Annotated in this window: 52 protein-coding genes (2 of these 52 cut by a window edge); 48 read left to right on the forward strand and 4 right to left on the reverse strand. The window is 55.1% G+C overall.

Annotation, left to right across the window (positions count from 1 at the left end):
• The 6 genes from P9J57_RS08035 to P9J57_RS08060 form a co-directional block, all read left to right on the forward strand.
• A protein-coding gene (locus tag P9J57_RS08035) for an NAD(P)/FAD-dependent oxidoreductase (RefSeq protein ID WP_015699996.1) crosses the window boundary here: on the forward strand, window positions 1-280 show its 3' portion. The gene continues 1,052 nt to the left of window position 1, outside the view; only the last 280 of its 1,332 coding nucleotides appear in the window; its start codon lies beyond the left edge, outside the window; it ends in the stop codon at window positions 278-280.
• 10 nt (window positions 281-290) lie between these two features.
• Window positions 291-1,133, forward strand: a complete 843-nt coding sequence (locus P9J57_RS08040; protein WP_015699997.1) for a GNAT family N-acetyltransferase — start codon at window positions 291-293, stop codon at window positions 1,131-1,133.
• Window positions 1,133-2,059, forward strand: a complete 927-nt coding sequence (locus P9J57_RS08045; RefSeq protein WP_014594016.1) for a 2-hydroxyacid dehydrogenase — start codon at window positions 1,133-1,135, stop codon at window positions 2,057-2,059. The genes P9J57_RS08040 and P9J57_RS08045 overlap by 1 nt, the downstream gene beginning before the upstream one ends.
• A gap of 1 nt (window position 2,060) precedes the next feature.
• Complete coding sequence (locus tag P9J57_RS08050) at window positions 2,061-3,194, forward strand: M20 aminoacylase family protein (RefSeq protein WP_064352406.1); 1,134 nt, start codon at window positions 2,061-2,063, stop codon at window positions 3,192-3,194.
• A 113-nt stretch (window positions 3,195-3,307) separates the two neighbouring features.
• Window positions 3,308-4,624: a 4-aminobutyrate--2-oxoglutarate transaminase gene (gene gabT / locus P9J57_RS08055; RefSeq protein ID WP_013026283.1), complete on the forward strand. Its 1,317-nt coding sequence runs from the start codon at window positions 3,308-3,310 to the stop codon at window positions 4,622-4,624.
• Window positions 4,625-4,875: 251 nt separating this feature from the next.
• Window positions 4,876-5,388 (forward strand): Lrp/AsnC family transcriptional regulator, encoded by a 513-nt coding sequence (locus P9J57_RS08060; protein ID WP_019106483.1) that lies wholly within the window; start codon window positions 4,876-4,878, stop codon window positions 5,386-5,388.
• A 69-nt stretch (window positions 5,389-5,457) separates the two neighbouring features.
• On the opposite strand, the gene P9J57_RS08065 is transcribed toward P9J57_RS08060, so the two are convergent.
• Window positions 5,458-7,383 carry a phosphatase PAP2 family protein gene (locus P9J57_RS08065; RefSeq protein WP_483279454.1) on the reverse strand — a complete coding sequence of 642 codons (1,926 nt, stop codon included), beginning with the start codon at window positions 7,381-7,383 and terminating at the stop codon, window positions 5,458-5,460.
• 492 nt (window positions 7,384-7,875) lie between these two features.
• On the opposite strand from P9J57_RS08065, the gene P9J57_RS08070 reads away from it, so the two are divergent.
• From P9J57_RS08070 to phnE (P9J57_RS08145), 16 genes are all read left to right on the forward strand, one after another.
• Window positions 7,876-9,180, forward strand: a complete 1,305-nt coding sequence (locus tag P9J57_RS08070; protein ID WP_104933466.1) for a purine-cytosine permease family protein — start codon at window positions 7,876-7,878, stop codon at window positions 9,178-9,180.
• Entirely contained in the window at window positions 9,173-9,862 is a 690-nt protein-coding gene (biuH, locus tag P9J57_RS08075; RefSeq protein ID WP_014594012.1) for a biuret amidohydrolase, read from the forward strand. Before P9J57_RS08070 ends, biuH begins: the two co-directional genes overlap by 8 nt.
• Before the next feature lie 164 nt (window positions 9,863-10,026).
• Window positions 10,027-10,740 carry a phosphonate metabolism transcriptional regulator PhnF gene (phnF, locus tag P9J57_RS08080; protein ID WP_015700005.1) on the forward strand — a complete coding sequence of 238 codons (714 nt, stop codon included), beginning with the start codon at window positions 10,027-10,029 and terminating at the stop codon, window positions 10,738-10,740.
• Entirely contained in the window at window positions 10,740-11,189 is a 450-nt protein-coding gene (gene phnG / locus P9J57_RS08085) for a phosphonate C-P lyase system protein PhnG (RefSeq protein WP_013026277.1), read from the forward strand. Before phnF ends, phnG begins: the two co-directional genes overlap by 1 nt.
• Window positions 11,186-11,770 carry a phosphonate C-P lyase system protein PhnH gene (gene phnH, locus P9J57_RS08090; RefSeq protein WP_013026276.1) on the forward strand — a complete coding sequence of 195 codons (585 nt, stop codon included), beginning with the start codon at window positions 11,186-11,188 and terminating at the stop codon, window positions 11,768-11,770. The genes phnG and phnH overlap by 4 nt, the downstream gene beginning before the upstream one ends.
• Window positions 11,761-12,837: a carbon-phosphorus lyase complex subunit gene (locus P9J57_RS08095; RefSeq protein WP_014605509.1), complete on the forward strand. Its 1,077-nt coding sequence runs from the start codon at window positions 11,761-11,763 to the stop codon at window positions 12,835-12,837. The genes phnH and P9J57_RS08095 overlap by 10 nt, the downstream gene beginning before the upstream one ends.
• Window positions 12,830-13,678 carry an alpha-D-ribose 1-methylphosphonate 5-phosphate C-P-lyase PhnJ gene (locus P9J57_RS08100; RefSeq protein ID WP_013026274.1) on the forward strand — a complete coding sequence of 283 codons (849 nt, stop codon included), beginning with the start codon at window positions 12,830-12,832 and terminating at the stop codon, window positions 13,676-13,678. The genes P9J57_RS08095 and P9J57_RS08100 overlap by 8 nt, the downstream gene beginning before the upstream one ends.
• Window positions 13,668-14,429 carry a phosphonate C-P lyase system protein PhnK gene (phnK, locus tag P9J57_RS08105; protein WP_014594006.1) on the forward strand — a complete coding sequence of 254 codons (762 nt, stop codon included), beginning with the start codon at window positions 13,668-13,670 and terminating at the stop codon, window positions 14,427-14,429. The genes P9J57_RS08100 and phnK overlap by 11 nt, the downstream gene beginning before the upstream one ends.
• Complete coding sequence (gene phnL, locus P9J57_RS08110; protein WP_013026272.1) at window positions 14,429-15,148, forward strand: phosphonate C-P lyase system protein PhnL; 720 nt, start codon at window positions 14,429-14,431, stop codon at window positions 15,146-15,148. The genes phnK and phnL overlap by 1 nt, the downstream gene beginning before the upstream one ends.
• Window positions 15,145-16,281: an alpha-D-ribose 1-methylphosphonate 5-triphosphate diphosphatase gene (gene phnM, locus P9J57_RS08115; protein ID WP_022623346.1), complete on the forward strand. Its 1,137-nt coding sequence runs from the start codon at window positions 15,145-15,147 to the stop codon at window positions 16,279-16,281. Before phnL ends, phnM begins: the two co-directional genes overlap by 4 nt.
• Window positions 16,281-16,817, forward strand: a complete 537-nt coding sequence (phnN, locus tag P9J57_RS08120) for a ribose 1,5-bisphosphokinase (RefSeq protein ID WP_014594005.1) — start codon at window positions 16,281-16,283, stop codon at window positions 16,815-16,817. Before phnM ends, phnN begins: the two co-directional genes overlap by 1 nt.
• Entirely contained in the window at window positions 16,814-17,584 is a 771-nt protein-coding gene (gene phnP / locus P9J57_RS08125; RefSeq protein ID WP_013026269.1) for a phosphonate metabolism protein PhnP, read from the forward strand. Before phnN ends, phnP begins: the two co-directional genes overlap by 4 nt.
• A gap of 173 nt (window positions 17,585-17,757) precedes the next feature.
• Complete coding sequence (gene phnC / locus P9J57_RS08130; RefSeq protein WP_013026268.1) at window positions 17,758-18,588, forward strand: phosphonate ABC transporter ATP-binding protein; 831 nt, start codon at window positions 17,758-17,760, stop codon at window positions 18,586-18,588.
• 25 nt (window positions 18,589-18,613) lie between these two features.
• Window positions 18,614-19,543 (forward strand): phosphonate ABC transporter substrate-binding protein, encoded by a 930-nt coding sequence (gene phnD, locus P9J57_RS08135; protein ID WP_013026267.1) that lies wholly within the window; start codon window positions 18,614-18,616, stop codon window positions 19,541-19,543.
• Window positions 19,544-19,673: 130 nt separating this feature from the next.
• Window positions 19,674-20,528 carry a phosphonate ABC transporter, permease protein PhnE gene (gene phnE, locus P9J57_RS08140; RefSeq protein WP_013026266.1) on the forward strand — a complete coding sequence of 285 codons (855 nt, stop codon included), beginning with the start codon at window positions 19,674-19,676 and terminating at the stop codon, window positions 20,526-20,528.
• 2 nt (window positions 20,529-20,530) lie between these two features.
• Window positions 20,531-21,415: a phosphonate ABC transporter, permease protein PhnE gene (gene phnE, locus P9J57_RS08145; protein WP_013026265.1), complete on the forward strand. Its 885-nt coding sequence runs from the start codon at window positions 20,531-20,533 to the stop codon at window positions 21,413-21,415.
• Here phnE (P9J57_RS08145) and P9J57_RS08150 read toward each other — a convergent pair.
• Complete coding sequence (locus P9J57_RS08150) at window positions 21,369-23,969, reverse strand: ATP-binding protein (protein WP_370606623.1); 2,601 nt, start codon at window positions 23,967-23,969, stop codon at window positions 21,369-21,371. The two genes, phnE (P9J57_RS08145) and P9J57_RS08150, sit on opposite strands and share 47 nt — an antisense overlap.
• 144 nt (window positions 23,970-24,113) lie before the next feature.
• Here P9J57_RS08150 and P9J57_RS08155 point away from each other — a divergent pair, with 144 nt between their 5' ends.
• The 6 genes from P9J57_RS08155 to P9J57_RS08180 all read left to right on the forward strand — a co-directional run bounded on the left by P9J57_RS08155 (window position 24,114) and on the right by P9J57_RS08180 (window position 30,283).
• Window positions 24,114-25,628, forward strand: a complete 1,515-nt coding sequence (locus tag P9J57_RS08155) for a sugar ABC transporter ATP-binding protein (protein WP_014605513.1) — start codon at window positions 24,114-24,116, stop codon at window positions 25,626-25,628.
• A gap of 10 nt (window positions 25,629-25,638) precedes the next feature.
• Window positions 25,639-26,619 (forward strand): ABC transporter permease subunit, encoded by a 981-nt coding sequence (locus P9J57_RS08160; RefSeq protein ID WP_014593999.1) that lies wholly within the window; start codon window positions 25,639-25,641, stop codon window positions 26,617-26,619.
• Window positions 26,620-26,690: 71 nt separating this feature from the next.
• A complete protein-coding gene (locus P9J57_RS08165; protein ID WP_013026261.1) occupies window positions 26,691-27,629 on the forward strand; it encodes an ABC transporter substrate-binding protein in 939 nt (312 codons plus the stop codon).
• Between the two features lie 48 nt (window positions 27,630-27,677).
• Window positions 27,678-28,370, forward strand: a complete 693-nt coding sequence (locus P9J57_RS08170) for a D-lyxose/D-mannose isomerase (protein ID WP_013026260.1) — start codon at window positions 27,678-27,680, stop codon at window positions 28,368-28,370.
• The gene (locus P9J57_RS08175) at window positions 28,370-29,230 is read left to right on the forward strand and encodes a ketose 1,6-bisphosphate aldolase (protein ID WP_015700010.1); all 861 of its coding nucleotides are present in this window, start codon (window positions 28,370-28,372) and stop codon (window positions 29,228-29,230) included. The genes P9J57_RS08170 and P9J57_RS08175 overlap by 1 nt, the downstream gene beginning before the upstream one ends.
• The gene (locus P9J57_RS08180) at window positions 29,231-30,283 is read left to right on the forward strand and encodes a carbohydrate kinase family protein (protein ID WP_105088262.1); all 1,053 of its coding nucleotides are present in this window, start codon (window positions 29,231-29,233) and stop codon (window positions 30,281-30,283) included. It abuts the gene before it with no gap.
• Here P9J57_RS08180 and P9J57_RS08185 read toward each other — a convergent pair.
• The gene (locus P9J57_RS08185; RefSeq protein ID WP_042676783.1) at window positions 30,220-30,963 is read right to left on the reverse strand and encodes a response regulator; all 744 of its coding nucleotides are present in this window, start codon (window positions 30,961-30,963) and stop codon (window positions 30,220-30,222) included. The two genes, P9J57_RS08180 and P9J57_RS08185, sit on opposite strands and share 64 nt — an antisense overlap.
• 444 nt (window positions 30,964-31,407) lie before the next feature.
• Here P9J57_RS08185 and P9J57_RS08190 point away from each other — a divergent pair, with 444 nt between their 5' ends.
• Both P9J57_RS08190 and P9J57_RS08195 read left to right on the forward strand, forming a co-directional pair.
• On the forward strand, window positions 31,408-32,706 hold the full coding sequence (locus P9J57_RS08190) for an NCS2 family permease (protein WP_014593993.1): 1,299 nt from the start codon (window positions 31,408-31,410) through the stop codon (window positions 32,704-32,706).
• Between the two features lie 324 nt (window positions 32,707-33,030).
• On the forward strand, window positions 33,031-33,795 hold the full coding sequence (locus P9J57_RS08195) for a hypothetical protein (protein WP_105088260.1): 765 nt from the start codon (window positions 33,031-33,033) through the stop codon (window positions 33,793-33,795).
• An 82-nt stretch (window positions 33,796-33,877) separates the two neighbouring features.
• On the opposite strand, the gene P9J57_RS08200 is transcribed toward P9J57_RS08195, so the two are convergent.
• Entirely contained in the window at window positions 33,878-35,332 is a 1,455-nt protein-coding gene (locus P9J57_RS08200; protein WP_014593991.1) for an AMP nucleosidase, read from the reverse strand.
• A gap of 394 nt (window positions 35,333-35,726) precedes the next feature.
• Here P9J57_RS08200 and P9J57_RS08205 point away from each other — a divergent pair, with 394 nt between their 5' ends.
• The 18 genes from P9J57_RS08205 to P9J57_RS08290 all read left to right on the forward strand — a co-directional run.
• Window positions 35,727-37,142: an EmmdR/YeeO family multidrug/toxin efflux MATE transporter gene (locus P9J57_RS08205; RefSeq protein WP_024470994.1), complete on the forward strand. Its 1,416-nt coding sequence runs from the start codon at window positions 35,727-35,729 to the stop codon at window positions 37,140-37,142.
• Between the two features lie 1,111 nt (window positions 37,143-38,253).
• On the forward strand, window positions 38,254-38,853 hold the full coding sequence (locus tag P9J57_RS08210; RefSeq protein ID WP_014593989.1) for a hypothetical protein: 600 nt from the start codon (window positions 38,254-38,256) through the stop codon (window positions 38,851-38,853).
• A gap of 23 nt (window positions 38,854-38,876) precedes the next feature.
• Window positions 38,877-39,380 carry a type VI secretion system lipoprotein TssJ gene (tssJ, locus tag P9J57_RS08215; protein ID WP_013026251.1) on the forward strand — a complete coding sequence of 168 codons (504 nt, stop codon included), beginning with the start codon at window positions 38,877-38,879 and terminating at the stop codon, window positions 39,378-39,380.
• 21 nt (window positions 39,381-39,401) lie between these two features.
• Window positions 39,402-40,742 (forward strand): type VI secretion system baseplate subunit TssK, encoded by a 1,341-nt coding sequence (tssK, locus tag P9J57_RS08220; protein ID WP_014605520.1) that lies wholly within the window; start codon window positions 39,402-39,404, stop codon window positions 40,740-40,742.
• 16 nt (window positions 40,743-40,758) lie between these two features.
• A complete protein-coding gene (locus P9J57_RS08225; RefSeq protein WP_013026249.1) occupies window positions 40,759-42,000 on the forward strand; it encodes a DotU family type VI secretion system protein in 1,242 nt (413 codons plus the stop codon).
• A gap of 3 nt (window positions 42,001-42,003) precedes the next feature.
• Window positions 42,004-45,630 carry a type VI secretion system membrane subunit TssM gene (gene tssM, locus P9J57_RS08230; RefSeq protein WP_370606625.1) on the forward strand — a complete coding sequence of 1,209 codons (3,627 nt, stop codon included), beginning with the start codon at window positions 42,004-42,006 and terminating at the stop codon, window positions 45,628-45,630.
• Between the two features lie 14 nt (window positions 45,631-45,644).
• Complete coding sequence (tagF, locus tag P9J57_RS08235) at window positions 45,645-46,358, forward strand: type VI secretion system-associated protein TagF (RefSeq protein WP_013026247.1); 714 nt, start codon at window positions 45,645-45,647, stop codon at window positions 46,356-46,358.
• A 10-nt stretch (window positions 46,359-46,368) separates the two neighbouring features.
• On the forward strand, window positions 46,369-47,391 hold the full coding sequence (gene tssA / locus P9J57_RS08240; protein ID WP_483279455.1) for a type VI secretion system protein TssA: 1,023 nt from the start codon (window positions 46,369-46,371) through the stop codon (window positions 47,389-47,391).
• A gap of 80 nt (window positions 47,392-47,471) precedes the next feature.
• On the forward strand, window positions 47,472-48,002 hold the full coding sequence (gene tssB, locus P9J57_RS08245; RefSeq protein WP_028715281.1) for a type VI secretion system contractile sheath small subunit: 531 nt from the start codon (window positions 47,472-47,474) through the stop codon (window positions 48,000-48,002).
• Window positions 48,002-49,501, forward strand: a complete 1,500-nt coding sequence (tssC, locus tag P9J57_RS08250; protein WP_013026244.1) for a type VI secretion system contractile sheath large subunit — start codon at window positions 48,002-48,004, stop codon at window positions 49,499-49,501. The genes tssB and tssC overlap by 1 nt, the downstream gene beginning before the upstream one ends.
• Before the next feature lie 84 nt (window positions 49,502-49,585).
• Window positions 49,586-50,251, forward strand: coding sequence for a hypothetical protein (locus tag P9J57_RS08255; RefSeq protein ID WP_483279456.1), 666 nt, complete (start codon window positions 49,586-49,588; stop codon window positions 50,249-50,251).
• Between the two features lie 666 nt (window positions 50,252-50,917).
• Window positions 50,918-51,400, forward strand: a complete 483-nt coding sequence (locus tag P9J57_RS08260; protein ID WP_024471000.1) for an Hcp family type VI secretion system effector — start codon at window positions 50,918-50,920, stop codon at window positions 51,398-51,400.
• A 73-nt stretch (window positions 51,401-51,473) separates the two neighbouring features.
• Window positions 51,474-52,316: an N-acetylmuramidase domain-containing protein gene (locus tag P9J57_RS08265; protein WP_483279457.1), complete on the forward strand. Its 843-nt coding sequence runs from the start codon at window positions 51,474-51,476 to the stop codon at window positions 52,314-52,316.
• Window positions 52,317-52,326: 10 nt separating this feature from the next.
• Complete coding sequence (locus P9J57_RS08270) at window positions 52,327-52,881, forward strand: hypothetical protein (RefSeq protein WP_483279458.1); 555 nt, start codon at window positions 52,327-52,329, stop codon at window positions 52,879-52,881.
• Window positions 52,882-53,137: 256 nt separating this feature from the next.
• Entirely contained in the window at window positions 53,138-55,033 is a 1,896-nt protein-coding gene (gene tagH / locus P9J57_RS08275; RefSeq protein ID WP_014593984.1) for a type VI secretion system-associated FHA domain protein TagH, read from the forward strand.
• A complete protein-coding gene (locus P9J57_RS08280; RefSeq protein WP_013026239.1) occupies window positions 55,030-55,821 on the forward strand; it encodes a PP2C family protein-serine/threonine phosphatase in 792 nt (263 codons plus the stop codon). Before tagH ends, P9J57_RS08280 begins: the two co-directional genes overlap by 4 nt.
• Before the next feature lie 10 nt (window positions 55,822-55,831).
• The gene (locus P9J57_RS08285; RefSeq protein ID WP_483279459.1) at window positions 55,832-56,845 is read left to right on the forward strand and encodes a hypothetical protein; all 1,014 of its coding nucleotides are present in this window, start codon (window positions 55,832-55,834) and stop codon (window positions 56,843-56,845) included.
• A gap of 16 nt (window positions 56,846-56,861) precedes the next feature.
• Window positions 56,862-57,671: the 5' portion of a type VI secretion system accessory protein TagJ gene (locus P9J57_RS08290; protein ID WP_019106469.1), read on the forward strand. 18 nt of this gene lie beyond the right edge of the window; 810 of the gene's 828 nt are visible here — the first part of the coding sequence; the start codon lies at window positions 56,862-56,864; its stop codon lies off the right edge, out of view.

The raw sequence follows: 57,671 nt of genomic DNA on the forward strand, positions 1-57,671 counted from the left end.
CCGCGAATTTCCTGCCCTGGCGAATCTCAAAGTCGCCCAGGCCTGGGGGGGAATGATTGACAGTACGCCGGATGCCATTCCGGTTATTTCAACGGTGGCAAAACTGCCTGGCCTGGTGCTGTCGGCGGGGTTCAGCGCACACGGTTTTGGTATTGGCCCCGGCGCGGGCCGCCTCGCCGCTGAACTGGCGACGGACGCGACGCCGGTGGTGGATCCCACCCCTTATCGTTACAGCCGTTTTATTGACGGCAGCGGACTTGATGCACCTGGCATGATGTAAGGAAAGCAAAATGACATTTGATATTCGTAGCATGACGACCGAAGACATTCCGCAGGTTTATGCGATGAGCCAGGCGCTAAACTGGCCGCACCGCCATGAAGACTGGGCGATCGGCATTGAGCTTGGCGAAGGCGTGGTGATTGAAGATCAGGGTGAAGTGATTGGCAGCGCGATTCTCTGGCGCTGGGGCGACAAAGCCGCCACCATCGGTCTGGTCATTGTCGCAAACTCACATCAGGGGCGCGGGCTGGGCAAGCAACTGATGCTGGCCTTGTTAGAGAAAGTTCCCGGCTACAATGTGCGTCTGCACGCCACCGAGATGGGGAAAGGCCTGTATGAAAAGCTCGGCTTCGTTGCCTGCGGTAAGATCCTTCAGTACCAGACGCCATCCCTGACGACGCTGCCCAGGGTCGCGATCCCGGCTGGGTTGACGTTGCGCAGCGCCACCCTTGACGACCGGGATGCGCTGGTAAACATGGACCAGGCCGCCCACGGGCTTTTCCGCCCGGCGCTGGTGGCGCATCTGATTACCGACAATCAGACCGTGATATTGCAGGATGATGAGCAACGCCTTAAGGGCTTTGCCAGCCTGCGCCGTTTTGGCCGTGGCTGGGTCATTGGTCCCGTTATTGCAGAAGATTTTCCGGTTGCGCAGGCGCTGACGGCTGCGCTGATGCAGGGCATGAAGGGCGAGTATTTGCGCATGGATACGGATGCGGCTTTACCGCTGGCTCCCTGGCTGGAGAGCCTGGGCCTCACGAATGTTGATGCGCCCGTCACGATGGTGCGCGGTGAGGTCTGGGTAGCGCAAGGGATGCAGGCGTTTGGTCTGACCACGCAGGCCATGGCCTGATGCACGTTGTCTATAAATCTGAACCCCAGCGCGGCCTCTACTGGCAGCGTTGGCTGGCTGAACACGCGCCCGATATCCACTTACATCTCTGGCCGGAAACCGGTGATGCGGCTCAGGTTGATGCCCTGGTCGCCTGGTTGCCGCCGGATGACCTTATGGCCTGTTTTCCCAATCTGAAAGTCCTGTTTTCTGTGGGCGCAGGGGCTGAGCAGTTTGATCTGTCCACGCTGCCTGGCCACATCCCGCTGGTCAGAACGATTGAACCTGGCCTGACGCAGGGAATGGTGGAATACGTCACCTTTGCGGTGCTGGGGCTGCATCGCGACATGCCACGCTATTTCCAGCAGCAACGCCACCAGCAGTGGCAGGCGCATCTGGCGATGCCCGCCAGTCAGCGTCGCATCGGCATTATGGGCCTGGGCGAACTGGGCCGCGCGGCGCTGGCGCAGCTTCAGTCGATGGGATTTGACTGCGGCGGCTGGAGCCGTACGCCGCACCATATTGCGGGCGTGCCGTGCTGGCATGGTGACGATCAGCTGTCCGACTTTCTGGCGCGCAGCGATATTCTGGTGTGCCTGCTGCCGCTAACGTCCAGCACCCAGGGACGCCTGAATGCCGGGCTGTTCGGCCAGTTGCCTGCGGGAGCCGCACTGGTTCAGGTGGGACGCGGCCCTCAGCTAAATCATCAGGACCTGTTGGATGCGCTCGACAGCGGCCAGTTACGGGCTGCGGTGATCGATGTCACCGATCCCGAACCTTTGCCTGCCGGTCACGCATTTTGGACGCACCCGGCTGTGTGGTTGACGCCGCACATCGCCAGCCAGACGCAGAATGACAGCGCGATTAAGGCGCTTCTGGCTAACCTGCGTCGCTTTCAGCGTGGCGAGCCGCTGGTCGGCGTCGTTGATCGTTCACGAGGATATTGAAATGGACCCTTTAGTGGCATTGCGCCGTGATCTGCACCGTCATCCGGAGCTGGGCTTTCATGAAGCGCGGACCAGCGATATTGTCGCGCGGTTTTTAGAGGATCTCGGCATTGAGGTGCATCGCGGCATCGGTAAAACGGGCGTGGTGGGCGTACTGAAAAAAGGCAGCGGTTCACGCATGATTGGACTGCGGGCTGATATGGATGCGCTGCCCATGCAGGACAACGGCGAGGTGCCCTGGACCAGCCAGACGCCGAACTGCAGCCACGCCTGCGGTCACGATGGCCACACCATTATGCTGCTTGGCGCGGCAGCAAAGCTGGCGCGCGAGGTCGAGTTTACCGGCACGGTCTGCTTTATTTTTCAGCCAGCAGAAGAGGGCCTGGCGGGCGCGAAGGCCATGATTGACGACGGTCTGTTCCAGCGCTTCCCCTGCGATGCGGTGTTTGCCCTGCATAACTGGCCTGAATTACCCTTGGGTGAAATTCAGACTCGCCCCGGTGCCATCATGGCCGCGGCAGACCGATTTGATATCACCCTGAAAGGGCCTGGCGGCCATGCCGCTCAGCCCCATCTCACGCACGATACGCTGCTTGCCGTCAGTGAACTGGTGGTGCAGTTAAACACCCTGGTGCCCCGGGCGCTTGATCCCTGCGAACCGGCGTTGCTGACCGTGACGCGCATGCAGGGCGGATTTTCCCACAATATGATCCCTGCGGAAGCCAATATCACCGGCACGGTACGCACGTTCAACCCGGCGGCACAGGACATCATCGAATCACGTCTGCGGCACATGACCGGGCACATCGCGGCGGCGCATGGATTGGACGCCGAGGTGAATTATTCGCGTTATTACCCGGCCACCATCAACAGCGAGTCTGAGGCAAGTCAGGCCCTCGCGGCCTTGCAGGCGGCAGGCATGACAGCCCGGCTGGCCCCTCAGCCTGCGCTGACCTCAGAAGATTTTGCTTTTATGTTACAGGCAAAGCCTGGTGCTTATTTGTGGATAGGATCGGCACCCAGCAAGCCGCTCCATCACGCCGCCTATGATTTTAACGATGCGCTCATACCCTACGGAATCCAGGCCTTTGTCACGCTGGCCTGTTATGCAACAGGGGCAACATTTCCCGGCTGAAATCCGTGGGATTTTGACACGAAATGCCGCGGCTGACGGAATTACGGCAGCGTCATTGACCAACAGATTGCGATACTTAAGCCAACCGAACACGACGTGGATGAGGTATAAAAATGCAGAATGTCCTGGCAGAGCAGCAAACCTATGCGGACAACAGCCAGTTGCTGGATGTCCGAGATCACAATGTGCCGCGTGGCATTATTACCGCTCATCCGCTGGTGATTGAGCGAGCCAAAGGCAGCGAAGTATGGGATGTTGAAGGCAACCGCTATCTGGATTTTGTGGGCGGTATTGGCGTCCTTAACGTAGGCCACAACCATCCGGCCGTGGTTAACGCCGTCACCCGCCAACTGGGCATGGTGTCCCATGCCTGTTTTCAGGTGGCGGCCTATCCGGGATACATTGAGCTGGCCCAGCGTCTGAATAAGCTGGTGGGCGGTGACGAGCACTATAAAAGCGTGTTTTTCACCAGCGGTGCAGAAGCGGTAGAGAACGCGGTGAAAATCGCCCGTTCTTATACGCAACGGCCGGGCATCATTGCGTTTGACGGGGCTTTCCACGGACGTACCCTGCTTGGCGTGACGCTGACGGGCATGTCTGCGCCATACAAACAGAATTTTGGTCCGTTCCCGGGGGATGTTTATCGCCTGCCGTTCCCGAATCCGTTGCACGGTGTGACTGAGGCCGACTGTCTGAAGGCACTTGATCAGCTGTTTTCTGTGCAGATTTTGCCGGAGCGCGTCGCCGCGATTATCATTGAACCCGTTCAGGGCGATGGCGGCTTCTTACCTGCAGGCCCGGCATTTATGCAGGCGCTGCGTCGTATTACTACCCAGCACGGCATTATGCTGATCTGTGATGAAATTCAGAGCGGCTTTGGCCGTACCGGTACCATGTTTGCCTTCCAGCAACTCGGCATCAAACCCGACATGATCACCACGGCGAAGAGCCTGGCCGGTGGCTTGCCGATTTCCGGCGTAGTGGGCAAAGCCGAGATCATGGACAGTCCGGCCCCGGGCGGGTTGGGCGGCACCTATGGTGGTAATGCGCTGGCCTGTGCGGCGGCACTGGCTGTACTGGATATCTTCGAGCAGGAAAACCTGCTGGCGCGCTCCTGCCAGTTGGGCGAGCAGTTAAACCAGCGTCTGCGCCAGCTTGCGGATAAATATGCCTGCATCGGCGATGTACGCGGCGTGGGCTTTATGCAGGCAGTAGAAATTCTGGATGTGGATACCCATAAACCCGACAGCGCGCTGACACAAAAGATCCTCGACAGCGCCTGTCAGGAAGGCCTGCTGCTGATCAAATGTGGTTTGCATCGCAACACCATCCGCTTCCTTGCACCGTTAGTGACCACCGATTCGCAACTCGAAGAAGCGCTGCATATCTTTGATATTGCGCTGGCGCGTGCGACCGGACGCTTAGGATAGCCGCTCTCTCTCATTGGAAAGGCATCATCCCGGCAGTGCCGCCAGCGTGCGCGCAGCCGGGGTCAACGCTGGCGCATTTTTTGCAAAGCGTGACAGGCCGGGAATTTTTTGTGTTACAAAAAAGTGGCGTACTTGTTATTTTAAAGTGGCGTATTTTAAGTATTGCTAAAAGTGCGCTTTACGCTCGTGTACGCAGATTATCGCCGGGTAGGAGCGAACATCCAGTACAGCTGTAAACAATGAGGGGTGCTATGAACGGCTTAATGAAACTCGACCGCATCGATATCAATATTCTGGTGCAACTCCAAAAAGATGGCCGTATCAGCAACGTCAATCTCGCCGATGCAGTGGGGCTGTCCCCGAGTCCCTGCCTGCAGCGGGTAAAACGGCTGGAGCAGGCCGGCTTTATTACCGGCTACGAAGCGCACGTTAATCTCACCAAAATTACCGATTCCGTCACCGTGTTTACCGAAGTCACCCTGAACGGACATCGTCGCGAAGACTTTATGAAGTTCGAAGCTGCGATGCGTGAAGTTGATGAACTGATGGAGTGCCACTTGATTACCGGCGGCTACGATTACCTGTTGCGCTTTATTACCCGCAGCATTGAGCATTATCAGGATGTGATTGAGAAGATGCTGGATGCGCAAATTGGTATCGATAAGTACTTCAGCTATATCGTGATTAAATCACCCGTCATGAAAAGCAGCGTGCCGCTGCGCTCACTGATTAGCAAGCATAACCCGATGGAGTTCGGCGTCTGACTTTTGGTTAAGCGCGCAGGAATCTGACAACCTCATTCCCTGCGCGCGCCTTGCCAGGGCTTATCAGGTTCAGAGCAGCTTAATACTGAGTCGTGTCGCGCTGCTGACAGGTCGAGCCTGATAGCCTTCGACAACGATGCGACTAAAGTGCGCCGCAAGTGAGCCTGCCTGCATCAACGGGATCAGATCGCCCGCTTCGGGACGATAGCCTTTGACAAACTTCACCAGCAGCGTCCCCCCCGCCACTAAAGGCCCGTTCACGATGAGACGGCCACCGCCCTGACCATCAATATCCAGTTCAAGACTGGCTTCGGGCAGCGCCGTGTAGCTTTTCACCTGTACCGGCGACAGGGCAGCAATGCGCACGCGGCCCTGATTGCCCACATAGAGATCACCCACGCCAAAGGCGCGGGCTGAACCGGCTTCCAGCACGCCACCCTGAACCTCCGTACCGCCGCTGTAGCGGTTCGCGCCAGTCAGCCTCAGGGTGCCTGAACCCTGTAAGGTCAGCTTTCCCTGACCGTCGATCGCATTCCGCCAGCTGTCGGACTGATTAAAACCGCCTTTAGCGGCGTCCATTGCCACTTTAACGTTGCCGGTAAACTGACCATATCCGTCGGCGGCGGCCACAATGTTCAGGCGTCCCCAGCCCTCAGCATCGTCCATGATCGGGTAGCCTGAGGCCAGCGCGGTAGTTTTTAATACCACGCGCCGTTGCAGGGCGCTCAGATAGGGAAACCGGGTTTCCAGCAAAATCTCGGCCCCTTTGGGCACCACGGGGGGACGGTGGCGAGGACCGATGGGGGCGAAACCAAAGGTCATGCGCCGCAGCGCCTGAAGGCGGTTAAGGGTGGGATCGGCGAAGCGATCGGCGCTCGGCGGCGCGGCATGGGCATAGGCAAAGAAGGTGGCTGGTTGCGTCGCGGTGCGTTGCCATAATGCCTGATGCGCCTGGGTGAAGGCACGCCTGGCATCCTCATGATAAGCCGTCAGATTTGCGGTGGTCACCGCCAGCGCCAGCATGCGCCCGCCGATGACGTCCAGAGGCGAGTGCATTCCGGCCACGATCCGGTTTTCGCCCAGCTCCATACCGCGGCTGACCATCTCCTGATAGCGCTCCGGCACCAGCCACGCCATGGTAAGGGCATCTCTGACGGCTTCCGCCGTGTGGCCGCTGATAAATCCGCCGTCGGTGGCGGGCTGTGGATTTTCCGCAGGCACAAGGGCAGGAACAACCTCCACCGCCGAACGCCAGCGATACGGACGCGCATATTTATAGAAGCGCTTCACCGGTTCGGTCGAGGCGTTGTTGCCCATTTCATTGAGAAAATCCACCACCAGACCGAAGTCGCGATTGCCTTCCTGACTGCCCACGCCGGTATTGTTGCCCTTATCCACGTACAGCACGGTGGTGGCATCAGCCGGAATGCGTGTCAGGGTTGTGACCTGCTGGGCCGCACTGCGCCATGCGCCCGTCAGTGGCCCCATGCCATCTGTGACGCTGTAGACTTTGCCACGACGGTCGTCGTAATAGGCCGCCTCAGCCTGGGCTGCCGTGCGGCGTCGTGTCGTTGTCACCACATACTGAACATTCGCGGCCAGGACGTGAGAATTAAGGATTGTGCCGCATACGGGGGCTTTGTCAGGCAGTCCCGTACAGTCAGAAGGCGTAATGGCTGCAAAACCCTCACGGGCCGGCGCGGTAACTCCCGCATCGACCTTCAGCGTGCGTGGGCGCCACAGGGCAAGAAAGCCGGATACCACGCGCACGCCGGCATTGGTGTCGAGCGTCGCAAACCGGGCATCACCACGTTGGTTCGTGGCGATATTGTCGATAAAAGCGGGCACGTCTGCCGCAGGCGCGCTGTCGGTGAAGCCCGGATCCCTCGGCGGGACAGGCAGTGCGGTAGCGGGCCGATCCTGACCCAAAACAGGCGTCGAAACCATGCCAGAAAACAGCGCCAGATAAATGCCAAAACGAACAGCAGCAGACATGATGAAAACCTTCAGGGCGAATGATGGCCCGGTATTGTGGCCGCAAAGCGTTAATGACACATGACAATCCCGTGACGATCTGACGTGAAAATTGCTTTCCAGATGGTGTTATAAAGTTTCCCATTTGTTGTGCAGTCTGCCCCACAAGCGTGCCCTGAACCACCGTGACGCTGCCGGGGGTTCAGCGCGTCTTATCATAAGAATTCGATCTTGTATCCAAGGCCGTATCCCGACAGGCATTCACGCCCCATGACGTCGCGGCGGCGATTCCTGGCATGCTTCATGCAGTTTCTGTCCGGTAAGCCCTATCCAGTAGAACACAGGCGTGGAAAACGGATTAACACCCCGGCAAGGCGGCACATCAACGCCACGCAATGCACACATGTCGGCGGCGATACGGCACGTTTTTCGTCATAACGATGGCGAGTACAGGATGAAAAACAGTGCCCCAACGCGGCTACCCGTGGACTGACATTGACCAGGAACTGACAAATGAAAAAACAGGCTTCCCCAACGTTAGAACAGGAGTTTGAGCACGAACCCGTGCCGCTCTCACATCGCCATCCGACCCGGTCGGTTTCGGCCGTCTGGTTTGGTTTTCCTATGATCCTCACGAATGCGCTGTTTGGCGGCATCATCACCTGGCACCTTGGCTTCTGGCCTGCGCTGCTGGCGATTGTGATGGGCAATCTGGTGCTGTTTGCCTACGTCGGTGCGCTGAGCTGGTTTGCCGGTAATACCGGTATGAACTTTGCCCTGCAGGCGAAAAGAACCTTTGGCAGCAAAGGTTACATCCTCGTGTCGGGCTTCCTCTCGACCGTGGTGATTGGCTGGTACGCCTTTCAGACCGGACTGACCGGTACGGTGATTCATGAGACTTTCGGCTGGAATGCCCTGTCGGTGACGGCATTTGCCATGGTGCTGTTTACGGCCGTGACCTTCCTGGGCGTGCGCGCCTTGTCGGTGTTGGGCATGATTGCTGCGCCGATGTTTGTGATTCTGGGGTTTGTCGCGCTGTACTTCGTGGGGCAGACGCATGAATTTTCCAGCATGTTTCACTGGAAAGGCAGCCCGGCGGTGGCGGGGGCCATGAGCATGGGCACGGCGGTCACCATGGTGGTGGCGGGTTTTGCCGATTCCGGCACCATGACCGCCGATTTCACCCGCTGGTCGAAGAGTGGACGTGCTGCGGTCATTGCCGCCTTTTCGGCCTTTCCGGTCGCGAATCTGATCGCCTATCTGTTTGGCGTGGTTATCGTTTCGGTTGGCGCGGCGGTCGATCCGCTGACCAACGGCGGCAACTTTCTGCCCATGCTGATGGGCCATGGTGATGTCCTGACCCTGGTGGCTTTCCTGTTTGTGTTTATCAACCTTGGCTCGGTATGTACGCACTGTCTTTATAACGGTGCAGTCGGGTTTAGCCATCTTTTTAACAGCAAGATGCGCCGCTGGACCCTGATTCTTGGCGCCATCGGCGGTCTGCTGGCACTGGCAGGCGTCTGGTCATATTTTCTCGAGTGGCTGACTCTGCTGGGCGTGGTGGTGCCGCCGTTTGGTGCGGTCATGATTGTTGATCTGATTTTTATGGCAAAGCTGAGTGAACAGCGCCCGGCGCAACGCTTTCATGGCGCGGCTTTCGCGGCCTGGGCGCTCGGAAGTCTGTGCGCGGTCGTCGCGCATCTGGCATTCCCCCAGTTTGGCGAAGCGGTCATCGGTCTGGTGACGGCCGCACTCAGCTACACCCTGATTATTAAATTACGTTCCCCCACGCCGCGACTGGAGAAGAACAATGCCTGAGTACAGTGTGAATTCCACCCCTTATGCCTGGCCGTTTGATGGCCATTTTAGTCCGGCCGACACGGCTCTCCTCGTCATTGATATGCAAACCGATTTTTGCGGCCCGGGGGGGTACGTTGACAGGATGGGCTACGACATTGGCCTGACGCGTGCGCCTGTCGAACCCCTTAAAGTGTTACTGGCACGTATGCGGGCGCTTCAGTTTCCCATCATTCACACCCGGGAAGGGCATCGCGCGGACCTGAGTGACTTACCGGCAAACAAGCGCTGGCGTTCGGCCAGGATGCAGGCGGAGATCGGCAGTGCAGGGCCGTGCGGCCGTATCCTGGTGCGCGGTGAGCCGGGCTGGGAGATTATCCCCGAGCTCGCCCCCTTAGCAGGAGAAGTGATCATTGATAAGCCCGGTAAAGGATCCTTTTATGCCACAGACCTTGAGCTGGTCTTACGCAGTCGCGGCATTCGGAATTTAATTATTACCGGTATCACGACGGATGTATGTGTTCATACGACGCTGAGAGAGGCCAACGATCGCGGATATGAGTGCCTGGTTTTGTCCGACTGTTGTGCCGCCACAGAGCAACGCCATCATGAAGCCGCGCTGAGCATGATCCACATGCAGGGCGGCATCTTTGGTGCCGTTGCCACCTCTGCCGCGCTGCTGGACACGCTCGGTCAGCCTTAACGGACTGTTCTGCCAGCCTGTCGCCCTGAGCGGGACAGGCTGGCGCAAATTCATTTTTACGTCACCGTCTCGTCACCTCGCTGTCATCTGATCCCGTCACTCTGTTTCCATCCCGCAGCATCTTCGCTGTGAAATCCCTCTACTGATGTGAGGATTTAATTGTGATGGAGTTATCCAGACATCCGACCACTGTCTATCAGGCTGTTGCCGCGCAACTGGAGCAGGCTGTTCAGGAACGTTACCGCAGCGGTGACTATTTACCCTCTGAGCAGCAGCTGGCCGATCACTATGCGGTGAACCGCCACACGCTGCGTCGGGCGGTAGACGAACTGGTGAACAAGGGCCTGCTGCAGCGTCGCCATGGCGTCGGCATTTTAGTGCTGATGCGCCCCTACGACTATCCGTTACACGCTCAGGCTCGCTTCAGCCAGAACCTGATGGAGCAGGGCAGCGATCCCACCAGTGAACGTCTGCTGGCGGTGCTGCGCCCGGCCAGTGCCGACGTGGCCGCCGCGCTTGGCGTCAGTGAAGGCGATAACGTTATTCACCTGCGAACCCTGCGCCGTGTAAATGGCCTGCCGGTCTGCCTGATCAACCACTTCCTTGCCGATCTCAGCTGGTGGCCACAGCTGCAGCGCTTTAACAGCGGCTCACTTCATGACTATCTGCAGCAGCACACCGGTAAGCAGCTGGTACGCAGCCAGACGCGCATCAGCACCCGCCGGGCCCAGGCCAAAGAGTGTAAGCAACTGGAAATCGCGCTGCACTCTCCACTGTTGTGCGTGCGGACGCTGAATAAAACCACCGATGGCGCGATGGCGGAATACTCCGTCAGCCTCACGCGTGGCGACATGATCGAACTCACTCTGGAGCATTAATGAAACAGCAAACGGCCCGCCAGCACTGGCTTTCGGTGTTGGCACACAGCAGCGCAGCCGAGCTTGACGCGTACTGGCAGCCGCTCAACCTCAAGCCCGAATTTACCCTGATTCGCCCGGCCGAGATTGGCCTGACGCGTCTGCAGGCCCGCATGGGCGCCACCGGCAAACGCTTTGTGGTGGGCGATGCCACCGTGACGCGTGCGGTGGTGCGGCTGAACGACGGCACCCTGGGTTACAGCTATCTGCTCGGCCGGGATAAAGCCCATGCCGAACGCTGCGCCCTGATGGATGCCCTGTTGCAACAGGCCGACACCGCTGAACTGCTGCAGGAAAAAATGATTATCCCGCTGGCGGCCTCACGTGAAGAGCAGCGTCAGCTGCGCGCACGTGAAATCGCCAGCAGCAAAGTGGACTTCTTTACGCTGGTACGCGGAGACAATGAATGACTTTACTGGCAAGTTTTAATCACCCGGTTGCGGATGCGCAGCACGCCTTCCGCCGCATCCTGAAAGCCATGAGCGAGCCTGGCGTGATGGTTTCCCTGCCGCTGGAACAGGGCTGGGGCGCACTTTCCCCTGCCGCCACCGCCGTGCTGCTGACGCTGGTGGATCAGGAGAGCCCGCTGTGGCTGGATCCCCAGGTCGATAATCAGGAACTGCGCGATAACCTGCGTTTCCATACTGGTGCGCCCCTTACCGACAGCAATGACGCAGCCTTTGCGCTCAGCCACGCGACCGCTCAGCCCAATCCTGCCGACTTCGCCGCAGGCGACAATCTGGCACCGGAAAAAAGCACCACGTTGATTATTGAGGTGCCCGCACTGAACGGTGGGCTGGCGCTACGGTTGTCTGGCCCGGGCCTGCGTGAAGCGCGCGCCATTGCGCCCCAGTTGCCGGAAAGCGTGCTCGAATACCTGCGTGCCCGACCGCATCCGTTCCCTCAGGGCGTGGATCTCATCTTTACCTGTGGCGAAGCGATGATGGCGGTGCCACGGACAACTCATGTTGAGGTGTGCTCATGTACGTAGCGGTTAAAGGGGGCGAAAAAGCCATTGCCAATGCCCATCATCTTCAGGCCGATCTGCGTCGGGGCGACCGTGCGGTCGCGGAGTTATCCTGCGATCAGATCGCGCAGCAGCTTGGCCTGGCGGTAGATCGTGTGATGACCGAAGGCGGCATTTACGATCCCGCGCTGGCGGCGTTAGCCATTAAACAGGCCAGCGGCGATCTGGTTGAGGCCATTTTTTTGCTGCGCGCCTATCGCACAACCCTGCCACGCCTGGCGCAAAGCACGCCGCTGGACACCGGCAACATGCGGATCGAGCGGCGTATCTCCGCGGTTTATAAGGATTTGCCTGGCGGTCAGGTTTTAGGCCCAACCTATGACTACAGCCACCGGCTGCTGGACTTTACCCTGATGGCTAACGGGGAAACGCCTCTGCCGCCGCGCAGCGAGCAGGCGCTGCCCGAACACTGCCCGCACATGTTCAGCATGATGAGCGACGAAGGCTTAGCAGAGCGTGAAAGCGACGACGGCAGCGAACCCACCGACATCACCCGAGAGCCGATGGGCTTTCCCGCCTCACGTGCCGCACGACTGCAACAGCTGGTGCGCGGCGATGAAGGTTTTCTGCTGTCGCTGGGCTATTCCACCCAGCGCGGCTATGGCCGCACCCATCCGTTTGCCGGAGAAATCCGGACCGGTTATGTCAGCGTCAGCGTTTGCCCGGAAGAACTGGGATTTGAGCTGGAAATTGGGGAAATGCTGCTGACCGAGTGTGAAATGGTCAACGGCTTTACCCACGATGGGGAAAGCGCACCGCACTTCACGCGCGGCTATGGACTGGTCTTTGGTCGGGCAGAGCGTAAAGCCATGTCAATGGCGCTGGTGGATCGCGCCTTACAGACGCGCGAGCACAATGAACGTATCACCAGCCCGGCGCAGGATGAGGAATTTGTTCTGTCGCATGCGGATAACGTTGAAGCCGCAGGCTTTGTTTCCCACTTAAAACTGCCGCACTACGTCGATTTCCAGGCGGAACTGGAACTGCTGAAACGTCTGCGTCAGGACTATCAGGAGCAGCAAAATGGCTGAACTCAGCGGCTATAACAACGGCTACCTTGACGAGCAAACCAAACGCACGATCCGGCGCGCCATCTTAAAAGCGGTGGCGATTCCCGGCTATCAGGTGCCCTTTGCCGGACGCGAAATGCCGATGCCTTACGGCTGGGGCACCGGCGGGATTCAAATCACCGCCAGCGTCATTGGCGACAAAGACGTTCTGAAAGTCATCGACCAGGGCGCGGACGATACGACCAACGCCGTCTCCATCCGTCGTTTCTTCCAGCGAGTGAGCGGCGCGGCCACCACGGAACGCACGGTGGATGCCACGCTGATTCAGACGCGTCACCGTATTCCGGAAACCCCGCTGGAAGAAGATCAGATCCTGATTTTTCAGGTGCCGATTCCCGAGCCGCTGCGCTTTATTGAGCCGCGCGAGACGGAAACCCGCACCATGCATGCGCTGGAAGAGTACGGCATCATGCAGGTCAAACTGTACGAAGATATCGCCCGTTTCGGCCACATCGCCACCACCTATGCCTATCCGGTGAAGGTCAACGATCGCTATGTGATGGATCCGTCGCCGATTCCCAAATTCGATAACCCGAAGATGCACATGATGCCCGCCCTGCAGCTGTTCGGTGCCGGACGCGAGAAGCGCATCTATGCCTTGCCGCCTTACACCAAAGTTGAAAGCCTCGACTTCGACGATCATCCCTTCACCGTGCAGCAGTGGGACGAACCCTGTGCGCTGTGCGGATCGCGTCACAGCTATCTGGACGAGGTAGTGATGGACGATCAGGGAACGCGCATGTTTGTGTGCTCAGATACCGATTTTTGCCACCAGCAGCAGGAACAACAACATGCACAGTGAACAACCGCTGCTCGCGGTCAATAACCTCACGCACCTTTACGCACCGGGCAAAGGTTTCGAAGAGGTCAGCTTTGATCTCTACCCGGGCGAGGTGCTGGGGATTGTGGGAGAGTCCGGTTCGGGTAAAACCACGTTGCTGCGGAGCCTGTCTGCCCGGCTGGCCCCGCAGGCAGGCGCAATTCATTACCTGCAGCGCGATCTTTACCAGATGAGCGAAAGCGACCGTCGCCGCTTACTGCGCACGGAGTGGGGCGTGGTACACCAGCATCCGCTGGAAGGACTGCGTCCTCAGGTCACGGCGGGCGGCAATATCGGTGAACGTTTAATGGCCGTCGGCCACCGTCACTATGGCGAGATCCGCGCCGAGGCGAGTCACTGGCTGCAGGCGGTGGAAATCGCAGCGAACCGTATCGATGACCTGCCGACGACGTTTTCCGGCGGCATGCAACAGCGTCTGCAAATCGCCCGCAATTTAGTGACCCAGCCGAAACTGGTGTTTATGGATGAACCCACAGGCGGGCTGGACGTCTCGGTGCAGGCGCGACTGCTGGACCTGCTGCGTACGCTGGTGCGCGAACTGAATCTGGCGGTGATCATTGTGACCCACGATCTGGGCGTGGCGCGCCTGCTGGCGCATCGGCTGCTGGTCATGAAGCAGGGCCGGGTCGTGGAAAGTGGTTTAACGGACCGCGTGCTGGATGATCCGCATCATCCTTATACGCAACTGCTGGTTTCATCGGTGCTTAACTAATGGCGACAGCGACTATGAAGACGCAACTGCGCGTGGAAAATTTGTGCAAAACCTTTGTGCTGCACAATCAGAACGGGGCGGCTCTGCCGGTGCTGCAGGATGCCAGCCTGGAAGTCAGTGAGGGCGAATGCGTGGTGCTGCACGGGCATTCGGGCAGCGGAAAATCGACTCTGCTCCGTGCCCTGTATGGCAACTATCAGGCCAACAGCGGCAGTATCTGGGTGCAGCATCTGGGCGAATGGGTCGATATGGCACAGGCACCCGCCCGCCAGATTATTGCCATTCGCCGGGATACCATCGGCTGGGTCAGTCAGTTTCTGCGGGTCATCCCGCGCGTGCCGACCCTGGAGATCGTCATGCAGCCGTTACTGGAACGCGGCGTTGAGCGCAGCTTCTGCGAAGCGCGCGCCAAAGATCTGCTGACCCGGCTCAATGTCCCGCAACGCCTCTGGTCCCTGGCACCCTCGACGTTCTCCGGTGGAGAGCAGCAGCGCGTCAACATCGCCCGTGGCTTTATTGCCGATTATCCCGTGCTGCTGCTGGATGAGCCTACGGCATCGCTCGACAGCGTTAACAGCGCCGCAGTCGTGAGTTTGATTGAACAGGCGCGCGCGCGTGGCGCGGCCATTGTCGGTATTTTTCATGATGAAGCGGTGCGGGAGCGTGTGGCCGATCGCCTGCACGTGATGCAGCCCTTCAAAACAGGGGCAGAAGCATGATCATCAATAATGTAAAGCTGGTGCTGGAAAACGAAGTGGTAGAGGGATCGCTGGAGTTTCGTGAAGACCGCATTACGAACTTTAGCGAAACCGCCAGCCAGCTCGCCGGCGCGCTGGACGGAGAGGGCGCGTTTCTGTTGCCCGGCCTGGTCGAGCTGCACACGGACAACCTGGATAAGTTCTTCACCCCGCGGCCTAAGGTTGACTGGCCGGCCCATTCCGCCATGAGCAGCCACGATGCGCTGATGGTGGCCAGCGGCATCACCACCGTGCTGGATGCCATCGGTGTAGGTGATGTACGCGATGGGGGGCACCGGCTGGAAAATCTCAGCAAAATGATTGGCGCGATTCGTGACAGTAACCGCAAGGGGCTCAACCGCGCCGAGCATTTATTACATCTGCGCTGCGAACTGCCGCATCACACCACGCTGCCGCTGTTTGAGGCGCTCATCTCCTCACCAGAGCTGTCGCTGGTGTCGTTGATGGATCATTCACCGGGGCAGCGCCAGTACGCATCGCTGGAAAAGTATCGCGAGTACTATCAGGGAAAATATCAGCTCAATGACGAGCAGATGGACGAGTTTGAGCGCGATCAGCTGGCGCTGGCCAGAGAGTGGTCACAGCCCAACCGCCTGGCGATTGCCGCGCTGTGCCGGGATCATGGTATTGCGATTGCCAGCCACGATGATGCGACCGAAGCGCACGTGGAAGAGTCGCACGGCGTGGGCAGCGCGATAGCTGAATTCCCCACCACGCTGGAGGCGGCGAAGGCGTCACGTTATTGCAATATGCAGGTGTTAATGGGCGCACCGAATATTGTTCGCGGTGGCTCGCACTCCGGTAACGTAGCCGCCTGGGAGCTGGCATCACACGGAATGCTGGATATTCTGTCATCGGACTATTATCCCGGCAGCCTGTTGGATGCGGCCTTCCGCTTAGCGGCGGATGAGCGAAACACGCTGTCACTGTCCCAGTCTGTTGCGCTGGTCACCTGTAATCCGGCGCGCGCGTTGGGGCTGGAGGATCGTGGCGTGATTACGGAAGGCTGCCGCGCCGACCTGGTACTGGCGCATACCCAACATGGTCATCCCCACATCCGCCATGTCTGGAGCAAAGGCCGGCAGGTGTACTGATGGCCCGGCTTATCTGGCTCATCGGCCCGTCCGGCTCAGGAAAGGACAGCCTGCTGGACCTGCTGCGCGAGGCGCCGCCTGACGGCCTGCTGATTGCGCACCGCTATATCACCCGCCCTCACGATGTGGGGGGCGAAAACCACGTGGCCCTGACGGAAGCGGAGTTTATCCGGCGCAAGGCGCTGGGGTTATTTGCGGTCAGCTGGCAGGCCCACGGTTTTCATTACGGTATCGGGAGTGAAATCGATGGCTGGCTGGCGTGCGGGCAGAACGTGCTGGTAAACGGCTCCCGTCAGCATCTGGAACAGGTTCGTGCGCGTTACGGCGCACGGCTGTTGCCGCTGTGCATTGAGGTTTCGCCATTGGTGCTGGCCGCGCGTTTACGACAGCGGGGACGTGAGAGTGAAGAGGAGATCGTTCAACGACTGGCGCGCGCGGCGCAACATCAGCCAGAGGGCTGCCTGCGGCTGAACAATGATGGTGCGCTGGTGGATACGGTACAACAGTTACGACAGTTGCTAGCGGAATTCCCATGAAACTGACCTTGCTTGGTACCGGCGGTGTGACAGGCGCGCCGGTGTTCGGTTGTGACTGTCATGCCTGTTTGCGCGCCCGCGACGCTTCCCGCTATCGCCGCGCGCCTACCAGCGCGTTAATTGAGGCCGGACGCGAACGTATTTTACTGGATGCCGGTTTGCCATTGCTGGCCGAGCGCTTTCAGCCTGGCGAAATTAACCGAATTTTGCTGACTCACTATCATATGGACCATGTGCAGGGGCTGTTCACTCTGCGCTGGGGCGAGGGCGAATCTATTCCTGTGTGGGGACCGCCGGACGACAAGGGCTGCGATGACCTGTTTAAGCATCCCGGACTGCTGGATTTCCGCCCCGCTTTAACGCCTTACGTGGCACATCAGTTCGGTGAATTACAGGTGACACCACTGCCGCTTCAACATTCACGACTGACCCACGGCTATCTGTTTGACTGGCATGGATCGCGTCTGGCCTGGCTGTGCGATACCTGCGGTCTGCCGCCGGACACCGCCGATTTCCTGCGTGGACAACGGCTGGATCACCTGCTGGTAGACTGTAACGATCCCCCCGGGCAGGGCGGACGCAATCATAACGATTTGACCGCCGCGCTAAACATCATTGATGAACTGAAACCGCACCAGGCCTGGCTGATTCATCTGAGCCATCACATGGATAACTGGCTGGCAGAGCACGCCTTATCCGATGGGGTTCGGGCAGCCTGTGACGGCTTGTCGCTGTCTCTGGGTGCCGATTTGCCTGTCACAGTTTAATCATCTAACCGTAATACAGCCTTCATCCCCCGTGTTCTTAATATAGCGGTCTCTCGTCAGGTTCCGGCGGCGTGAGCCACAAACGCAAGATAATGACTCACGCCAGACAGTACCGACCAGATGGGTTAATGGGGCGCGGGTACAGAACGTAAACTGCAATAACGGAGAACATCATGGCACAGGCACTGCTTAAAACGGTGGTCGATAACGTCTCGTCATTGACCCAGTCAGGCGGGCAAAAAGTGTTATCTGTTCAGGGACTGAGCAAAGCTTACGGTAACAACAAAGTCCTCGATAATGTCAGTTTCGATTTGCATGCGGGTGAACTGGTGGCGGTAATCGGCCGCTCTGGCGCAGGCAAATCGACGCTGCTGCACATGCTGAATGGCACAATCTCCGCCTCACAGGGCGCCATCGTCAGCCTGCACCACGGCGAAGCCGATCGCGATGTGGTGAATCTCAGCAGCCGCCAGATGCGTGAATGGCGCACCCAGTGCGGCATGATCTTTCAGGATTTCTGCCTGGTGCCTCGCCTTGATGTGCTGACCAACGTGCTGTTGGGGCGTCTCAGCCAGACCTCTACGCTGAAATCGTTTTTCAAAGTGTTCTCTGACACCGATCGCGCCCGCGCCATTCAACTGCTTGAGTGGATGAACATGCTACCGCAGGCGTTACAGCGCGCCGAAAACCTCTCCGGCGGTCAGATGCAGCGCGTGGCGATTTGTCGGGCGCTGATGCAGAACCCCAAAATTCTGTTAGCGGATGAACCCGTTGCCTCGCTCGATCCTAAAAATACCACCCGTATTATGGATGTATTGCGTCAGGTCAGCGATCAGGGCATCAGCGTGATGGTGAATCTGCACTCGATTGAATTAGTAAAAAGTTACTGCACGCGCGTGATAGGTATTCAGCGCGGTGTGGTGCTGTTCGACGGTCATCCTTCCGCACTTACCGACGGCTTGCTGCATCAGCTGTACGGCGACGAATTTAACCAGATCCACTAACTATCACAGCAAGAGAACAAGGCTAATGAAAATGAAAGCTTTCGCGTTATTGACTACAGCATTGCTTACCTTTGGCGTTAACGCAGCGGACGCACCAAAAGAGCTGAATCTGGGTATTTTGGGCGGTCAGAACGCGACTCAGCAGATTGGTGATAACCAGTGTGTGAAAACGTTCTTTGATAAAGAACTGAACGTGGATACCAAAATCCGCAACTCTTCAGACTATTCCGGCGTGATTCAGGGGCTGCTGGGCGGTAAAGTGGATCTGGTATTGAGTATGTCTCCCTCCTCGTATGCGTCCGTGTATATTCAGGATCCCAAGGCCGTCGATTTAGTGGGCATTGTGGTGGATGACAAAGATCAGTCTCGCGGTTATCACTCCGTGGTGATTGTGAAAGCCGACAGCCCTTATAAGAAGCTGGAAGATCTGAAAGGCAAATCTTTTGGTATGGCGGATCCCGATTCCACGTCCGGTTTCCTCGTGCCAAACCAGGCGTTTAAGAAAATGTTTGGCGGCAACATCGACAATAAATACAACAACTTCTTTTCAAGCGTGACCTTTTCAGGTGGTCATGAGCAGGACATCCTGGGCGTGCTGAATAATCAGTTCGACGGCGCGGTGACCTGGACCTCTATGGTCGGTGATTACAACACGGGCTACACCTCGGGTGCCTTTGGCCGCCTGATCCGCATGGACCATCCGGACCTGATGAAACAGATTCGGATTATCTGGCAGTCGCCGTTAATTCCTAACGGTCCTATCCTGGTGAGCAATAAACTGCCAGCGGATTTCAAAGCGAAAGTCATCGCCGCGATCAAAAAACTGGATAAAGACGATCACGCCTGTTTCACCAAAGCCGTAGGGGGCCAGCAGCACATTGGCAAGACCTCGGTAGCGGACTTCCAGAACATCATCGATATGAAACGCGAGCTGATGAAAGGCGCGCGCGGCTAACGGCAGGGCAGTTTGCTTGCAGCCATCGTGCCGCCCTGAATAAGGGGGCGGCACGACCTCACCGGCGGGCTAGTCTGCGCGTCAACCTTGCCTGGATGGCTTTGTAACACATCAATCTGAGACACCTCACGTGACCGACTTCGAACGCTATTATCAACGTATCCGCCGCCAACAGAAGCGTGACTCGCTTATCTGGTCTTTGGTGCTGGTCGTGATTTATCTGGCGGCGGCCAATATGGCAGAGTTCAATCTGGTGACCATCTGGCAGTCGTTGCCGCACTTTTTTGATTATATCCGTGAAATCATGCCCGTTTTGCATCTGCCGCTCCTGTTTGCCGATGGCAAAACGGAAGGGTCGCTGGCCTACTGGGGCTATCGTCTGAATATTCAGCTGCCGCTGATCTGGGAAACCCTGCAGCTGGCGCTGGCCTCCACGCTGGTTGCCGTGGTGATTGCCGGTATCCTGGCGTTTTTTGCGGCCGATAATACGCAAACGCCCGCCAGCCTGCGCATGGGCATTCGCGCCTTTGTCGCATTTTTACGCACCATGCCTGAACTGGCCTGGGCGGTAATGTTTGTGATGGCGTTTGGCATCGGGGCGATTCCCGGCTTTCTGGCGCTGGCCCTGCATACTATCGGTAGCCTGACCAAACTGTTTTATGAAGCCATCGAATCGGCGTCGGATAAGCCGGTACGCGGGCTGGCGGCCTGCGGAGCCAGCAAGCTGCAACGGATGCGTTTTGCGTTCTGGCCCCAGGTCAAACCCACCTTTTTGTCTTACAGCTTTATGCGCCTGGAGGTTAACTTCCGCTCATCGACCATTCTGGGGCTGGTCGGGGCAGGCGGGATCGGCCAGGAGTTAATGACCAACATTAAGCTGGATCGCTTCGATCAGGTCAGCATGACGCTGCTGTTGATTCTGATTGTGGTGTCGTTACTGGATACGGTTTCTGGCCGCCTGCGCCGCCGTGTCGTGGAGGAATAAATATGGTTACTCTCGCGCCGGATATCACGGCGATGAAGCAGCAGCATCATGAACTCTTCGCTGCGCAGCACCGCTATCTGCGCCGTCTGGCCATGCTGGCGCTGGCGCTGGTGCTCTATTACGTCTTTTTCTTTATGGTCTACGGTATCGAGTGGGGCCGCCTGCTGGTTGGCTGCCAGCAGCTGGGACGCTACTTTCTGCGTATGTTTGTCTGGCAAGACTTTGCCAACTGGCCCTTTGGCTACTATTTCTCTCAGGTCGGGATTACGCTGGCGATCGTGTTTGCCGGCACGATAACCGCCACGCTGCTGGCGCTGCCGCTGTCCTTTCTGGCGGCGCGTAATGTGATGCACGATAAAGTTGCCAGACCGATTGCTTTCCTGATGCGCCGCCTGTTCGACATGCTGCGCGGCATTGATATGGCGATCTGGGGCCTGATCTTTGTGCGTGCCGTCGGCATGGGGCCGTTAGCCGGGGTGCTGGCGATTATCCTGCAGGACGTTGGCCTGTTAGGTAAGCTCTATTCGGAAGGACATGAAGCGGTGGAGCGTTCCCCGAGTCGTGGGCTGGGTGCACTGGGGGCGAACAGCCTGCAGAAACACCGTTTCGGCATCTTCACCCAGTCGTTTCCGCAGTTTCTGGCGCTCAGCCTTTACCAAATCGAGTCGAATACTCGCTCAGCAGCGGTGCTCGGCTTTGTTGGCGCAGGCGGTGTCGGCCTGGTTTATGCTGAGAATATGCGTCTGTGGAACTGGGATGTGGTGATGTTCCTGACGTTGATTCTGGTGGTCGTGGTGATGATCATGGATGCCATCTCAAGCCGCCTGCGTAAGCGTTATATCATTGGGAAACCGGTGCCGTTGTGGCAGCCTGGCGGGCACGATTAAGCCTTGCACTCCGCTGCCAGGCGCGCTGCAGCGCCTCCACCAACTGTGCCGCCTGCCAGGGTTTCGCCAGCCGCTCACACAGCGGCAGCGTAACGGGCTGGTGGCGCAGGTCCTGGCCGCTGATCAGCAAGGTTGCCAGCTGTGGCCACTTTTGCTGCGCCTGACGAATGACCTCTGCGCCGTTTATCTCACCGGGCAACATCAAATCGCTGATTAACAGATCGATATCGGGTGTCTGGTGCAACAGCGCCAGCGCCTCTTCGCCGGTCGCGCACTCCAGCGTCAGATAGCCGAGTTGATGCAGGTGCTCGCACAGGGTTTGCCGCACCGCCGGTTCATCATCCAGTACCAGAATCAGACGATCGTCTGCAGCCGCGGGGTGAGACGGGGCATGGACGGGGGGCCGGGCGGCTGCGGCATCGGGCGCGCGCGGCAGCAACAGCCGCACCGTTGTGCCCTGACCGGGGGCCGTTTCCAGCTCCACCTGTCCACCCGACTGGCGGACAAAGCCGTACACCATCGACAGTCCCAGCCCGCTCCCGGTTCCGGTGGTCTTAGTGGTGAAGAAGGGTTCGAACACCTGAGCACGCACCTCGTCGGACATGCCGCAGCCGTGATCGATCACTTCGATGGTCACCCGGTCACGTTTTTCCCCTTGCTCGCTTCGCCGCTGATTCCAGATGCGCAGGCGGATTTCGCCGCTTTGGCCACCCATCGCATCCCTGGCATTGACCACCAGATTCATCACCGCATTCTCCAGCTGGCTGGCATCTATCCAGGCCGGCCAGCCGGGGCGCTGGGCATCGATGATCAGATGCTGACCGGGCAGCAGCGAATGCTGAAGCAGCCCCTGTAGATTCTCGATCAATGTCACCACGGAAACCGCGTGGGGATTCAGGGTTTGTTTGCGTGAAAAGGCCAGCAGCCGTTGGGTCAGAAGTGCCGCTCTGTCCGCCGCCTGGCGGGCTCGTTCAATCCGGCTGGCGACGGGGCCGGGTGCCAGTTGCCCCTCGGTTAACGCCAGGCTGCCGATGATAACGGCCAGCAGGTTATTAAAATCATGGGCGATGCCGCCGGTCAACTGGCCCACCGCTTTCATTTTCTGACTGTGCACCAGCGCCTCTTCCAGCACCTTACGCGAAGTGCGCTCCAGCACCGTATTGACCATTCCGCGCCGTGGTACCGGGCTGAAACGCAGTTCCAGCGTGCGGCCGTCTGCCAGCCTCACTTCCTGGGGTTCCGCTAAATCGTGCAACTGCACATTAAGCGGCTCCAGCAAGTGCTGATAGTGCAAACCGCGATGCAGATCGCGGGGAGCGATGCCCAGCAGTGCCGGATACTGCGCATTCCATACCACGAGTTCTCCGCTGTTATCAAACAGGGCAAAACCGTCACGCATGGCCAGGAAGGTTGACTCCAGTTGGGTGCTTTTTTCTTTTAGCAGGCGAGAAGTCTGGGCCAAAGAGGCGGTATTTCGCGCAAAAACGTTAAACGCGCGCGCCAGTTCACCCAGTTCGTCCCGACGCTGTAATCCCGGCACGCTGACGTTCTGCTCTCCCTGTGCCAGCCGGGTCATCGCACCGGCAATGGCGGTAAGACTGGAGCCCAGATTGCGGTAAATGTAGTACCCGGTATAGAGGGTGATGGCCAGCGCCAGCAGGGCAGACAGCATGATAAAGCCGCTAACCGAGTCGAGTTGATGATGGGTGGTGATGTTACGCCTTTCCGTTTGCTGCGCGACCTGCTGGACGTAAGCGGTAATGTCATCATTCAGCGCCGCCACCAGCGCCTTGATACGGTAAGTCGCATAGGCAATCGCCAGGTCACTCTCCTCCAGCTCTGCGGCCAACGGGACCAGGCCGCGCTGTGTTTCCAGCAACTGCTGTACATTGTCGCCCAGTGCACCTGGCGCGACCACGCTGCGCCATTGCATCATCACCTGTTGCAGGTGCTCGATGACCGCCGTCGATGACGGCGTGCGAATCGCGATATCCAGTAGTCTGCCGGTTTGCTGGCGCAGCGTTAAATCGGGTGCGTTGATGCCGTCGCGCTGTGTCAGATCATTAATGCGTTCAAGCAGCAGTTGTGACTGCCACAAGCCGCTTAGCACCCTGTTGCGCTGTAAATGGCGTTCATGGCCTTGACGCAACAGCATACTCACCGACTGCTCAAGCATCAGGCTACGCGCACGCAGGCGCGCCACGCGCTCAGGCTCACGCGCGGCAAGTGGCGTGCTCGCCAGTAAAGAGAGTGAGTGCTGTAGGGCCTGTTGGTTCTGCTGTAAACGTCGTGATTCGCTCTGATACTCAAGCGCACCGACCACCTGGGACAACCGCACTGCCGTGATGGCCACATTGGAGGTATCGCGCGCCAGGGCAAGGCTGCCGTTCATATCAGCCAGCGTTTGCGCCTGGGCCTGGGCCTGAATGGTGCCCGCATGGCGAAAACTGGTCACCGCCACCACGCTCACCATTAAGGTGACGCACACCACCAATAAATGAGACAGCAACAGGCGACCGCGCGCCCCGACCTGCCACGGTGAACTGCGTTGCATAAAGACTCTCCGCTCGTGCGACGATGAGCCGAGTATAGGAGTGAGGACGAGGCGAAATATGACAAATATGAATGGCCTCTGACATTTTCCATTTATCTGACACTGCTTAACTCGCTGCTATCCATAACCAGCAGGAGCGGGTAGATGACAGCAAAGCCGATACTTGAAATGCGCGAGATCACCCGACGCTTTGGTAATTTTTACGCCTTGAAAGGGGTGGATCTCACGGTGTATCCCGGTGAGGTCCATGCCCTGATGGGCGAAAATGGCGCGGGTAAAAGCACCCTGATGAAGATCCTGGCGGGGGCCTATGCGGCCAGCAGCGGCGAGGTGCTAATTGATGGCAAACCCTGGCAGCTGAAAGGCCCTAAAGAGGCGTTAGCCGCCGGAATCACGCTGATCTATCAGGAAATCAATCTGGCGCCCAATCTTACCGTGGCGGAAAACATCTTTCTGGGCAGTGAAATTACCCGTGCAGGCATGGTGAAACGTCATCAGATGGCGGATGAGGCGCAGCAGGTGATCAACCGGTTGGGCGCGCAGTTTAGCGCCACCGACAAAGTCAGCAGGCTGAGTATTGCTGAGCAGCAGCAGGTGGAAATTGCGCGCGCTTTACACCGTAACAGCCGGATTCTGGTGATGGATGAGCCGACTGCCGCACTCTCGAACCGTGAAACCGAACAACTGTTTGCCCTGATCAAGCGCCTGCGTAGCGAAGGCATGGCCATTATTTACATCAGTCATCGTATGGCGGAAGTGTATGAGCTGTCAGATCGCGTCAGCGTGCTGCGTGACGGGCAGTATGTCGGCAGCCTGACGCGCGACAATCTGAATGCCAGCGAGCTGGTGCGCATGATGGTGGGGCGGCCGCTCAGCGACTTGTTCAATAAAGATCGCACGATAGCGCGCGGGGCCGTCCGGCTGGCTGTCAATCATCTGTCCGACGGCGACAAAGTGCATCCCAGCAGCCTTGAGGTTCGGGCGGGCGAAATCGTCGGCCTGGCCGGCCTGGTGGGCGCGGGACGGAGCGAGCTGGCGCAGCTGATCTTTGGCGTGCACCGGCTTAAACAGGGCGACGTCTGGATCGATGGTCAGAAGGTGGATATTCACTCGCCACGTGAGGCGATTGCGCACGGCATTGGTTTTCTTACCGAGAACCGTAAAGAGCAGGGGCTGTTTCTGGAGATGGCCGCGCAGGAAAACATCGTCATGGCCACGCTGGAGCGTGATGCCCGCTACGGCATGCTTAACCGCGGTAAATCGCGGAAAATTGCCAGCGAAGCGATCTCCTCGCTCAATATTCGCGTGCCCCACGCGCTGGTGCGTGCGGGGGGCCTGTCGGGCGGCAACCAGCAAAAGCTGCTGATTTCCCGCTGGATCGCCATCGGTCCCCGTATTTTGATTCTGGATGAGCCAACGCGCGGCGTTGACGTCGGCGCGAAAAGCGAAATTTATCGCATGATGCAGGAAATGGCGCGTCAGGGCGTAGCCATTCTCATGATCTCCAGCGAATTACCGGAGGTTGTTGGCATGAGCGATCGGGTTTATGTGATGCATGAGGGTGCCATCGCCGGTGAGCTGGCGGGCGATACGATCACTCAGGAAAACATCATGACGCTGGCAACCGGTGCGCACAGCGCATCACCGCTTGAAGTATGAGGATAAAACAATGACACAAACGGCACGTGTTAATCCACCGACGGTCAAACGCGCTCTGATGGGCGACATTATGCAGACCGTGGGCATTTTACCGATTTTGATTTTAATCGTGGCGGTCTTTGGTTTTGTCACGCCTAACTTCTTTACCGAAGCCAATTTGCTCAACATTACGCGTCAGGCCTCCATCAATATCGTGCTGGCCGCAGGCATGACCTTTGTCATCCTGACGGGCGGTATCGATTTGTCCGTGGGCTCGATGCTGGGCACCACGGCGGTGGTGGCGCTGCTGACGTCGCTGGACCCGATGCTGGCGTCGCTTACTATTCCGATGGCGCTGGGCGCCGGGCTGGTGATGGGATTGTTTAACGGCATTCTCGTGGCCTGGGCCGGACTGCCTCCGTTTATCGTCACGCTCGGCACCTATACTGCACTGCGCGGGGCGGCCTATCTGCTGGCCAACGGCACCACGGTGATCAATTCCGATATTAACTTTGAGTGGATAGGCAATGGCTACCTGGGGCCGGTGCCCTGGCTGATCGTCATCGCGTTCGCCGTTATCGCGATTTGCTGGTTCATTCTGCGTCGCACCACGCTGGGCGTTCATATTTATGCGGTGGGCGGCAATATTCAGGCCGCGCGACTGACCGGCATCAAAGTGGGCCTGGTGCTGATATTTGTGTACGGCATGAGCGGATTGCTGTCGGGGTTGGGCGGCCTGATGAGTGCTTCGCGCCTCTACAGCGCCAACGGCAATCTGGGCGTGGGTTATGAGCTGGATGCCATTGCCGCGGTGATTCTGGGCGGCACCAGTTTCGTCGGCGGCATCGGCACCATCACCGGCACGCTGATTGGGGCGTTGATTATCGCCACGCTGAATAACGGCATGACATTAATGGGCGTCTCCTACTTCTGGCAGTTGGTTATTAAAGGTGCGGTCATCATCATCGCCGTCCTGATCGATAAATATCGTACTCGTCATCATGTGGGCTGACAGCCCCCATGCGCAGAGCAAACAAAGCGCCATTCAGCAGTTGGCAGATAAATCACAGCAGGAGAAGATCTATGCGTTTTAATCCGATTGTAACCGGGCTGCTGGCGGCAACGCTGCTCAGTGCCGGTGTGGCTCAGGCAAAAGAACTGAAATCGATTGGCGTAACGGTAGGCGACCTCGCTAACCCATTCTTTGTGCAGATCACCAAAGGTGCAGAGATGAAGGCGCGTCAGCTGGCCGGGGATAACGTAAAAGTCACGCTGGTGTCGAGTGGCTACGATCTCGGGCAGCAGGTGGGACAGATTGATAACTTCATTGCGGCAAAAGTGGACATGATTATCCTGAATGCCGCCGACTCAAAAGGGATTGCCCCTGCGGTCAAGCGCGCGCGTGATGCGGGTATCGTTGTGGTTGCGGTCGACGTCGCCGCAGATGGCGCTAACGCCACCATCACCTCTGATAACACCCAGGCGGGTGAAATGGCCTGTAAATACATCGCCGATCGCCTGAAAGACAAAGGCAATGTGGTGATTATTAACGGCCCGCCGGTCTCTGCCGTACAAAACCGCGTGGAAGGCTGCATGACCGAACTGAAACGCCATCCGGATATTAAGCTGCTTTCCTCTAATCAGAACGCCAAAGGCAGCCGTGAAGGCGGGCTGGAAGTGATGACCGGCCTGCTGTCAGCCAATCCAAAAATCGACGCGGTTTTTGCGATTAACGATCCGACCGCGATCGGTGCCGATTTGGCGGCAAAACAGGCCCAGCGTAACGAGTTCTTTATCGTCGGCGTGGATGGTTCGCCGGATGGTGAGGAAGCGCTGAAACGTAAGAACTCGCTGTTCGCCGCTACGCCAGCCCAGGATCCGCAGGTGATGGCAGCTAAAGCCGTCGAGATCGGTTACGACATCCTTCAGGGCAAACCGGCACCGGATAAACCCGTGCTGATCCCGGTTAAATTAATCGATCGCAATAACGTCAGCAGCTACAAGGGCTGGACAGTGAAATAAAACCGGCGCGCGGCATCGTCGGGTGCCGCTTTAACGGGAGAGCTGACGATGCAACGCTCCGAAGTGAATGTGTTTTTGCAAAACACGCGGGACTTTTTTACACGCCAGGATATCAATCTGCCGCCCTGGGCTGATTACGACCTCAGTCAGTGGCGTCAGCAGCAGGGCGACATTGAGGAAATTATCGCGTTACGGCTGGGCTGGGACCTCACCAGCTTTGGCGCCGATGATTTTCTGCAAACCGGCCTGACGCTCTTTACGCTGCGCAACGGCTCGCCGGGCGGCAAGCCCTGGCACAAACCTTATGCTGAAAAAGTCATGCACGTGCGTGAAGGGCAGGTCACGCCGATGCATTATCATCCCCGCAAAATGGAAGACATCATCAACCGCGGGGGCGGCAATCTGATCGTCGAACTGTATAACCGTGAAGGCAATGAGAAGGCGAACTCGCCGGTGACGGTATCGCTGGATGGCATCACACAAACCCATGCGGCCGGTTCGCAACTCAGGCTGTCTCCGGGCGAAAGCGTGACGTTAATCGCCGGCGTCTGGCACAGCTTCTGGGGCGAAAACGGCTTTGGCGATGTGCTGGTTGGCGAAGTCTCGATGCCTAACGATGATGACAACGATAACGTATTTTTGACGCCGCTGGCGCGCTTTAACGCCCTTGATGAGGATCAGGAACCGCACCGGCTGCTCTGTAACGACTATTCCCACTGGCTCAATCTGAGGAGTGAATAATGGCTTTGATCTCTCTGGCACAGGGGCTGGCCCATGCGCAGAAGCAGGGGTACGCGCTGGGCGCCTTTAACGTTCTGGACACGCATTTTCTGCGCGCGCTGTTTGCGGCCGCAGAGCAGCAACGCTCGCCTTTTATCATCAATATTGCGGAAGTGCATTTTAAATACGTCACGCTCGACCAGCTGGTTGAGGCGATAAAGTTTGAAGCGGCGAAGCACGCGATTCCGGTGGTGCTCAACCTGGATCACGGTTTGCACTTTGAGGCGGTGATGCAGGCGATTCGTCTGGGATTCACCTCGGTAATGTTCGATGGCTCAACGCTGAGTTATGAAGAGAATATTCGCCAGACGCGTGAAGTGGTCAAAGCGGCACATGCCGTCGGCGTGTCGGTTGAGGCAGAACTGGGTGCGGTGGGCGGAGACGAAGGGGGCGCGTTATTTGGCGAAGCCGACAGCGAAAAATTTACCGATCCACGGCTGGCTGCTGAGTTTGTGCGTGAAACCGGCATTGATACGCTGGCGGTGGCTATCGGTAACGCCCACGGGAAATACAAAGGGGAGCCTAAACTCGATTTTGACCGGCTGGCGGTTATCCGCGAGCAAACCGGCGTACCGCTGGTGCTGCACGGTGGCTCAGGCATCAGCGACGCGGATTTCCGGCGGGCGATCTCACTCGGCATCCATAAAATCAACTTCTATACCGGCATGTCGCAGGCGGCACTCGACGCGGTGGAACGCAGTCTGGCCTCACGCAACACCCGCTATGACGAGTTTGCCGAACTGCTGATGGCGGTGGAGAACGCAATTTGTGAAACCGTGATGCAGCAGATGAAGATTTTCGGCAGCGTAGGGCAGGCGTAAATGGAGGCGCGGCGCGGCATTCTGGCCGCTGGCGTGATGCTGGTGGATTACGTTCATCGTATTAGCCACTGGCCGGAACAGGGCTGGCTGGCTGAGGTACAGCATAGCGAAAAGGCGGCAGGCGGCGCACCGCTGAATGTTTTACTTACCCTTTCGCGCATGCAGTGTCAGCTTCCGCTGGTGGCGATTGGCCTGCTAGGCAATGACGCCGACGGTGATTACCTGCTGGCTATCATGCAGGCGTCGCAGATCGATCATCGGTGGGTTCAACGTACCAGCGATAAACCCACCGCGATGACGCAGGTGATGACCGCACCGGACGGGCAACGAACGTTTTTCTTTTCCCCTGGCGCAAATGCCCTGCTGGACAGAACGCATTTCGCCGCTGTAGACGATGCGCAGCGCATCTTTCATCTGGGCTATTTACTGTTGCTTGAAACGCTGGACGGCGCGGACAGCGAATTCGGCACGCGCAGCGCCCGTTTGCTGGCCCAGATGCAGCAGCGTGGCTATTTTACCTCGCTCGACCTGGCGTCCCGTGCCGGGGATTACCGACCACAGGTATTGCCTGCGTTGCGCTGGTTAGATTACCTGGTTATTAACGAACTGGAAGCCCAGGCGTTGTCTGGCGTCGTTTTGCGGGATGATAACGGTATTCAACCACCCGCAGCCTTTTCCCTGGCTGCACAGTGGCTGGCCGGGCAGGGGGTGCGTCAGCGCGTGGTGATACACGCGCCCGAAGGCGCATGGGGGCAGGAAGTCGGCGGCGAGGGCATCTGGCAGCCTGCGTGGCAGCTGGCACCCAACGAGATTGTGGGCAGCGTTGGCGCAGGTGATGCATTTTGTGCGGGTGTACTGTATGCCAGCCATGAAGGGGATGACATGCTGTCAACGCTGCAACTTGCGCACACCTGCGCCCGGTTTAATTTGCGCGCGGCCAATGCAATCGACGGTATTCGTCCACTGACCGACATGCAGCAGTGGATGGCTCAGGCCGTTTGCGTGGAGAGCCGCAAACCTTCAGGTTTGACCACGTCCGCCGAGAAAACATAACCCAGCCCACGAATCGTGCGGATCAGGCCGGGCTGATGGGGATTTGCTTCGATTTTCCGCCGCAACCGCATAATCAGCACATCGATGGTGCGGTCAAACACGTCCATCGTTTCGCTGTGGGTGAGTTCCAGCAACTGGTCGCGCGTCAGGACCTTACGCGCGTGCCGCACCATCGCGCGCAGCAAGGTATATTCACCCTGCGTTAACGGCACGGTTTCTCGCTGTGGATTAAGCAACTGGCAGCGCGTTTCATCGAGCAGCCAGCCATTAAAGCGCCATCCCTCATGGTCAGTTTCCGGCAACACCACGCGCCCGCTGCGCCGGAGAGCCGCCCGCGCCCGCGCAACCACAACGCGTGGATTAAAGGGCTTGGCAATATAATCATCCGCCCCCATCTCCAGGCCTACCACCATTTCCGCTTCCGAACCCATACCCGTCAACATAATCACGAGAATATCAGGCCGCAGTCGCTGCAGCTGCTGCAAAACCAGTAAACCGTTGGTGTCGGGCAACATCATATCAAGCATAACCAGGGAAATATCCGGATGTTCGCGCACCCTCGTCAGGGCATCTTTCCCCTGATGGCAGCGATAAACCAACAACGCATGTTCACTGAGTGCGTCCTGCAACAAATCGCAGACGGCATGATCGTCATCCACCACCAAAATTGCTGGCTTCATCTTGTGACCTCAATGTTACTGAAGGGTTAAATGCGAGTTTACACATTCCAGCATGGCCTGCTGATTGATGCAGCTGAAACGTGACCAGCGTCGCCTGACAAAATGCTGAAGCGTGCGGAAACGCATAATTTTGCCGGGCAGGGGGGAAGGAAAACGATTGCGCGTTCAGGGGGCAATGCACCATAATCGCGCCCTGATCTGGTTCAGAATTATCTTAAGGCTCGCTGACGTGTATCCAGGTAATCGATTGCGTATCAGGCTGGCACAGCGATTGCTTTAGCCTTTGCAATTGCTCATGTGACAAAGGAAAGCGAAAACCGTATTTCGGGTGGTCGGGCTGGCATGCGACAGCACTGGCGGCCCCTCAGTATCACAACAAACAGCATGACCATAACCTTGGCAAGAGAACGCGCACCTGAGTGACGTCTCTATCATCGAGAGATAATGATGTTAGAAAAACTATTTAAATTAAAAGCGCACAACACAACTGTACGCACTGAAGTCATCGCCGGTATCACCACCTTCCTGGCGATGGCCTACATTCTGTTTGTTAACCCCAGTATTTTGGGTGCAACCGGCATGGATAAAGGGGCTGTTTTTGTCGCGACCTGTCTGGCAGCCGCAATTGGTTCGGTGTTAATGGGACTGATTGCCAACTACCCGATTGCGCTGGCACCGGGCATGGGGCTGAATGCTTTTTTCACCTATACAGTTGTCTTGCACATGGGCTACAGCTGGCAGATTGCGCTGGGCGCGGTATTCCTGTCCGCAGTGATTTTTTTCGCCTTATCGATATTTAAGATTCGCGAGTGGATTATCAAGAGCATTCCGCTGCCGCTGCGCGCCGGTATTGCCGCAGGGATCGGTCTCTTCCTGGCGATTATCGCGTTGGAAGGCGCGGGTATCGTTGTGGATAATCCGGCTACCCTGGTGGGGATTGGCGATCTGACGAAGCCGGGCCCCTTACTGGCGATGTTAGGGTTTATCATCATCGTGGTACTGGAAGCGCGTCGCGTCACGGGCGCGGTCTTAATAGGCATTCTGATCATCACCTTTATCTCGATGGGCATTGGTCTGACGAAATTTGGCGGTGTATTTTCTGCACCGCCTTCAATCGCACCAACGTTCATGCAGTTGGATATTGCGGGTGCATTTAACGTTGGCTTAATTAGCGTGATTTTCGCGTTCTTGTTCGTGGATGTGTTTGATAACACCGGCACGCTATTGGGTGTAACCAAACGCGCCGGGCTGGCTGACGAGCAGGGCAATGTGCCCAAAATGGGACGCGCGCTGGTTGCGGACAGTGCGGCTGCGCTGTTTGGTTCGCTGCTGGGCACCTCTACGACCACCAGTTATGTCGAGTCTGCCGCCGGAGTGAGCGCAGGCGGTCGTACCGGCCTGACGGCGATTGTGGTTGCGGTGCTTTTCCTGCTTGCGCTGTTCTTTTCTCCTCTGGCGTCAAGCGTGCCGGTTTATGCCACCGCGCCAGCATTGCTGTTTGTTGCGGTTTTGATGACGTCCGGGCTGGCCGAAATTGACTGGAAAGACATCACCACTGCTGCCCCGGTAACCGTGACCGCGCTGACGATGCCGCTGACCTACTCCATTGCTAACGGTATTGCCTTTGGCTTTATTACCTGGACCGTGGTGAAGTTGCTCAGCGGACGCACCAAAGAGATTAATGCGGCACTGATTGTTCTGTCTGTATTATTTGTGATTAAGCTCGGCTGGCTGAGCGCCTGATTAATCCAACCGTTACAGCATATTGAATATGCTGTAACGGTTTTAACATTAGAACTTAAAAAGCGTTTGCGGTTGTTTTCTCTGTTATTTTCCATCATTGTGCGCACCCTTCCAGAATATCGATCTACGCCCTTTTCTTCGCGCGGCCGTGCTTTTATTCTTTGACTCAACATTGTGAATAAAGGAAAAGAACAATTCCCATTTTATTTTTCCTTTTTATTCAATCAGGTAATGTTTATTGCGCAAGACTTTGCTTCAATAATGCTGAAGCAGGTTGCGACTTACGTTAATGGATTAAGTTAATCCGCCTGTCAGGAAAAGCTCATGGGCAATCTGTATGGAAAACGGAATCGCGGTAATCCGCATTTGACCCTCAGTCATCGCTGGACAGGAGGCAAAAAAATGGAAAATTTTGAGACGCGCTTTGAGCGGCTTGAAGAAGACAACCATCAAATAAAAATCGACCTGGCGCTTTTTAGCGGGCAGGCTATGGCGTTTGCGACCAAAGCCGATCTTGAGCTTCTGCGTGCGGAACAGGCGGTGTTTCATGTTGAAAGGGTTCAGCGATTTACGCTGCTGGAAGAGAAAGTCCAACAGTTTAGCATCCGTTTTGACGATGTTGATGGCAGGCTGGTCAGCATCGAAGGCAAACTTTCAGCAATCGATGGCATCTTATTCAATTTTGCTAATAAATTTAATGCTATCGAGGTAAGTTTTAACATTATCAATGCCAAGTTTGATGATGTTTACAAAGAATTCGCTGCTAATGAGGTGAGATTTAACGGCATTGACGCTCGGCTCGACGCAATGGATATACGGTTTGATGGCATCGACAAGAGACTGGACGGCATTGATATGAGACTGAATGGTATTGATCTCAGGCTTGATGGTATCGATCGGCGACTGGATGCGATGGACCGGAGAATGGATGCCATGGACCAGCGATTCGACAGGATTGATGAACGATTCGATAAACTGGATTTACGCTTTGAAAGCCTTAATAACCGCCTTATCTGGACGCTCATGGTACCGGCTATTCTTGCGGTGTTTGCCTGGTTCATCAATACCGCCGTTCTGAACGCGGCCTGATTCGTAATATCGTCTTAATTAACGAGACGGTATTAACGGGAAGGATTTTCGCATTAATACCGTCTTTTTCATTCATTATTGTTTAACGGAAAGGCGGTTCGTTAAACGTACGTAACTTACGTGAATGCAACTTATCACCTTCGGCGCGCAATAATTCAACCGCGCGAATACCAATCTGTAAATGCTCTGAAATCGCGCCGTCGTAAAAGCGGTTTGCCTGGCCCGGCAGTTTGATTTCACCGTGCAGCGGCTTGTCCGAAACACACAGCAATGTGCCATAAGGCACCCTGAAACGGTATCCCTGAGCAGCAATCGTTGCACTTTCCATATCGACAGCCACGGCCCGGCTCAGATTAAAACGCAGGGCAGAGGCTGAATAGCGCAGCTCCCAGTTACGATCGTCTGTTGTCACAACGGTTCCGGTGCGTAGCCGTTCTTTTACCTCCTCGCCTGGCATACCGCTCACGGACTTGGTTGCGTCATACAAAGCCCGCTGAACTTCGGCAATGCTTGGAATCGGAATGTCGGGCGGCAGAACGCTGTCCAGCACGTGGTCGTCGCGCAGGTATGCATGAGCCAGCACGTAGTCACCAATGCGCTGACTCTCGCGCAGGCCGCCACAGTGCCCTATCATCAGCCAGGCGTGAGGACGAATGACCGCCAGATGATCGCAGATTGTTTTAGCATTGGACGGGCCCACGCCGATATTGATCAACGTAATGCCCCGGCGATTGGGTGAGGTCAGGTGCCAGGCTGGCATCTGATGCTTTTTCCAGGCCAGGTCAGACAGCATGGCTTCATTGTCTTCTGTACTCGCCGTCAGAACGACATCGCCCGCGCACACAAGGCTGTCGAAAGGGGTTGAAGGATCGCGAACCTGTTCAATGGCCCAGCGTACGAATTCGTCTACGTAGCGCGTGTAGTTGGTAAACAGGACAAAGGGTTGAAAATGCTCAACCGCCGTGCCGGTATAGTGGCGCAGGCGGGCAAGCGAAAAATCTGTGCGCAACGCGTCAAAGTGAGACAGAGGAAAGGTCGCATCGGCATGAAATAAACCATCTGCCGTTTCATCACCAATCTGCGACAGTTCAGTCGTTGGAAAGTGACGCGCAATCCCCGCACTCATGGTGCGATCCAGCGACAGATCGGACCCGTCTATGACATAAGGATAGGGAATTTCCTGACGCGAAGGACCGACGTCGATCGTCACCTCGTACTCTTTTTCCAGCATGGCCAGCTGTTCAGAGATGTAATGGCGCAGCAGAGCAGGGCGCGTCACCGTGGTGCTGTAACTGCCAGTATGGGTAAAGCGGCCCCAGGCTCTGGTGCGATTCTGCTGAGGCCCGTCGCCCTGCCACGTAATGCGTAGTTCAGGATAAACAAACAGACCTTGCGCGCGGGCAACGGGATCGGGTAGCGAGCCTTCTTCCGTATAGGCCTTAATTGATGCGCGCAGAGCGTTGACGGCTTCATCATACATCTGCTCAAGCGTATCAAGAGCCTGCTGGCGTGTCAGATTTTTCCGTTGGGCTGGCATAACCTCTCCTTTAACGTTCTTACGACAATTTCCCCAAGCTTAGCGGGTTTAACGCAGGATTTGGTGAAGAATCTATGATCAAGCGCATTTTGCTGCCGCCAGTTATGGGCGAGGCTTAGCGCTGGTGCGTGGGTTTACATCAAAATGCAGACAAACCTGACGCCTGCCTCCGCTTTTTGGTAAAGAAGAGGGCCGTTTCCGGGCATGATCGTGCGATGACATCGGCAACGCGATGATTCAACAAGGTGAGGAAAAAGGTAAAAAAAGTGTGTAACGATGATTTAACAGGAATGCAAAACGTTTTGCATATTTGCCCGCAGGCTACCATCATTAGAGCTCTTTCCCCGACTTCTTCATATTTGGTACTCCTTTGCAAAATCCCGGCGTAGCAGTGGTGCAGGCGATTAAGCGCACGGCGTGGTATCCCAAACGTCGTTCTTACCGCACGCTGTACTGGCGTGAAATTTCGCCTCTTGCAGTCCCGATCTTTTTTGAAAATGCCTGCGTGCTGTTAATGGGCGTGCTCAGTACCTTCCTGGTCAGCTGGCTAGGTAAAGAGGCGATGGCAGGCGTTGGCCTGGCTGACAGTTTTAATATGGTCATCATCTCCTTTTTTGCCGCCATCGATCTGGGCACCACGGTGGTGGTCGCTTTCAGTCTGGCAAGGCGTAATGGTAAACGGGCGCGTGCCGCTACGCGGCAGTCGCTGGCGATGATGACCATTTTGGCGCTAATTCTGGTCATTGCGATTGAGTTCTGGGGCCATCTGATTATTGACGCCATTGCCGGCGCTGCCGAACCGAAAGTAAAAGCGCTGGCGCTGAGCTATCTCCAGGTTTCGGCATGGAGCTATCCGGCAGCGGCCATCACGCTAATCGGCAGTGGCGCGTTGCGTGGGGCAGGGAATACCAAGATCCCGATGCTGATTAATGGCGGGATGAACATCCTCAATATCATGATCAGCAGCGTACTTATTTACGGCTGCTTTTCATGGGATGGACTGGGGTTTGTCGGCGCTGGATTAGGGTTAACCATCACCCGCTACATCGGCGCTTTCGCCATTATTTATGTGTTAATGATTGGATTTAATGCTTCGCTTAAAATCACGCTTTCCAGCTATTTTCGTCGCTGGAACAGCAGCATACTTTATGAAGTACTGAGCATTGGCGTGCCTGCCAGTATCGAATCTGTGCTGTTTAACGGCGGTAAATTGCTGACCCAGGTATTTGTGGCTGGCATGGGCACCAATGAGATCGCGGGTAACTTTATTGCGTTTTCTGTTGCCTCGCTGATTAACCTGCCGGGTAACGCGCTTGGATCGGCTTCAACCATCATCACCGGAAAGCGGCTAGGTAAATACCAGGTATTTCAGGCTGAACGACAGGCGAAGCATGTTTTTTGGCTGGCAACCATTTGCCTGTCGTGCGTTGCGGCCCTGACCGTTCCGCTGGCGGGCTTGTTGGCACGTTTCTATACCAGCGATCCTGAAGTGATAAATGTCACGAAACACCTCATCTGGCTCAATGCCTTGTTTATGCCGATTTGGGCAGCGTCGTGGGTTTTACCGGCTGGGCTGAAAGGCGCGCGTGACGCACGTTACACGATGTACGTCTCTATGTTTAGTATGTGGTGTGCAAGGGTCGTGGCTGGCTATTTGCTGGGCATTGAACTGGGAATGGGCGTCATCGGCGTCTGGCTTGGCATGTTCCTCGACTGGACAGTGAGAGGGCTGTTTTTCTGGGGAAGGTTCACCAGCGGTAAATGGCTGAATAATTACCGTAAAATGATCGCGAAAGCCGGGCCATCCTAATTCCTTTTCCTGATTTGTTATCTCTGTCGCCGCTTTAACCCAGGTGGCGACGATAAATACTGTGCCATTCAATGCCTGAGTGATTTCAGCCCATACCGCTGTTCACATCGGGCCATTGGCACGTCCTGCGCTTGTGCAATCCACCGCGGCTTAGTCTCTGGCTGTATTAAAATCACTCACATTGCCTTTTATTGATCCAGCTTGCGGCTAAAACCAACACTGCTCCCCGATATATTACTTAAGATAATTCTTAATTTAGCAATGCTTTAAATATTTAACCTGTTGTATTTATTGGTTTTTTAATAAATGACACGCTTCGTGTTTTCTAAAAATTTGACTTAATTACGATCTCAGACTTAAGAAAATCAGCTTCAGGGCGCTTCGCTGGCCGTTTTATCCCTTATTACCATGATTAAATATTCATACTACTAATGTTTAATTATCTAAACGAAGCGGCTGGCAGGGCTAAATCGGGGTTTTTTATCGCCTCGATAGCATTTGGTTAACAAGTGCCTGAAGTTTGAGATAATACTATACATTAATATTTTTACTATTTAAGCTCGCTCGGGGCTGTGTTGAATTTTTTAAGGCATTATGTAAAGCTGTGTAAGATGTTAAGAAATGGAAAAGAACTTTACACAGGCGAGCAGGATGTTGAGGCTCGTGCGGTAGCTATGGTGCTGCAGTTTAATTTGTAAGCCATTGATTTATTGCTATTTGTGTGAGATCGACTGGAATTTAAGCAGGATGTTGCCATTCTCCCCACACTTATAACGATTAATCAGCCTTATTAAACTTAACGATTCAGCTTTATGAATCGGTTTTGAGCAACGCTTAACCAGGCTGCCTTAATGACGTTTGCGTTTAGGAATTTGTCAGTTTGCTGAATGTTTAACCGCGAATTCAGCCGTCTTGTTCCGGTCATCAGGTTTCATGGGCAGTTTCACACCTGCTCACTCTCATCGAATAGAAAATTTTAAACTCACTACCTCATCTCATTCAGGCAAATTGTGTTGTTAATCAGTGTATTGGCTCCAGATGGCAGCCAGCATCGCTCGTTCTGCAACAGGGTTTGCTTAACACCGGCCAATGGCCACTTGTTTGGGTATTAATGGAACTAAATATGAAGAAAATGGTGAACTTTCGAATTGCATTAAGCCTGATGTTTGTCTTTGCTGTTGCAGGCTGTAAAACACCGCCAAAAATGACTGATGACACAATGGTGAGCAGCACCGTTGATGGCACAACCCTGATCCATCGTCATGCCGTTGCTGCGCCGGCGCAGTTCTCCGCATTAAATGAATCCTATCGCGCTTTATATCCTGCATCGGTGATGACGCGTCCGGACTTCGGCGGCAAAGTCGTCGAAACCCTGAAAACAGGTGAAACCTACACCGTTGTGGGTCAGGTTGAAAATAACTGGCTGGCATTAGGTGAAGAAGCGCAGGCTGAAGCGCCACCAGCAGCCAGCGATGCCAAAGCCACTGACAGCAAAGCGGCACCGGCTCAGGCCACAACCAGCGCGATAAAAGTTGTTGGTTATGTGCCTTTCCGCGCCGTGGTGAAAAGCGATTTGTACGATCAGACCGTTAAAGCCGATCAGCCGAAACGTCGTGCGCGTGCCGCCGCCAAGAAAAAAACCTGTGTTTCTGTAGATGGAAACAGCCAGGCGTGCCAGAACAAGAATAACGGTACCTGGATCATTAACTAAGTCAGGGGCAGGGAGGGACAGAAATGGCACAAACTTACTTTCGCGTTGGCCTGGCAAAATGGATCTGGCCCTTCCTGCTGCTTCTGCTAACGGCATGCAGTAGCAGTAAGCCTGATATTGCGCGATACAACCTGCACTTCCAGGCACATCCTTCCATCAATTCGGGCGCACCTCTCAAAGTCCGGGTGATGTTGCTGACGTCTGATGCAGAATTTATGTCCGCCGACTTCTTCACTTTGCAGAATCAACCCGCTACCGCACTGGGAAATACGCTGCTCAACAATCAGCAGTTTTTCCTGATGTCCGGTCAGCTCAGTAAAACGCTGAGTGCCAAAAGCCTTCCCGACGCGCGCTTTATCGGCATCATGGCGGAATATCAAAAGCTGGATGGCAAGGTGTGGCGACTTGCGCTGCCTTTCCCAGACAGTGACAGCAGCTCGTTCTGGCAGTTCTGGAAAAGCAATGATGGTGAGTTAAACGCCAACATTATCGTTGACGATGCCGGCATGCGTCCCGTTAAGCAATAAAACCGTCTTCAAAGGATGATTATGAACAGAGCCGAAAAGGTTGTTTGGGCGGAAGGGATGTTTTTACGTCCTCACCATTTCCAGCAGGCAGAAAACTTTCTGCAAAGCTCGCTGCGTGAATGGGGCCAGTCGCAACGCCCTTATGTTTGGGGATTTTTCGATCTCGAATTTGATGAAGCGCTGTTGCGGCAGGGTAAACTGGCACTGAGCGCCGCCAGTGGATGCCTGCCGGATGGAACGTTTTTTGCCTTCAGTCAGCCACAACACGGCCCTGCGCCGCTGGACGTCCCCAGCAATACCGACCGCGCCAAAGTGGTTTTGGCCATTCCCGCTCGCCGCAATGGTCGCGAGGCGGTGACGTTTCAGGACGCGCCTGATTCGCTGGCTCGCTATCTGGCCTGGGAAGCGGAAGTTGAAGATGACAATGCGCAGGCTGTCGGAACGGCCACCGTTCAGTTTGGCAAGCTGCGCCTCCGCTTGATGCTGGAGCAGGATCTCACGGCGGAATGGACGGCGATGGGCGTTGCTCAGATCGTTGAAAAGCGCAGTGACAACCATATCCGTTTAGACAATGATTATATCCCTCCCACGTTAACCCTTGCTGGCAGTCGTCCGCTTCAGAGCATGATGACCGACCTGCACGGCATGATTCAACAACGTAGCCAGCAGCTGAGCCAGCGCGCACCCGGAACGGGCCGCTTTAACAGCGCGGATATGGTTGATTTTATGCTGCTGGCGTTGCTTAACCGCCAGTTGGGCCTTCATGCGCATCTGCAGCATCTGCCGCTATTACATCCTGAAACCCTCTACAGCCACTGGCTGCAGCTGGCTGCTGAGCTGGCAACGTGGACAGAGGCGCGTACGCCGGATGCTTTCCCTCTCTATGACCACGACGACCTGCAGGGCTGCTTCTCCCGCCTGACGCTATTGCTCCGTCAAGGCCTGTCGCAGGTGATGGAAGAGAGCGCCATTCAGTTGCCGCTGACGCAACGCTCACACGGCCTGAATGTGGCGACCGTGCCGGATAACAGCATGGTGCGTGAATTCGGTTTTGTGCTGGCCGTAAAAGCAAACGTCCCGGCCGACGCGCTGAAAACGCATTTCCCGGCGCAGATGAAAGTCGCCCCCGTCACCAAAATTCGCGATCTCGTCCAACTGCAGCTACCGGGCCTTGCCCTGAAAGCCATGCCGGGTGCGCCACCGCAGATCCCATGGCACGCAGGATACAGCTATTTTGAGCTGGATAAGAACAGCGAGCTATGGCAGGAGATGGAGCGATCGGGTGCCTTCGCGCTGCACCTTGCCGGTGAGTTTCCGGGCCTGAACATGGAGTTCTGGGCCATTCGCAGTCAGTCAGAATAATTCAAACTGAGCAGGCATGATGCAGGAACAAAATAAACCGAACAGTGATGCTTTTCAGCAGGATCTTAGCCACCAGAATAGTTTGGTGGCTGCAGCGAATCCGCTGATTAACGCGATTCCACAGATTCGTCACTCCGTCTCCCATGACGATCCCGCACGTTTACGTCAACAGCTGATTGACCAGATCCGCCGTTTCGAGCTGGCCTGCCAGCAGTCCGGACTGAGCTATGAGGTGATCGTTGGCGCGCGCTATTGTTTGTGTACGGCGCTTGATGAAGCCGCAGCACTGACGCCCTGGGGAAGCCGTGGCGTGTGGACCAGTAATGGCTTACTGGTCACCTTCCACAACGAAACCTGGGGCGGGGAGAAATTCTTCCAGCTGCTGGCGAAACTGTCGCAAAACCCGCGTCAGCACATCCTGTTACTGGAGCTGATCTATTTCTGCTTACTGCTTGGTTTTGAAGGGCGCTATCGGGTTCTGGATAATGGACGCTCGCAACTGGATACGATTAAACAGCGTCTGTTGCAGATGATCAGGAGCGTCAGGGGCAGCTTTGCCGCCGCCTTGTCGCCGCATCCGACCGATCAGCCGGTTCTGCGTAAACTCTGGCGCCCCATGATTCCGCTGTGGGCCTGTGCGGCTCTGGCGGGCCTGGCTGCCTGCCTGTTCTATATCGTGCTGAACTGGCGTCTGGGGGATTACACCTCGCCCGTGCTGGCCAAAATCTACCAAACGACGCTGCCAGAAGTGCAGATTCGTAATCCGGCACCGCCGCCGCCGCCGTCACTGAACCTGAAGTCATTCCTGAAACCTGAAATCGACGAAGGCCTGGTGGCCGTGCGCGATGAGGCAGATCAAAGTGTGGTGACGCTGAAAGGCGATGGCTTGTTCGCATCCGGTTCGACAGAGGTTCGCGGACGTTATGATGCCGTTATCCAGCGTGTAGCTGAAGCCATGAATAACGTCAGCGGGAAAATCCTGGTGGTGGGCTACAGCGATAACGTACCGATTCGCAGTGCCCGATTTGCCTCCAACTATGAGCTGTCTCTGGCCCGTGCCCAGTCTGTTCAGACGCTGTTACAAAAACAGCTGGCAAAACCATCACGCGTTAAAGCGGAAGGGCGGGGTGAAACGCATCCGTTGGTGCCGAATACCAGTGCAGAAAATCGCGCGCGTAATCGTCGTGTTGAAATTACGCTGCAGGTTGCACCTGATACGACGCAAGCTGAAGTTAACGGCCTGGCGAGAGGGAACTAATCCATGCTGAATGTACTATTTGCGGTACTGACCAGCCGTCTGGCCTGGGGCTTTGTCGGTATCACCGCACTTTCGTTTATTATCTGGGTCATTGGCCCGGTGTTCTCGATTGTGGACTCCCGTCCGTTGGAGTCAGAACAGAACCGCGTAATCAGTATTGCGCTGCTCTATGTTGTCTGGGGCCTGAGCCAGGCGATTCCGCGTGTCTATAACTACTGGCTCAACCGTAAGCTGATGTCCAGCCTGGAAACCAGCAAATCGGATACGCCGGAAGAAGACCGCAAGCGACTGACCAGTGAAGATCAGGTGCTAGCCAGCCGCTTCTCTGAAGCGACTGAGATGCTGAAAAAAGCACACTTCCAGCGGCAGAGCAGCAAAGGTGCGCCTTTCTGGGCGCAGCGCTTCAGTCATCAATATCTCTATCAACTGCCCTGGTACATGATCATCGGCGCGCCAGGTGCCGGTAAAACCACCGCTCTGGTGAATTCTGGCTTGCAGTTCCCACTGGCGGACAAGTTCGGTAAGGCTGCGCTACGTGGGATCGGCGGGACGCGTAACTGTGACTGGTGGTTTACTAACGAAGCCGTGCTGCTGGATACGGCGGGGCGCTATACCACGCAGGAGAGCCAGCAGGAGCGCGATGCCGGCGAATGGCATCAGTTTCTCGACCTCCTGCGTAAATACCGTGGCCGTCAGCCGGTTAACGGCGTCATCGTCACCTTGAGCGTGGCAGACCTGTTATCACAGTCGCCCGAGGCCATGCGCAATCAGGCCGTGGCGCTGCGCCAGCGTCTGATGGAGTTACACGATCGGCTCGGTATTCGCTTTCCGGTGTATGTCCTGGTCACCAAAACCGACCTGTTAAAGGGGTTCCGCAGCTATTTTGCCAGCCTGGATAAGGCACAGCGCGAGCAGATTTGGGGTTTTACCTTTCCGTGGGCCAAAGCATCAACGGCTGAATTTGAACTCAGCAGCCAGTTTCAGCAGGAATATTCGCTGCTGCAGCAGCGCCTGGATGCCGGACTTGCCGATGTACTGCTGGCGGAAAGTGATGCCCAGGCACGTGCCGAAAGCTACCTGTTTCCACAGGAGTTTGCGGCATTGCGTCCTCAGTTGGCTGAGGCACTGGATATTCTGTTTGCGCGTTCCGATTTCGAAACGCAGTTCGCCCCGCGCGGCATCTACTTTGCCAGCGGTACGCAGGAAGGCTTACCCTTTGACCGCGTAATGGGTGAACTGACGCGCGCCCTGCATCTGCCAGGCCAGCAGCAGAGTGAGTCGGGCAGTTGGGACAAAGTGGACAAAGACGCGCCGATCCCTCAAAACAAAGGCCAGAGCTTTTTCCTTAAGGGCGTGCTGGAAAATGTCATCTTCCAGGAGTCCGGTCTGGCCGGCAGTAACCGCTGGTGGGAGCTACGTAACCGCGTGGGCCTGTGGTCGGGCTATCTGGCGTTACTGGTTATCGTACTCATTGCCGGTGCACTGTGGCTGGTGAGCTATAACAAAAACAAAACCTACCTGCAGGAGATGGCGGCGAAAAGCCCCCAGGTTGAGCAACTCGGTGACAAGTTACAAAAAGAGGTGAACGGCAACCTCTTTGCACTGGTGCCTTACCTCAATACGCTGCTGCACCTGCCTGAAAGCGCCTCCTTTTCTCTGGAGCATCCGCCGCTCACGCGCCGGATGGGGCTGTATCGCGGAACGGAAGTCAGTGATGCGACCCTGGCCTTGTACGAAAGGGCGCTGAAACAGCTGCTGATGCCGCAGGTTGCCCAGAATATCACCCGCTGGTTACGCAATGATACGGGAAGTGACGCTGACTACAGCTATGAGGCGCTCAAGGCTTATCAGATGCTGTACCAGCCAAAACACTATGACGGTAAGTTTCTTCAGGCGTGGATGATGTTAAACATCTCGCGTGAATTGCCGCAGGACGTGACTCAGGCTGAGGTGAAACAGCTGGCGTGGCACCTGCAACAGCTACTGGAAACGCAGATTCAGTCCTCGCCCTATGCGAAGGATGATGCGCTGGTAAAGCGCGAGCAGGCGCTGATTAGTCAGATGCCGCTGTCACAGCGCGTTTACGGACGCCTGAAACGCCTGCTGGAACGCGATGGCTCAATGTCACCGGTTACCTTGTCCGCGCTGGGTGGACCGCAAAGTGAACTGGTGTTTTCCCGTAAAAGCGGTAAGTCTGTCAATGAAGGTGTTTCCGGGCTCTTTACGCCAGACGGCTACTGGAACCATGTGGATAAACAGATCGCGCCGGTCACGGATGCGCTCTACAAAGACGATATCTGGGTGCTGGGTGCAGAGACGGCCCATGAAGACAGCAAACAAACCGACCTTGCGGTGCGCCAGCTCTATATTCAGGATTACATCCGCCAGTGGGAGCAGTTTCTCAGCGATATTCAACTCAACAGCAGCGCCGATTTGACCCAACGTATTAATACGGCGCGCCTGCTGTCAGGGAATCATTCGCCGCTGCGGCAGTTAGTGATTAACCTGAGCAAACAGCTCACGCTCACCCGGGCGCAGCCTGAAGACAAGAATGCCAAAGATACGGCCGCGTCATCGGATAACAGCGCCACACGAACGCTGCAGGCACTGTTTACCTCGCCGCGCGCAAACGGCGAGCAGGCGGTGGTGCAGCAAACGCCCGAGCAGGCGGTGACCGCGCACTTTGCACCTGTCATCGAGCTGGCACAGCCGTTACAGCAGGGCAGTAAGGTCCTGGCCGTTGATGATTTTCTTAAGCAGATCGACGATCTCTATCGCTATCTCACTGCCGTGCAGGATGCCGCGAATAGCGGTATGCCACCGCCGGCGAGTGATGCCATTAGCCGTTTGCAGGCCAGCGCCGGACGTTTGCCCGGTTCACTGCAAAATATGGTGTCAGGCATGGCAGTGGGCGCCAGCAGCGATGCACAGCGTCGCGACATGGATAACGTTCGCAAGCGCATCACCATGGAAGTCGGCAGCTTCTGCCGTCAGGCGATAGCAGGCCGTTACCCGCTGGTCCGGAATGCACGCAGCGAAGTCACGCCTGATGACCTGGCGCGCATGTTTGCGCCGGGAACCGGATTGATGGACAGCTTCTTCCGCGATAATCTGGCCAGCAAAGTGGATACCACACGTGCGGCATGGCGCTTCACGCCCGGCATTGATGGCAAAACCTTGCCAGGCGGCGAAGCCTTGCTGCGTCCTTTCCAGCAGGCGCAGTCGATTCGCGACGCCTTCTTTGCCAATGGGGCCACTACGCCATCCTTCCGCGTCACGTTACGGACGGTGAAGATGGATAACGATATCCTGAATATGACGCTGGATGTCGATGGACAGATTTTGCGCTACAGTCATGGACCACAGGCAGTGCAGTTAGTGAGTTGGCCCGGACCAGGTGGAACCAGTCAGGTGCGCATGCAACTGGGGCTAACGAACGGCACGACCTCAACCCTGACCACCAGCGGCCCATGGGCGCTTAATCGCTTCTTTGATCGCGCACGGGTGACGTCGGTAGGTGGACTGACTCGCGAAGCCAGCTTTAGTGTGGACGGCCATAATGTGACGCTGTCATTCACGCCAGGCAGCATTCGTAATCCTTTCCAGCTACCCGCATTTAGCTGTCCCTGAAACAGGACCTGACTATGACCCATTACGCAGCACCTGGCTGGTACGGCAAACTGCCTAGTTCGGGTGATTTTGTTAAACGACGCTTTCCCGATACCTTGCAGCGCCAGTGGTCTAACTGGTTTCAGGTGGGATTGCACCACTGGAAGACCAGTGCTGAAGGCGAAAATGCGCCTTCTCGGGCTTTTCTTAAAGCCCCGGTGTGGAATTTTGTGGTACCACCGATGTTGGGTACGCAACTGATTCAAATGGGCTGTCTGACGGCCGCACGCGATAGCGTGGGTCGTCATTATCCCCTCTGTGCCCTCCGCTATTTTACCCCAGCGGAGTGGATGCCTTTGTTGCTGACGCGTTCAGGCGACTGGTATCACCAGATGGGAAATACCTTATTGCGGGCGGTTCAGGATGGCGGTACGCCCGAACAGTTCGATCAGGCGCTGTTGAGCATTCCGCTGCCGCAGCCTCAGCAGGATGAGGCGTCATCAGATATTCTGGCGGTGATCGGCAACGGTGAACAGGATTCAACACTGAGCTGGCATCTGCCGTCCCAAAGCTTTGATCCGCAGTTCCAGACCAGTTTCTGGTGGACGAATCAGAGCGACGGTTTTCCGCTTTACACCCATGTCCACAGTGGAAACTTAACCGCGCAGTTATTTTCCCTGTTGTTTGATCCGGCAGGCGGTGCAAAGCCGGGACGAAACGGACTTTATCCCCCGATGTTTGAATCCTGAGGCGAAGCGGATGAGTATTGATATTGACACGTTGCTGATACCGGTAAGCCACGATAATCCGTGCGGTGAAAACCTGGAGTACGACGCGGACTTTCAGGCGATGGAGCAGGCCAGCGTGGGAAAAGCCGAACAGCAGTTCGGTAACACCATTATTCCGGCTGAGCCAGCGGACTGGAACAAAGTTGAAAAGCTTGCACTGGAACTGATGAGCCGCAGCAAAGACCTACGTGTCATGCTGACCCTGACACATGCCTGGACGCGCCTGAAAGGGTTACCGGGCTATGCACAGGGCCTGCAACTGGTTGAACAGGCGATGTTGCAGTTCTGGGAACCGCTCTGGCCTCGCCTTGAAGAAGACGGCGAGCACGATCCGTTTTACCGCATCAACGCGCTGGCTGTGCTGGGCGACCAGTCGGCACTTACGGCCGCCGTTCGTCAGTCATGGCTCATGCGCTATGCGTCCGACGGTATTACGCTGCGTGATGCTTCGGCGCTGTGTGACGGCAGTAAAACAGAGGTACCAGATTATCCGGGTGGACTGCCGCGTCTGAATGACGAACTGGCACGAGGGGAACAACCGGGCATCGCAGCGATTCAAAACATTGCCGAGCGTTTGCAAAATATTCGCCGCATCGTGATTGAAAAGCTGGATGAAACGGCCTTGCCGGATATGAGTCAGCTGCAACGCAGCATGGCAATGCTGAATGAGCGCTGTCAGGCCACGGATATGGAATCGTTACACTCCCTGGCGGCGGCGATGCAGTCCGCACCCGCACCGGAGCAGCAGCCCAGCGTCGCTGCACCACGTGCGGCTACCGACTGGCGCAGTGCCCAACTGAATTCGCGGGCAGAAGCCCAACTTATGCTGGAAAAAGTCAAACAGTACTTTAGTCAGCATGAGCCGAGCCACCCGGCACCGCTGATGATTGACAGGGTACAGCGCCTTATCGAACTCGATTTTATGGACATCATTCGCGATCTCGCGCCCGATGGTGTACATCAGTTAGAAAACATTTTTGGACGCCGCGACTAAGCTAACAGTCAAGCCTTTACGCAGCGAGACCTGCGCGCCTCCTGCGAGCCTATACCCGCGCATTATTTATGGAGAGAACCATGCCAACAATGAAGTCCAGTGGGCAGAAATTTATCGCCCGCAATCGCGCGCCACGCGTTCAGATTGAATATGACGTGGAAGTCTATGGCGCAGAACGTAAAATTCAGCTGCCATTCATTATGGGTGTTCTGGCCGATTTAGCCGGTAAACCGCTGGAGCCGCAGGCCAGCGTTGATGACCGTAAATTCATGGAAATCGACATCGACAATTTCGATGAGCGTATGAAAGCCATGAAGCCACGTGCGGCATTCCAGGTAGACAATACGTTGAACGGTGACGGCAAACTGAACATCGATCTGACCTTCGAAAGCATGGACGATTTTTCTCCTGATGCCATTGCCCGCAAAGTCGATCCACTAAACAGCCTGCTTGAAGCACGTACCCAGCTCTCCAACCTGCTGACCTATATGGACGGCAAAAACGGCGCCGAAGAGCTGATCGGCAAGATTTTACAGGATCCGACCCTGCTGCAGGCGCTGTCACACGTGCCTAAGCAAACGGATACCCCTGAAGGTAAGGAGGAGCAGTAATGAACCAGACTTCTCAACAACCACAATCGCAGGGCGGTGCCAGCTTTAGTCAGGATGAATTCAGCGCGTTACTGAACAAAGAATTTCGTCCTAAAAGCGACCAGGCACGCGAAGCTGTAGAAAGCGCGGTAAAAACCCTGGCGCAGCAGGCGCTGGAAAACACCGTGACCATGTCCAGCGATGCCTACCGCACCATTCAGGCGCTGATCGCTGAGATTGACGAAAAGCTGTCTCAGCAGGTTAACCAGATTATTCATCACGAAGAGTTTCAGAAGCTGGAAAGCGCCTGGCGTGGTCTGAGCTATCTGGTGAATAACACCGAAACTGATGAGATGCTCAAGATTCGCTTTATGAGCATCTCCAAGCAGGAGCTGAGCCGCACCCTGAAACGCTATAAAGGTGTGGGCTGGGATCAGAGCCCGCTGTTCAAGAAAATCTACGAACAGGAATATGGCCAGTTTGGTGGTGAACCTTTTGGCTGCCTGGTGGGCGACTACTATTTCGATCACAGCCCGCAGGACGTCGAGCTGCTGGGCGAAATGGCGCGTATCGGTGCTGCAGCACACTGTCCGTTTATCACCGGGACAGCCCCAAGCGTAATGCAGATGGAATCCTGGCAGGAACTGGCGAATCCACGCGATCTGACCAAAATCTTCCAGAATACCGAATATGCTGCCTGGCGCAGCCTGCGCGAGTCTGAGGACGCCCGCTATCTGGGCCTGGTGATGCCGCGCTTCCTTTCTCGTCTGCCTTACGGTATTCGCACCAACCCCGTGGACAGCTTTGATTTTGAAGAGCAGACCGACGGTTCCGACCACAGCAACTACAGCTGGACCAACGCGGCTTATGCCATGGCGGCCAACATCAACCGTTCGTTCAAAGAATACGGCTGGTGTACATCCATTCGCGGCGTGGAGTCGGGTGGGGCGGTTGAAGATCTGCCTTGCCACACGTTCCCAAGCGATGACGGCGGCGTAGACATGAAATGCCCAACGGAAATCGCCATCAGCGATCGCCGCGAAGCCGAGCTCGCGAAGAATGGCTTTATGCCGTTAGTTCACCGCAAAAACTCTGACTTTGCCGCCTTTATCGGCGCCCAGTCGCTGCAAAAACCTGCTGAGTACCACGATGCTGACGCCACCGCCAATGCGCGTCTGGCAGCGCGGCTGCCTTATCTGTTCGCCTGCTGCCGTTTCGCTCACTACCTGAAGTGTATTGTGCGCGACAAGATTGGTTCCTTCCGCGAGCGCGACGAAATGGAGCGCTGGCTGAATGACTGGGTCATGAACTATGTCGATGGTGACCCGGCTAACTCTTCTCAGGAAACCAAATCACGCAAGCCACTGGCTGCGGCTGAGGTGAATGTGGAAGAGCAGGAGGACAACCCAGGCTACTATGCTGCAAAATTCTTCCTGCGTCCGCATTACCAGCTGGAAGGGTTAACCGTTTCGCTGCGTCTGGTATCGAAACTGCCTTCGCTGAAGTCGAACGAGAATTAAAGATGTAATTAAGGACCGGTGTTTAACACCGGTCCTTAACAGTTAAGCATTGAGTGTAATAAGAGCAGGTAAGGGAGAAGGGCGATGTCATCTGACTCACCTAAAGAAATTGCAGAGGGAATGTTAAATCTCATCATGCCTCGTAAGAAAAGTGGCATTGAAGTGTTTGCAACCAATGTAGGAAAAGGTTTTTTAGAGATACCTGAAGATATTTGGATGATCGCTAAAGATTATATGGATACTGAACACCGGTGGCGCAATCAAACAGATAAAATCAGACTTATTGCGCTCATTAAAAAAGGTGTTTCTTCTGAAGAAGTTAGGCGACTCGTTAATATCATTATAAAGCGTTATCTGTCTGGTCTTTCAGAAGAACAGTCAAAACAACTTTTTTTAAAGATGTCCGGGAAGCAAGTAGGTGGACTTGCCTTCAAGATGATATTTGTAAATGAGTTAATATCACTATTTGTATCACGAATCGTTCCCAAATTTCTGACATCTTTAGGAATAACAGGTGTTTTGAGTGTCGGGTCAGCCATGTCAAGCTCAGTTTATAAGTCTTACGACTTACTTAAATTAAACAAAAATATCTATAATGAGCTAAGAGGAAGTGGCGATCTTGATCTGCTGTATTTCCTTGTTGAGGACAATATTAAACCGTTTATTGAAGCTGTCAATTATCAAGCAATACATGGTGAGAATGATAAAGTCATCTTCAATCACTTTCTCAATGGAGTGAAAGATGTCTAAAAAATTATTAAGTTACTTACTGTCTTACATGTTGATGTTCATTTCATTTTTGGTCTTTTTCACATCTGCTGGCTACTATCTATTCTGGTTCGACTGGCAGGTAAGTGGGCTAAAAATAGCAATGAATATTATTTTTATTCTTCTATCAATAGCCATAACCTTGATCACGTATGCTCAAGCCGAAAAAATAAAATCCAGGATTTAACGTTTATATCGCTTAAAAATTATTGCAAACACACTTAGGGCTAAAGTTAAAAACAAGAGTTTTCCTAAAATCGTAGATAAGACAAAGGTGTTCATTGATTCGTAAGCTAATGTGTACCACAATGATTTGCCAATATCAATTGCACTATAAATGCATAACAGCACTAGCATGAACATAATTAAAATAAGCAGGTTTTTTTTCATTTTCTTTCCTTGTAAATTGCAAATCAGTCGAATTTTAAGCTTAAGAACATTTGTTTGTCTAGTCTGAATGATGAGTAGTGTCATTATTACAATTTGGAGTGGCGCTAAATCGTTAACTCCACGGAGTCCTAACCATAGAGATTCCAACCTGAGGCAAAAGTAAAATATGGACTGTTTTATTCAGCCCCATGCTTTTCTCTTTGTCATATAGATGCTTTTTATAAGCAAGATCCTTTTAATCAACGAAGAGTAAATATTATGGCTATTGATATGTTCCTGAAAGTAGAAGGTGTTACCGGTGAATCGAAAGATTCAAACCACTCTGGCTGGACTGATATCACTTCCTTTTCATGGGGAGCGTCTCAACCTGGCAATATGAGTGTTGGCGGTGGCGGTGGTGCAGGTAAAGTGAATTTTAACGACCTGCATGTTAATGCGCTGGTTGACAAATCTACCACGGCTATCCTGAAGCATTGTGCAAGCGGTAAGCACCTTACCAAAGTTGAATTATCTGTTTGTAAAGCAGGTGGTCAACAGGTGGAATATACACGTATTACCCTGGATGATGTTCTCGTAACTTCAGTGCAATATACCGGTGCTGATAATGGCGACACCGTGGGTGTGACTTATGCTTTCCAGGCATCAAAAGTGAAACAGCAATACTGGGAGCAGACTTCTTCTGGTGGTAAAGGCGCAGAAAGCAGCGCTGGCTGGAACATCAAAGAAAACAAAGAAGCATAATATATACAAGGCCTCTTTCAAAAGAGGCCTATAATCCTCGTTAAAATCCCTCTTTCGGAAATGAGGCTCGCATATGGCAAGGATCAGTGCAGCTGTTGGAATTGGACAAAGGAATCTCTATGCTGATGTCGTTACGGTTCAAACATTACTAAACAAAAATAGTTTGGTAACGACGCCTGCAAATAAGTTGAATGTCGATGGCGTTATTGGCCCCAGTACAATTAATAGAATAAAAGAATTTCAGGATAAGGTTGTGCAGATGAAAGATCCGGATGGGATTATTTCTCCTAACGGAATAACCATGCGTAATCTTGTTGTGCATTCTTCATTTCATACAAATACGAACCGTTCGACTCGCGCTATTGTATTTAGTAATGAGCAATTAACACAGGCTGCAAAAGAACTTGGATGTGAAATAGCGGCTATAAAATCTGTCGTTTTGACTGAGACACCTCGTGGTGCTTTCGATGAAAATGGGCGTCCGACTATATTATATGAAAGGCATTATTTTCATCGATTAACAAATGGTAAGTATGATAGTGATCCTGAAATTTCTAACAAGAACTCTGGTGGTTACGGTAAATTTAGCGCCCAATATGGCAAGCTTAACAAAGCTATAGCCCTTGATAAGACTGCCGCACTACAATCTGCATCATGGGGTGCTTTTCAGATTATGGGCGAAAATTATCGTGCTGCAGGATTTGGAAATGTTGACGATTTTGTAAAATCAATGGAAACAGTTCAGGGACAATTAAACGCATTCGTTAATTTTATTAAAAATACGCCGCATTTACTTCCTGCGCTGCAAAACAAGCAATGGAGCACATTCGCCAGGGCTTATAATGGTCCAAAGTACAAACAAAACGACTATGATAATAAACTGGCTAATAATTATCAGATTGCTTTAAAAAATTGATGGAGAAATCATGCGTTATTTACTCATTGTTATAACAATGCTGACATCATGCAATGCGGTTGCACAAACATATCTTCATCCAATCAAAAGTGCAGTATTTCAGAAGGATTTGTTTAAAAAATCTACTGATAAAATGATAAGCGGCGGATCGCCAGTTGATGGACAAAGTTTTGCTTTGATTAGCAATAATAAAACAGTTGGTAGTTTTATTTCCGGGCATGGATTTAACGCTCAGGATAATGACGTGTGTTTCATCGGGTGGTCAAAGAAAGAACCAACTATAAGTGAAGTTATCCCTACTATAGGTTTTGATAATTGGGAAGCCGAGACCTGTGCTGCAACCAAGTCGGTTGGTATCATCTCTAAAGATAATGATGCTTCGACAAAAATTGCTGTGATTTATGAAGCTTCTTCCCCAAATGCTTCATCTGATGAAGCAATTATTTTTTCAGTTGATAATGAAAGTGGCGATATTTCTATTGATCAAGGGCTTACGGAAAAAATCGGTGCGTCCGGAGCTAAAAACATCAAAGAGTTGAAAGCGCTATATTTAAAGTTGAAGTAATTAAATAAGCCAGTGGTATTGTGTATAAATACCACTGGCTTTTGTTGGTCGGATTTTTTTATAATATTAAATTGGATGGTTATTAATTAATATTCATTGGTTTTAAAGGGTTTACTAAGTTTAAATGAATTTTTCTTCATTTTTAACCAAGTACAAACTGTTCTTTTTAAGTCAGCTTCCTTTACACCTATATCCCGCCTTTCTCCCCGAGAGACGCGCGATATAGATGTCGAACAGCTAACCGCAGGAATCCGTGATGCGCTTTACGATAATAACCGCTAAACCCGGCCATGAACCGCCGCAAATCAGTTTCGATTTTCTTCCTCCAGGCGGCACTATTGGTCGAGGCGTGGATAATAATCTGATATTGCCCGACGACGATCGCACTATTTCTCGCCTGCAGGCTATCGTGCATATTACTGCAGAGGGTGAATGTCGCCTGACCAACCGCGGTAACGTTACGCGCGTGCTGCTGAATGACATCCCGCTTGAACGTGGACGTCAGGTGGAGTTGCAGGACGGAGATATTCTCGGCATCGACGACTATCGCCTGCTGGTTAACGATCTTAATGGCGAGCAGCAATCGCAGCAGCCTCCGTTGACCGCTGCAGCCGCACCTAAGCCGCAGCCCGTACCCAATGCGGTCCCTGTACAGGCGCCGGCTGCCAGCACGGCTGCCATTCCCAGCGAGATCTGGGACAGCCTTGCCAAAGAGTTTTCAATTTCTGATGATTTATCGAAACGTAAAAGTGCTGCGCCAGAAATGCCGGAGGCAAATCCGTTAACCTCTACAGCGGCAAACCGTAATCCCGAAGATCCGCTGGCTCAGTTAATGAGCGATAAACCGCTAGATATCGGTCAACAACCTAAGACAAGCAGCCTGTTTGATGAAGAGGATGCACTGTTTGCTCAGGAAAGCATTTTTGATGACCGCACGCCCAGCACCTTGTCGGCAAAACAAAATGCGCAAGGGCAGCCCAAAATAGAGGAAACCTCCACAGACGTGGACCCGTTAAATCTGTTTGGCAGCCAGACCACGCCGGACCCGCGTCATCATGACGATCCGCTGGGGTTAATGATGAGCGGTGCCGTGCCGCTGGCTCAGCCAGATATGCCGGTTTCGCAACCTGTGGCTGCGCCATCGCAGCCGAAAGAAAACCATCAGTCTGCACCCTTGCAGCAGAAAGAACTCCATCAAGCGGCGCCATTACAGCCGCAAGAAAATCACCAGCCGATGCCAGATATCCTGGATACTGCACCGGTTGAGTTGGCTGATTTAAGCAGTTCACCGCTGTTTGATCACACGGAAACGCAGGTCACTCACGATCCCGCTTTCGATCCTCAACCGCAGCCTGCCCAGCCTGAAGGAGCGCAAAGCCCGATTGATTACGGCGGCATTACCTTGCCAACACCGCAGGCGGTGCAACGCACGCCTTCGCCCACGCCAAAAGGGCGGCTGCGCATCGATCCGGTTGCCTCGCACAATAACAGCGGCGGGACCGAGCAGAGTGGCAACGCCAGTAGCGGCGATGCCTTAAAGGGCGAGTTGCTGGATGCACTGCTGGAAGGTATGGGCCTGCAGGATCTGCAACCGACACCGCAGTTCGATCGCGAGCAGATGCGGCAGTTCGGCCAGATGCTCAGCATGTTCTCGCAGGGAACGGTGGCACTGCTGTCTTCCCGATCGATTTTAAAACGCGGTGTAAAAGCCGACATGACCGTGATCCTGGATGATGCTAACAACCCGTTTAAGCTGCTGCCGTCGGGTAAAACCGTATTGATGCAGATGTTTGGCAGCCGTATGCCAGGTTTTATGCCGCCACGCCAGGCCGTGCGTGACGCTCTGATTGACCTCCAGGCGCACCAGTTAGGGATGATTGCCGGGATTCGCGCCATTATTGCTTCCATGCTGCAGTCCTTTAACCCCGATCAGCTCGAAGAAGAAGCGCGTCAAAACGGTTCCGTATCGCGCATTGGACTACCCGGCAGCCGTAAAGCCGCGCTGTGGGAGCATTTTATCCAGCGCTATGGCGAAACTGCCGGTGAAATTGAAGATGACTTCCATACCTTGTTTGGCGAAGCCTTCTTGCACGCGTACGACATGGAAGTAAATCAGTATAAAGACTCACAAACCCACACGGATGACGCATGAATATCTCTACTGCTTCCACGTCGAATCAGGGCGACCGCGCCAGCAATCAGGATCAAACCGGTGAGAGCATCGGCGAGCGTTCGGCTTGCTTTGTGGTGTGTGATGGTGTGGCAGGGTTTCCCGGCGGTGACGTGGCAGCAAAAATTGCACGCAGTAGCCTGATGGAAGCCTTTGATGGCAATGCGCATCTCGATGCACAAACCATTCGCGATTATGTGAATTATGCCAATGGCGCCATTCGGCAACAGCAAAAAGCAAACAGTCAGCACAGCCGCATGGGCACCACGCTGGTGAGTTTGTTTATCGACAGAGACTATGAACTGGCCTACTGGGCGCATGCAGGCGACAGTCGGCTTTACCTGTTTCGTCGGGGCTATCTCTACCACGTGACCACAGACCACAGCCTGATTCAACAAATGAAAGATGCCGGGCACCAGACAGAAGGCATTAACAGTAACCTGCTCTATTTTGCATTAGGCATGGGCGATGAACAGCGGGATGCCAGTTACAGCGATGTGGTGCCTATTGAGGATGGGGATGCTTTTTTGCTGTGTACGGATGGTTTCTGGCATGGCGTGACGCTGGAACAAATGCAGCAATCATTGCATATGGTGAATACGCCAGAAGAGTGGCTGACCCTGATGCAACAAATTATCAAAAACAGCCAACCGCAGGGGGGTCAACAGGACAACTTCAGCGCCATGGCTGTGTGGGTAGGTTCACCAGAAGACACCACCTTATTGCACTCGCTGTCTGATGCGGCGCAGTTTTTCCCTCTTCGAGATTGAGAACGCCAACATGAAATATGGATTAGTGGGCCTGACTGCATTGCTGTTGAGTACACATGCCTTTGCAGAGAACTATCGCATTGTGCAGTCGCCAACTCAGAAACTGGATGTCTGGATTGATGATGTAAAAGATAACCAGCTGTCGAGCTGGTGTAAGAGCACCGTAAACCTGCGCATTGTGACGCATGGCGATAAAGATGCGTCGGTGCTGAGTGATTTCCTGCCGCGCGTTGCGGGCTTGATGGCCTCACAATGTAAGCCGTTACAGCAGCTGCACTGGCAATTAACCGATACCGAGGGCGCCGCACTGGCCAATGGTACGGCCGCGAAAGCGCAGCAGTGGAAATCGGTGGTGACTCCGCCTGCCGCTGCACAGCCCGTTCAACCGGTTCAGCCCGCCCAACAGGCGCCGGTGCAGCAGGCGCCCGTCAGCTCGCCCGCCGCGCCTGTCGTGCTGAATTCGCCAGCGGCGGATACCACACCGTGGCTCCAGTTTAGCTTGCTGGACGGTTGCCATTTCCGCACCTGGTGGCATCAGCCCTCGCAGGCCAGCGCCCTGTTTGTGCCGGCTAAGCAGGGCGTCACCTGCGGGAAAGATGGTTGGTTAAGCGGGCACAGCACGCTGACCCAGACGGGCAAAGACGCGACCAAATCCGTTTCCGTGAGTTTTCTGCAGGGGTTCCCGGTTGCGGGCCTGAACGATAAACAGCAGGTTGATGAACTGACCATTACCACGGTTAACAGCGAACGCATGGTGCTGAGTGATGAAAAGTCACCCGACAGCTGGCTGGTGTTGCCATTTAGCCAGCAGTTTAACGGCTGGCAGGCGATAAACCAGGTGGTGGTTGAGATGCCCGCCAGTGAAGCGGCAGACGAAAATGCGCTGCGTGCGCGCCTGCAGGAAGTGCGTAAGATCTGGTCACCCTGGTTAAGCAGCCCTGCATCCATTAAGGTGCAGTTGGTGGAAAAACTGCATCCGGAACTCAAAGATCCGGCCGCAGCCGTGTATCGCACCATCAACTAAGGCATAAGGAGTTTGAATGGACTCATTACAACAGCGACTGGCCAATGCCACCCTGGCGGAAAACCTGTCCAGCATCACTGCGCAAATTCAGGCGAATCCTGCTGATGCGGATTTACGCGCGGCGTTTGTGCAACTCCTGTGCCTTGACGGTAACTGGAGCAGGGCGCAGACACAGCTGAAATCCTGGCTGGCCATGCTGCCTCAGGCGCAGCCCACCGTGACCTTGCTGCAACAGGCCATTGAGGGCGAACAGAAACGTGCAGCGGTTTTGCGCGGTGAAGCCGAGCCGCAACTGCCAGGAAGCGCCTGGCCGTGGTGCCAGGTTTTACTGGCCGCGCTGAAAGCGGACATAGCGGGCGACAAGGCCGTTGGTGCGGCACTGCGTGCTCAGGCGCTGGAAAGCGCAGAGGCGAGCGCCGGTACGGCCACAACCCAGGAGGGGGAAAGCCAGTTCGCCTGGATAATGGATGGTGACAGCCGCTTCGGACCGGTCTGTGAGGCCATCGCCAATGGACATTATTACTGGATCCCGTTTGCTGCCATCAGTGAAATAGAATTTCAGGCACCGGCAAGCGTCACGGATCTGGTCTGGCGCCATACTCGCCTGCAGCTGGTGGACGGAAGTGAGCAAATTTGTCAGATTCCGGTGCGCTACCCGCTTCAGGACAAGGCTGATGAACGCTTCCTGCGGGCAAGCGTAACGGAGTGGCAGGAATCAGGCAGCGATGACGGTCAGTTTATCGGTCACGGGCAAAAGATGTGGCTCAGCGATGAAGCAGATTATCCCTTACTGACGCTGCAGCAGCTTATTTTCAACGAAACTGAG

This window comes from Pantoea sp. nfd-35, assembly GCF_056892255.1.

What these genes read in the sequence shown, in the direction of transcription:
- P9J57_RS08040 (WP_015699997.1), top strand. Translation starts at nt 291, where the DNA reads ATGACATTTGATATTCGTAGCATGACGACCGAAGACATTCCGCAGGTT.
- P9J57_RS08045 (WP_014594016.1), top strand. Translation starts at nt 1,133, where the DNA reads ATGCACGTTGTCTATAAATCTGAACCCCAGCGCGGCCTCTACTGGCAG.
- P9J57_RS08050 (WP_064352406.1), top strand. Translation starts at nt 2,061, where the DNA reads ATGGACCCTTTAGTGGCATTGCGCCGTGATCTGCACCGTCATCCGGAG.
- gabT (WP_013026283.1), top strand. Translation starts at nt 3,308, where the DNA reads ATGCAGAATGTCCTGGCAGAGCAGCAAACCTATGCGGACAACAGCCAG.
- P9J57_RS08060 (WP_019106483.1), top strand. Translation starts at nt 4,876, where the DNA reads ATGAACGGCTTAATGAAACTCGACCGCATCGATATCAATATTCTGGTG.
- P9J57_RS08065 (WP_483279454.1), bottom strand. Translation starts at nt 7,383, where the DNA reads ATGTCTGCTGCTGTTCGTTTTGGCATTTATCTGGCGCTGTTTTCTGGC.
- P9J57_RS08070 (WP_104933466.1), top strand. Translation starts at nt 7,876, where the DNA reads ATGAAAAAACAGGCTTCCCCAACGTTAGAACAGGAGTTTGAGCACGAA.
- biuH (WP_014594012.1), top strand. Translation starts at nt 9,173, where the DNA reads ATGCCTGAGTACAGTGTGAATTCCACCCCTTATGCCTGGCCGTTTGAT.
- phnF (WP_015700005.1), top strand. Translation starts at nt 10,027, where the DNA reads ATGGAGTTATCCAGACATCCGACCACTGTCTATCAGGCTGTTGCCGCG.
- phnG (WP_013026277.1), top strand. Translation starts at nt 10,740, where the DNA reads ATGAAACAGCAAACGGCCCGCCAGCACTGGCTTTCGGTGTTGGCACAC.
- phnH (WP_013026276.1), top strand. Translation starts at nt 11,186, where the DNA reads ATGACTTTACTGGCAAGTTTTAATCACCCGGTTGCGGATGCGCAGCAC.
- P9J57_RS08095 (WP_014605509.1), top strand. Translation starts at nt 11,761, where the DNA reads ATGTACGTAGCGGTTAAAGGGGGCGAAAAAGCCATTGCCAATGCCCAT.
- P9J57_RS08100 (WP_013026274.1), top strand. Translation starts at nt 12,830, where the DNA reads ATGGCTGAACTCAGCGGCTATAACAACGGCTACCTTGACGAGCAAACC.
- phnK (WP_014594006.1), top strand. Translation starts at nt 13,668, where the DNA reads ATGCACAGTGAACAACCGCTGCTCGCGGTCAATAACCTCACGCACCTT.
- phnL (WP_013026272.1), top strand. Translation starts at nt 14,429, where the DNA reads ATGGCGACAGCGACTATGAAGACGCAACTGCGCGTGGAAAATTTGTGC.
- phnM (WP_022623346.1), top strand. Translation starts at nt 15,145, where the DNA reads ATGATCATCAATAATGTAAAGCTGGTGCTGGAAAACGAAGTGGTAGAG.
- phnN (WP_014594005.1), top strand. Translation starts at nt 16,281, where the DNA reads ATGGCCCGGCTTATCTGGCTCATCGGCCCGTCCGGCTCAGGAAAGGAC.
- phnP (WP_013026269.1), top strand. Translation starts at nt 16,814, where the DNA reads ATGAAACTGACCTTGCTTGGTACCGGCGGTGTGACAGGCGCGCCGGTG.
- phnC (WP_013026268.1), top strand. Translation starts at nt 17,758, where the DNA reads ATGGCACAGGCACTGCTTAAAACGGTGGTCGATAACGTCTCGTCATTG.
- phnD (WP_013026267.1), top strand. Translation starts at nt 18,614, where the DNA reads ATGAAAATGAAAGCTTTCGCGTTATTGACTACAGCATTGCTTACCTTT.
- phnE (WP_013026265.1), top strand. Translation starts at nt 20,531, where the DNA reads ATGGTTACTCTCGCGCCGGATATCACGGCGATGAAGCAGCAGCATCAT.
- P9J57_RS08150 (WP_370606623.1), bottom strand. Translation starts at nt 23,969, where the DNA reads ATGCAACGCAGTTCACCGTGGCAGGTCGGGGCGCGCGGTCGCCTGTTG.
- P9J57_RS08155 (WP_014605513.1), top strand. Translation starts at nt 24,114, where the DNA reads ATGACAGCAAAGCCGATACTTGAAATGCGCGAGATCACCCGACGCTTT.
- P9J57_RS08160 (WP_014593999.1), top strand. Translation starts at nt 25,639, where the DNA reads ATGACACAAACGGCACGTGTTAATCCACCGACGGTCAAACGCGCTCTG.
- P9J57_RS08165 (WP_013026261.1), top strand. Translation starts at nt 26,691, where the DNA reads ATGCGTTTTAATCCGATTGTAACCGGGCTGCTGGCGGCAACGCTGCTC.
- P9J57_RS08170 (WP_013026260.1), top strand. Translation starts at nt 27,678, where the DNA reads ATGCAACGCTCCGAAGTGAATGTGTTTTTGCAAAACACGCGGGACTTT.
- P9J57_RS08175 (WP_015700010.1), top strand. Translation starts at nt 28,370, where the DNA reads ATGGCTTTGATCTCTCTGGCACAGGGGCTGGCCCATGCGCAGAAGCAG.
- P9J57_RS08180 (WP_105088262.1), top strand. Translation starts at nt 29,231, where the DNA reads ATGGAGGCGCGGCGCGGCATTCTGGCCGCTGGCGTGATGCTGGTGGAT.
- P9J57_RS08185 (WP_042676783.1), bottom strand. Translation starts at nt 30,963, where the DNA reads ATGAAGCCAGCAATTTTGGTGGTGGATGACGATCATGCCGTCTGCGAT.
- P9J57_RS08190 (WP_014593993.1), top strand. Translation starts at nt 31,408, where the DNA reads ATGATGTTAGAAAAACTATTTAAATTAAAAGCGCACAACACAACTGTA.
- P9J57_RS08195 (WP_105088260.1), top strand. Translation starts at nt 33,031, where the DNA reads ATGGGCAATCTGTATGGAAAACGGAATCGCGGTAATCCGCATTTGACC.
- P9J57_RS08200 (WP_014593991.1), bottom strand. Translation starts at nt 35,332, where the DNA reads ATGCCAGCCCAACGGAAAAATCTGACACGCCAGCAGGCTCTTGATACG.
- P9J57_RS08210 (WP_014593989.1), top strand. Translation starts at nt 38,254, where the DNA reads ATGGAACTAAATATGAAGAAAATGGTGAACTTTCGAATTGCATTAAGC.
- tssJ (WP_013026251.1), top strand. Translation starts at nt 38,877, where the DNA reads ATGGCACAAACTTACTTTCGCGTTGGCCTGGCAAAATGGATCTGGCCC.
- tssK (WP_014605520.1), top strand. Translation starts at nt 39,402, where the DNA reads ATGAACAGAGCCGAAAAGGTTGTTTGGGCGGAAGGGATGTTTTTACGT.
- P9J57_RS08225 (WP_013026249.1), top strand. Translation starts at nt 40,759, where the DNA reads ATGATGCAGGAACAAAATAAACCGAACAGTGATGCTTTTCAGCAGGAT.
- tssM (WP_370606625.1), top strand. Translation starts at nt 42,004, where the DNA reads ATGCTGAATGTACTATTTGCGGTACTGACCAGCCGTCTGGCCTGGGGC.
- tagF (WP_013026247.1), top strand. Translation starts at nt 45,645, where the DNA reads ATGACCCATTACGCAGCACCTGGCTGGTACGGCAAACTGCCTAGTTCG.
- tssA (WP_483279455.1), top strand. Translation starts at nt 46,369, where the DNA reads ATGAGTATTGATATTGACACGTTGCTGATACCGGTAAGCCACGATAAT.
- tssB (WP_028715281.1), top strand. Translation starts at nt 47,472, where the DNA reads ATGCCAACAATGAAGTCCAGTGGGCAGAAATTTATCGCCCGCAATCGC.
- tssC (WP_013026244.1), top strand. Translation starts at nt 48,002, where the DNA reads ATGAACCAGACTTCTCAACAACCACAATCGCAGGGCGGTGCCAGCTTT.
- P9J57_RS08255 (WP_483279456.1), top strand. Translation starts at nt 49,586, where the DNA reads ATGTCATCTGACTCACCTAAAGAAATTGCAGAGGGAATGTTAAATCTC.
- P9J57_RS08260 (WP_024471000.1), top strand. Translation starts at nt 50,918, where the DNA reads ATGGCTATTGATATGTTCCTGAAAGTAGAAGGTGTTACCGGTGAATCG.
- P9J57_RS08265 (WP_483279457.1), top strand. Translation starts at nt 51,474, where the DNA reads ATGGCAAGGATCAGTGCAGCTGTTGGAATTGGACAAAGGAATCTCTAT.
- P9J57_RS08270 (WP_483279458.1), top strand. Translation starts at nt 52,327, where the DNA reads ATGCGTTATTTACTCATTGTTATAACAATGCTGACATCATGCAATGCG.
- tagH (WP_014593984.1), top strand. Translation starts at nt 53,138, where the DNA reads ATGCGCTTTACGATAATAACCGCTAAACCCGGCCATGAACCGCCGCAA.
- P9J57_RS08280 (WP_013026239.1), top strand. Translation starts at nt 55,030, where the DNA reads ATGAATATCTCTACTGCTTCCACGTCGAATCAGGGCGACCGCGCCAGC.
- P9J57_RS08285 (WP_483279459.1), top strand. Translation starts at nt 55,832, where the DNA reads ATGAAATATGGATTAGTGGGCCTGACTGCATTGCTGTTGAGTACACAT.